Below are 56,141 nucleotides of genomic sequence, written 5' to 3'. Positions count from 1 at the left end.
TGCTGCCGCATTTTCTGGCGCGGCCCCGGGGCCTGATCTGCCTGAACGCGGATCTGGGGATCGATCAGAACATCTGGCTGATCATTCAATCCGACCTCGCGCAGTCGCGCCGCGTGCAGGCCGTCGCGGGTTTCTGTCGCATGCTGGTTCAGGAACGGCAGGCGGAACTGGCCGGCTAGGCGGGTCGACCGGGGCGTCCTGCCCGGATCCGGCAAGCCGTGACTGTCCGCGATCCCTTTGCGAAACGGCAGGCCGGGATCCGTGCCGCGAGAGAACAGGTCCCGCGCATGTTTGCGCCTGATCCATGGCCATCGCCTGACCGCCCCGTTAACCTGAAATGACCGGGGTCGCGCGCGGCCCCTTAAGGTGATGGTCATCAGGGACGAGGGAACAATGGCGCTGGAAACTCTGCAATTCGGGCTGGATACCTTTGGCGATGTCAATGCCCGGCCGGATGGTGCGCTGGCGCCTTATGACGAGGTCTTGCGCAACGTGGTCGCCCAGGGGGTGCTGGCCGATCAGGTGGGGATCGACGCATTCGGCATCGGCGAACATCATCGCGACGATTTCGCCGTATCGGCGCCCGAGGTGGTTCTGGCCGCCATCGCCGCGCGCACCGACCGGATCGGGCTGGGCAGCGCGGTCACGGTGCTAAGCTCGGACGATCCGGTGCGGGTCTATGAGCGCTTTGCCACGCTGGACGGGATTTCCAGCGGCCGCGCCGAGATCACGCTGGGGCGCGGATCCTTTACCGAATCCTTTCCGCTCTTCGGCTTCGACCTTTCGGATTACGAGCGCCTGTTCAGCGAAAAGCTCGATCTTTTCGCCGCCCTGCGCCCTGAGGGTCCGGTAAGCTGGCAGGGCACGCACCGCCCGCCCCTTGAGGTGGATGGCATCTATCCGAAATCCATGCGCGGCAGCATCCCGGTCTGGGTCGGGGTTGGCGGATCGCCGGAATCGGTGGTGCGGGCGGCGCGATACGATTTCCCGATGATGCTGGCGATCATTGGCGGCGATCCGGCGCGATTCCGGCCCTATATCGACCTTTACCGCAAGGCGCTGGCCGATCTGGGGCGGCCGCAGCTTCCGGTCGGGGTGCATTCGCCCGGCTTCGTCGCCGATACCGACGAAGCGGCGCGGGAACAGCTTTTCCCGCATTTCAAGCGCGCCCGTGACCGTATCGGGCGGGATCGTGGCTGGGGTCCGGTCAGCAAGGACCAGTTTCTGGACGATATCGCACATGGCGCGATGCATGTCGGATCGCCCGAAACGGTGGCGCGCAAAATCGCCCGGACGGTGCGCAGTCTGGGCGTGGACCGGTTCGATCTGAAATACAGCTATGGCACCATGCCGCATGACCAGCTCATGCATGGGATCGAGCTTTTCGGCACGCGTGTCGTGCCGCTGGTCCGCGAAATGCTGGCCGGCTAAGGGCCAGCGGTTCCGCGATCAGTCCTCGTCGAGCCTGGTGCTGGCGTTTGCCAGCACCTCGACCTCTGGCGGCTGGTGCTTTTCGAACCCCGCCAGCCGGTGCCGCGCCACCGGGATTTCAACCCCGTCGTCAAAGGTGATGATCCGGTTGCGCCCTTCCTTGCGCACCGAACTGATCCCGCGAAACGCCACCCAATGGCTTCGATGAACCTGATAACCCACGCCTTCGGGAATCATTGCGGCCAGTTCCTGAAGCGGAAAGCATTCCAGATAACGGTGGCGTTTGGTGATGATTTCGGTATAGCCGCCCTGCGACGACAGCCTGACAATATCATCGATGGCGATTTTAACCCCACCTATATCAAGGGCATCCGGGGAATTGCCTGTTTTTCTTTCGTTCTGATTATTGGCAGCGGGTTCGGTCCTGTCTTCGATCATGTGCATGATTTCCCAAAACAGCCGCCGTCCGGGCGCCGGGCGCGTCCCCGATGAAATAACCATATCCTCGGCGCGACCATAGCGGATATCGTCCAGGGTCGGCGGCGCGATGGTCAAATAGAATATCGTATTCAGAAACTCGGCCATGAACAAATTCAACATAATGACCGACATCATCCACCCCGCCAATTCCGGATTTGGCAGGCCCATATATGAGCCGATGGATTGGCCGATTGTGGTCGCCCCGATCACCGCAATCAGATTGGCCAGCGGCGCATAGGCGATCAGAGGCCGATGGAACACCCGGCACAACGCCGCCTGGAACAGCAAGGCGGCGACGAACAGGAGGTTCCATATCATGACAGCTGGGAAAAACACGGCCAGCCGGGCCCAGACCGGGGCCTCGGCGACTCGGGGGTGAAAGTTGAGAACAACCAGCAGAACCACTGTGATCGCACGAATGGCAATGCTGTTCCGATGAACTGCCAACCTGACCAATTCGTCTGGCAGAAGCCTGATTTTGTGGCCGGTGACCAGTCGGATTTCCATTTCGTCGGACATTTATTGCTTACCTTGAGGTTGGGGATCTACAGCAGTCGCGGGCACCCGCCCGGTAGCTATTCAACAACCGTGATCCAGATCAATAGGCTCGCCCTGTCGCGCAAAGTCAATGCCGCCCACGGCGTCATTCGCAATGCAATATTCAGGCGATCCATTTCTGTGTCATCAAGGAGTACAAAATGAACGTTAGCGGCGAACCCGGTACGGTAAATGCTCTGTACCTTGGAAATTTCGATTTGAAGCTCGACTCCACCACGAATGTGATGAGTGGGGACGGACGCGCGGAAAATGCGGCGCAATGGGTGGATTCGGTTCAGGGCGTCAATTTCGCTGATGGCGGATCATCGATCCGCGAACTGGATGCCTCCAGCTATGGCACCGACGATATCATCGCGACCAACGATTCCAGCTCAAGCACCTATTACAACAATGACTATTTTACCGACGATACCGGTACGGTGCTGCGCATCGATGCCGCGATCCGGATCGAGGTCACGATCACCTATGATGCCGGCAACGGGCCGATGACCAAGACCGTTCAGGTCGCCGCGCTTCAGATGGATAACGGGGACATGTATCTGTACCCGACCAAAGAGGGAGGCCTGTCGCAGACCTCGCTCGACAATCTGGGGACGATCTCATCGCTGACCGTTAACCGGCTGATCGACAACGATCTTGCCGGGGATGAGCTGATCTATCACAACTCGACCATCGTGGGCACGGTGATCTGTTTCACCACCGGCACCATGATCCAGACCCCTCTGGGCGAGGTTCCCGTCGAACAGCTGTCGGCGGGCGATCTTGTGGTGACGATGGACAGCAACGCCATGCCGATCAAATGGATCGGTTCGCGCCATCTGGACGCCGCGGCCCTGCGCGACAATCCGCATCTGCATCCGATCACCATCCGGGCGGGCGCTCTGGGCGACGGTCTGCCGGCGACCGATCTGACGGTTTCGCCCCAGCACCGGATCCTGGTCCAATCCTCGATCGCGGCGCGCATGTTCGGACAGCGCCAGGTTCTGGTCGCGGCCAAGCATCTGATGTGTCTCGACGGGATCGGACTGTCCGATGATGCCTCTGGGGTCACCTATTGGCATTTCCTGTTCGACAGCCATCAGATCGTCTTTGCGAACAATACCCCGGCGGAAAGCCTGTTCCCGGGCATGATGGCGCTGCAATCGTTGGGCGAGGCCGCGCGGGACGAGATTCTGGAACTTTTCCCCGAGCTCGATCCCGAAACCGGCCGCACCATCGAACCGGCCCGGCAACTCGTGCCCGGACGTCTGGCCCGCAAGCTGGCCGACCGCCATCAGCGCAACGTAAAGCCGATCTACAGCTGAACCGGACCGGGGCGGGCCATCGAACAGGCAGAAGGCCCGCCCGGGGATAGAAAGACGTCATAGCGGCCCCTGTCCCCTGCGGCAGGGGCCGTTCTGTTCCATGCGCTTTCCCGCGATGTACGGGAACCCGAAAGACGCGCATCGGCCCTGTCATCATATTTCGGGTAAGGCGTACCTGCCGGATGGGCGCGCGCGATATGCGGCGCGTCGGAATGGGCGCTGCGGGCATTCCGATCCCTGCCCCATCACCGGACAATCGGCATGCGTCACGACCCAAAGGCAGCACAGCACAGACAAGATCCCGGCATCAGCCCGGAACTTTTTCTGCTAACATCATCTCAGGTGATTTTGGCTGGGGCGGTAGGATTCGAACCTACGGTACACGGTACCAAAAACCGATGCCTTACCACTTGGCCACGCCCCAACTGTGGAGGCGTATCTATCCAAGCTGTCTGGCGGGTGCAAGGGCAAAACCGGCATTTTTTTCGCAGCTTTGCCATCTTGCGAGGTGCTGCGGCGCGCATGGCCCGCGCCCGCCGCAAACCCTGTGCGAAAGGCCCCGCCGGCCGCCCGGATCGCCCCGGAAAATCCGAATCGCGCGCCAGATTTCATCCTTTGGCAATGGCTTGGCGCGGTGCTCCGGCCGAACCTTCCCGTGTCGATTCGGCATCAGTTCGCCCCGGGCCGCAGCCCGGAACCTGTGTATTTGGTCAGGTCGGCCAATGTTGTTTTGACAACGGGCTGACAGAGCGGCACCAAATGGATACAGGCAATAATCCGCCGTTCCCGGCCCGTAATCGTCATTTCATTTGACTCGCAGTGGCCGACATGGGCGCAGAGTGCGCCGGGCCGGCGACCTGGTATCGTAGTGAAGGATATTGTTATGACATGCGCCTGCGGCTCGATTCACAAACATTCCGCACCGGTCGTACATGGTGGCGATGAAATCGCGCTCGGTAACCCGCTTTTGGCGTTGAACGGGCGGCTGATCTGCAAGGATGTGGCCCAGATGCTGCTGGCGGTGGATCTGTTGTCGGAACATGCGGCGCTGACACGGGCAGAGCCGGGCAATCTGCGTTTCGATGTGGTGCAAGGCGACGATCCGCTGATCTTTGAGTTGCGCGAGCTTTACACCGGCAAACAGGCCTTTCAGGCCCATCGCGCGCGCCTTTACGACAGCCGCTGGGGCCGCGAAAGCCATGGCATCGCCCGCGAATTCACCCGCGAACAGGTGCTGCCGCGCATCCGCGCCGAGATGCGCCACGATCACGAGGCGATCGCCGAACTGCTGACCATGGCATTTGACGGCCCAGACGAGGCGCGGCTGGTCGATATGCTGCGCCGGGACGGGCATCTGGCATTGTCTCTGGTGGCCGAGGCCGCCGGCACCATCCTTGGCCATGTCGCACTGTCGCCCATTGCTGCGGATTTCCCGGCGCTGGCGCTGGCGCCGGTCGCGGTCCATCCCGCGATGCAGGGGCGCGGCATCGGGTCGGCCCTGATCCGCGCCGCGCAACAGGCATTCGCCGATCACGCCATCGTCGTGCTGGGCGATCCCGAATATTACGGGCGCTTTGGCTTTGCGCCGGCCGATCTGGCCTCGCCCTATGCCGGTCCCTATCTGCTGGCCACCGGCTGCGCGGGGCTGCCCTCGGGCAGCCGCGTCGCCCATGCGCCGGCTTTTTCGATGCTTTAGCTGTCGGGTGCCGCTGCCTCGTCGGCGGCGGCGGCGCGCGCGGAAACCGCACGCGGAAGCCGCAGGCGCACGCGCTTGACCCGGCGCGGATCGGCCTCGACGATCTCGAACTCGGTGCCGCTTTCATGCGGGATCACCTCGCCGCGCACCGGCACCCGGCCGGTCAGCATGAAGATCAGCCCGCCCAGCGTGTCGATATCCTCTTCGTCCTCGTCCGTGGTCAGGCGCAGGCCGGTTTCGGCCTCGACATCCTCAAGCGGCGCGCGCGCCTGAATGAGCCATTGCCCCGGCTTTTCCTGTACCCAGAGACCGCCTTCGATCTCGTCATGCTCGTCCTCGATCTCGCCGATGACCTGTTCGATCAGGTCCTCGATGGTGACGAGCCCGTCAACGCCGCCATATTCGTCGATCACCAATGCCATATGGATGCGCTTTTGCTGCATCTGCTGCAAAAGCACCCCGATCGGCATCGAAGGCGGCACATAAAGCAGCGGCCGCAGCATCGGGCGCAGGTTGAACTTGACCGGGGTCTTGGCGCCAAAGCCGTATTTCAGCGCCAGATCCTTGAGATGGATCAGGCCAAGCGGGCTGTCCAGCGTGCCGCGAAAGACCGGGATGCGGGAAAAGCCATGCTCGCCGAACATCTCGACCAGTTCGGCCAATGTCGCGGTGATCGGGGCCGCGACGATTTCGGCCTTTGGGATGGCCACGTCATCGACGCGCATCCGACGCAGGTTGACCATGCCGGGCACGGCCGTGGCGGGCAGGCTTGCGCCCTTGTCATCCGCATCGGCAGGCGGCGGCTCGGTCTCGCCGCCGCTGAAAGCGCCCAGAATGCGCCCCAGAAAGCCGCGCGATTGCGGCAGGTCACGCCCATCCCCGCCAATGCCATCCGCCCATGAGGCAGGGTCTGCGGAAACGGACGTGTCGGGACTTCGATCGTTACTCATGTTTCATGTTCCAGATAGGGGTCCGGGATGCCCAGCCGCGACAGGATCGCACGCTCGCCATCCTCCATGGTCTTGGCATCCAGATCGTCGATATGATCGTAACCCGCCAGATGCAAAATCGCATGCACCAAAAGATGCGTGGTGTGATCGGCAAAGGGCTTTCCCTGGGCCGTCGCCTCGCGCTGGCAGGTGTCATAGGAAATGGCGACATCGCCCAGCTCTTCGATCTCGGGCAGATCGGGATGGCTGCCGGGTTCGCGGGGGCCGAATTCGATGGCCGGCCAGCTCAGCACATTGGTCGGCTTGCGCTTGCCGCGAAACTCGGCGTTCAGGGCGGCGATGCGGGCATCGTCGCAGCCCAGCACGACCACCTGAAACTCGCCCAGTTCAAGCCAGTCGCCAACGGCGCGCGCCGCCCGCTCGGCCATCGCCGGCAGGCCCGCATCCTCCCATCGGTCATCCTCAAGCACGATATCGACAAGATCGAGCGGCGGGCGCGGATTCTCTTCGACCAGATCATCCATCGCTTGGCCCCCCGCTGGCCAGGCGAGGTTCGCGCCGGGGAATGCGCTGGCCGCGTTCGTCAAGCGGCTCGCCCCGTGCCAGCGCCGCCTCGGCCTCGGCGTCATAGGCTTCGATGATGCGCGCGACCAGCGGGTGGCGCACGACATCCTTGGCGGTGAAATAGCTGAAACTGATGCCCTTGACGTCCTTGAGGATCTTTTCGGCATCGGTCAGGCCGGAATGCACCCCGCGCGGCAGGTCGATCTGGGTGCGGTCGCCGGTGATGACCATGCGCGACCCCTCGCCCAGACGGGTCAGGAACATCTTCATCTGCATGGTGGTGGCGTTCTGCGCCTCGTCCAGCACGACAAAGGCATTGGCCAGCGTGCGCCCGCGCATGAAGGCCAAAGGCGCGATCTCGATGCGCTTTTCCTCCATCAGCTTGGCGAGCTGCTTGCCGGGCAGAAAATCGTTCAGCGCGTCGTAAAGCGGCTGCATATAGGGGTCGACCTTTTCCTTCATGTCGCCGGGCAGAAAGCCCAGACGCTCGCCCGCCTCGACGGCGGGGCGCGACAGGATGATCTTGTCGACATGGCCGCCGATCAGCATGGTGACGCCGACCGCGACCGCCAGATAGGTCTTGCCGGTGCCCGCAGGCCCGATGCCAAAGGCCAGCTCATTGCCGAACAGCGCCCGGACATAGTCCTTTTGCGCATCGGTGCGCGGCTCGACGGTCTTTTTGCGGGTGCGCAGCTCGATCGGGCCGGTCTGGAACATTTCCAGCTGTTCATGCGGGCTTGGCCCCTCGGTCACCTGTTCGACGCCCATGCGCAGCGCGGCCTCGACCTCGGCCATCTCGACGGGGCGGCCCTGTTCAAGGCGGGCGTAAAGCGCGTTCAGAACCTGCGCCGCCTCGGCCTGGGCCTCAGCGGGACCCACCACCGAAAGCAGGTTGCCGCGTCGCAATACATGGACCTGAAGCGCCTCTTCGATGCGGGCCAGATGCCGGTCATGCGGACCGCAAAGGTCGATCAGCAGCCTGTTGTCGGGAAATTCCAGCAGGGTTTCGCCGGGTGTCGTCGTCGCGGGGGTGGTCGGGGTCAGACCCAAATTCGTCTCCGGGGATCGGGTTCGCAGTAACCCATGGTTGCAACTGCGCGGGATTCGCACAAGGGGGCCACGGCCGCTATCTGCATTCGCGGGGGAAATGGGCGAAAAAACGGCCCGTCACATGCCGGGTCATTCCGGGATCCGCGCCATCGGACGGGCGCGGCCGGCGATGAAATCATGCAGGTAATCGTCCGGGGCCGTCTCCATCGCGGCCAGATCGCCCTGCCAGCGCACCCGCCCCCGATCCAGCAGCGCGACCCGGTCGGCAATGGCGCGCACCGAGCTCATGTCATGGGTGATGGTGATGGCGGTGGCGCCGGTTTCATCGACGATGCCGCGGATCAATTCGTTGATGGTCGCGGCCCGGATCGGATCCAGGCCGGTGGTCGGCTCGTCGAAAAAGATCACCTGCGGATCGGCGGCAATGGCGCGCGCCAGTCCCGCGCGCTTGCGCATCCCGCCCGAAAGCTCGGCCGGGAAAAGATCCGCCACCTCGGGGCCAAGTCCGACGCGGGCCAGCTTTTCGACGGCGATCTCGCGGGCCTCGACCTTTGGCATCCGGCCCATCAGCCGGAAGGCCACATTGCGCCAGACCGGCAGGCTGTCAAAGAGCGCCGCGTTCTGGAACAGCATCCCGAACCCGTCCATGAATTCGGCCCGCGCCTCGGCCAGCGGCCGGCCGCGCCACAGGATGGTGCCCGCATCCGGGACCTCAAGCCCGAGGATACAGCGCAAAAGCACCGATTTCCCCGTGCCCGAGCCGCCGATCACCACAAGGCTTTCGCCCTGGGTCAGATCCAGATCGACCCCGTCCAGCACCCGCTTGGCGCCAAAGGACTTGCTCAGGCCGCGCACCCCCAGCATCAGAAGAAAAGCCCCGTCAGCGCGAAATTCGCCGCCAGAATCCCGACCGAGGCCGCGACGACCGCATTCGTCGTGGCCCGGCCCACACCCGCAGCCCCGCCCCCGGCATGGATGCCGAACCAGCATCCCGAAAGCGCCACGATCAGACCAAAGGCCGCGCCCTTGATCAGGCCCGAGACCACGTCCCAGCTTTCCAGAAACGCCCAGCTGTTGGCCAGATAGGTGGCCGAGTTGAACCCCAGCGCGTTCACCCCGATCAGCCAGCCGCCCATGATCCCGATCACGTCGCCCACGCCCACCAGCACGGGCACGCAAAGCAGCGCCGCCCATAGCCGGGGCGACACCAGCCAGCCGACCGGATCGGTCGACAGCGTCACCAGCGCGTCGATCTGTTCGGTGACGCGCATCGTGCCCAATTCGGCGGCGATGGCGCTGGCCACGCGCGCGGCCACCATCAGCCCGCCCAGCACCGGGCCAAGTTCGCGCGCCATGCCGATGGCGACGATGGCCGGGACCACGTCGGATGCCTGAAACCGTTCGCCGCCGGAATGGATCTGCAAGGCCAGCGCCGCGCCGGTAAAAAGCGCCGTCAACCCGACCACCGGCAGGGACAACCAGCCGATATGCAGCATCTGCCGCGCCAGCTCGGCCGGATGTGCGCCGACGCGCGCCAGCCCCCGGCCGGCAAAGATCGCAACCCGCCCCGTCACCCGCACAAGGGCGATCGCCGCCCTGCCCGTTGCCCGGATCGGGTTCACAGATAGGTCCGGGGATAGCGCCGTCCCAGCGAGGTCAGCACCTCATAGCCGATGGTGCCGCCACAGGCGGCCACCGCATCGACACCCTGCCGCGCGTTCAGAATTTCCAGCGCCGCGGGCGGGTCCGGCATGTCGGTCACGTCGACCGTGATCAGGTCCATCGAAATGCGCCCGATCACCGGACAGGACCGATCCCCGGCCCAAAGCCGCAGCTTGCCGTCGCGCATCAGCGCCCGCGTCAGCCCGTCGGCATAGCCCGCCGCCACCGTCGCCACCCGCGACGGCCGCGTGGCGGTCCAGCTATAGCCATAGCCTACGGATTCGCCGGGCCTGACATCGCGGATCTGCACCACCGGCAAGGACAGCGTGACCACGGGACGGGCCTCGATGAAGGGCTCGCCACCATAAAGCCCGACCCCCGGCCGCACCAGGTCGAAGTGATAGTCCCGACCCAGCAGGATCCCCCCCGTCGCCGCCAGCGAACGCGGCACGGCAATGCCATCGGTCATCTGCCGGAACGCCGCCAGCTGGGCGGCATTCGCGGCGTGATCGGGTTCGTCGGCACAGGCCAGATGCGACATCACCAGCTGCGGCCCGGCGGCCAGCGCCTCGGCCCGGATCGCGGCCCATTCGCCGGCCTCGAGCCCCAACCGGTTCATCCCGGTATCCAGCTGGATGCCAAAGGCCCCGCGCGGCCGCAGCGCCCGGTCGCGGAAAAACTGTTCGGGACTGTTCAACAGCGGCACCAGCCCCTGAAGGTCCTCGCCCTCCATATGGCCCGACAGCACGAAGATGCGCGCATCCTCGGCCAGAAGCGGCCGGATCGCCCGCCCCTCGGCGGCCAGCGCGACAAAGAAATCCCGCGCGCCCGCCTGATAGAGCGCCGGCGCCACCCGCGCGGCGCCCAGGCCATATGCATCCGCCTTGACCACCGCGCCCGCACGCGCCGAACCGGCCCGCGCCGCCAGCGTCTTCCAATTGGCCTGAATGGCCGGAATATCAATGACGAGTCCCATGCGCGCGGCATGGCCCCTGCCCCGATTGCCGTCAAGGGACTTTTACCATTTTGCTATTTGCAGCGCGATCCCGTTGCATATTTTGCAAATATTCGCCTTTCCGCTTCCCGCATGCCCGCCAAGCCGGTAACTTGCGCAAAGGCCAAAAGGAGACAGCTCATGAAGGATATCCTCGGCGAACTGGAAGCGCGCCGGCACGAGGCCCGTCTGGGCGGCGGCCAGCGGCGCATCGAGGCGCAGCATGCCCGCGGCAAGCTGACCGCGCGCGAACGGCTTGAGCTGCTTCTGGACGAAGGCAGCTTCGAGGAATTCGACATGTTCGTGCGCCATCGCTCGACCGATTTCGGCATGGAAAAAGACCGGCCCTATGGCGACGGCGTGGTGACCGGATGGGGCACCATCAACGGCCGCATGGTCTATGCCTATTCCCAGGATTTCACTGTCTTTGGCGGCTCGCTTTCGGAAACGCATGCGCAAAAGATCTGCAAGATCATGGATATGGCGGTTCAGAACGGCGCGCCGGTGATCGGGCTGAACGACTCGGGCGGCGCCCGGATCCAAGAGGGCGTGGCCAGCCTCGCCGGCTATGCCGAGGTGTTTCAGCGCAATATCATGGCCTCGGGCGTGGTGCCGCAGATCAGCGTGATCATGGGCCCCTGCGCGGGCGGCGCGGTCTATAGCCCGGCGATGACCGACTTTATCTTCATGGTCAAGGACACGTCCTATATGTTCGTGACCGGCCCCGATGTGGTGAAAACCGTCACCAACGAAATCGTGACCGCCGAACAGCTGGGCGGCGCATCGACCCATACCAAGAAAAGCTCGGTCGCGGATGGCGCCTTTGAAAACGATGTCGAAGCCATGTCCGAGATTCGCCGGCTGGTCGATTTCCTGCCGCTGAACAACCGCGAAAAGGCGCCGACACGACCCTTCTTCGACGATCCGAACCGGGTCGAGATGAGCCTCGACACCCTGATCCCCGACAACCCGAACCAGCCCTATGACATGAAAGAGCTGATCCACAAGATCGCGGATGAGGGCGATTTCTACGAGATCCAGAAGGATTTCGCCGCCAATATCATCACTGGTTTCGTCCGGCTTGAGGGGCAGACCGTCGGCATCGTCGCCAACCAGCCGATGGTGCTGGCGGGCTGTCTCGACATCGACAGCTCGCGCAAGGCGGCACGGTTCGTGCGTTTTTGCGACGCTTTCGAGATCCCGATCCTGACCCTGGTCGATGTGCCGGGCTTTCTGCCGGGCACCGGCCAGGAATATGGCGGCGTCATCAAGCATGGCGCGAAACTGCTCTTTGCCTATGGCGAGGCGACGGTGCCCAAGGTCACGGTCATCACCCGCAAGGCTTATGGCGGAGCCTATGACGTCATGTCCTCAAAGCATCTGCGCGGCGATTTCAACTATGCTTGGCCCACGGCGGAAATCGCGGTGATGGGCGCCAAGGGCGCGGTCGAGATCCTGATGCGGGCCGATCTGGGCGACAAGGACAAGATCGCCGAACATACCCGCCTTTACGAAGAGCGTTTCGCCAATCCCTTTGTCGCCGCCGAAAAGGGCTTTATCGACGAGGTGATCCAGCCGCATTCGACACGCCGCCGCGTCGCCCGCGCATTCGCCAGCCTGCGCGGCAAGCAGCAGTCGAATCCCTGGAAGAAACACGACAATATTCCCCTGTGAATCAAGGCGATGGGCAAGCTGGCTTTTCTTGGCAAGGTTCTGGCCGCGGGCGCGATAATGGGCGCACCGCAATCGCTGGCAACCGCCATGGCCCAGGACATGTCCGAGACGCGCAAGACGGGCGGCCAGCCCGAAACCGGTGTCGCGATCACCCTGCCCTCGGGCGCGGTGGTCTATTGGCAGGAAACCCTGCACGACACATCCGGCGGTTTCGGGCTGACCTATCGGTTCCGCTTTGTGATGCCCGATCTGGCGCAGCGCGTGCCGTCGACCAGCGGGCCGGCCTCGGATTTCGAGGATGATCGCGGGCCGATCGACATCGACACCGAAACCGGCGACGTGACCGGTGACGTGGCGGGCGACATGACCGGCGAGGGCGCCGAAGACGCATCCATGCCCGACGCGGCCGCCGATCCCGAATATGCCGCGCAGGCGCCCGAGACCGATACCGATGCCGGCGACGAAGAGAGCGCCGACGAGATGCTTGATGCGCCGGTTCTGCCGGCCGCGCCCGATGTCCTGGCCCAGGATCCGGTGCATCAGGACGTGGTCTGGCTTTGCGAAAACTGGGCATTGCCGCGCTTGGCCAAACCCGCCCCCCGCCCCAGTCAGATCATCATCAGCCTGTCCGACAAGAAAACCGCCTTTGGCGCCTATGATCCTGAAGTGGTGCAGCTTTTCGAGGCCTTCCGGCTGCCGCCGGATCGCGATTCCTGCGAGTGGGAACCATGGTGATCCGCATGCCTTTCCACCGTTCCGGGCCTGATGCAAGCCGGCCACATCGGCCGGACCCCGCTGCTTTTGGCGCCGACCCCGCCTGTCGCAAGGCGTTCCGTGACGTTATGATCGTCGCACGGACGCATGTCGCGCCCGAATCTCAACCGAGCAGTCGGGATACGACTGTCCCGCCTAACAGGAGCACGACTACATGTCGAAAAAGCTTGTCCTCGCCCTCGTTCTCGTTGGTCTCGCCGCCGCTTGCGCGAAAAAAGAGCCCGAAGTTGTTCCGGTCCCCGTTCAGCCCGAGCCGGTCTATCAGGGCAAATACGGCGCCAACTAAGCCGATTGCCGCGCGCGGGCTGCAAGGCGGCCCGCGCCAACCGCGCGCCCCTTTGGCCCTGCATCTTACTGCAAGCCAATATGAAAGGGGTGCACCATGCTGAAGCATCGCGGCTTTCCCGGCCGTCTTCCCAGCACCGATTTCCAATTCACCATCCGCCGCGCCAACAAGAAAAAGGGCGCAACGCCGCTTGTCCGGCGTGAAAGGTTTCGCGACCGCAAGGCCGCCGACCGGCGCGCCGATGCCGGTTTCCTGGCCGCGCTGATCGAACATTTCGGCGAAGAGCCCTTTGTGCGCGGCAATCTGGATGCCGGGCGGCTGTCCTGGCTTTTGGGCCGCGAGGTGATCGCGGTCGGCAAGCTGAACCCCACCGATTACGAACAGCTGCTGCGCGTCGACATGAAACGCGCCGAGGCTGGCTTCCCCGAACTTTTCGCCCCCGACGCCCCGCAATTCGACTGGGACGATGCCGATTGGGATGACGAGGATTGGGACGAGGACGAGGACCGCGACTGATGGGCGGATTGCCGCGTAGTTGCCAGTTTTCACATCCATGTCAGTTTCGTCACGGAACCCGACATGCGATATTGACGTTCCCATATGGATCGATGGTCCAATCCCGGACCCATAATACAGGCAAAGAACTATGCAAAAATCTGTCGCCCTGCGCCTTGCCGGCGCTGCTCTTCTCGTCGCCGGTCTCGCGGCTTGCAATGACGGCTATGGCGGCGGCATCTCGCCCGACGCGCAGCGCGCCGCGGGCGGTGCCCTTGCCGGCGCCGTTGTCGCCAAGGCGATCGACGGCGATGTCGCGACCGGCGCCCTTATCGGCGCGGCCGGCGGTGCGCTGTGCGACGACGCCGGCGTTTGTCAGAAGCGTTACTGATCGCAATCGGGGGACCGGCGCCGCAGGTGACCTGTGCGCCCCCCGTATCTCGGAGCTAAACAAATGTCGAAAAAACTTGTCCTGGCGCTTGGACTGGGCCTCGTCGGCCTTGCTGGCTGCACCCAGAACATCAACCCGACCGACGTGGATCGCGGCCTCATCGGCGCGGGTGTCGGCGCAACTGCGGCCTATGTCGGCGGCCATAGCGTCGCCAAAGGCGCGGCCATCGGCGCGGTCGGCGGCGCGCTTTGCGACGACGTGCGGCTTTGCCAATAACCAGCTGAGCATCGCGCGCCCTGCGTCGCGCGCATGCAGACCATTCATGACCGTCCGGGGCCTTGCGGCCACGGGCGGTTTTTTCATGTCCACGGACCGGAGACTGCGCCCATGTTCAAGAAAATCCTGATCGCCAACCGGGGCGAGATCGCCTGCCGGGTCATCAAGACCGCCCGCAAGATGGGCATTAAGACCGTTGCGGTTTATTCGGATGCCGACCGGGGCGCGCTGCATGTCAGGATGGCCGACGAGGCCGTTCATATCGGCCCCTCGCCCGCCAACCAGTCCTATATCGTGATCGACAAGATCATGGAGGCGATCCGCCAGACCGGCGCCGAGGCCGTCCACCCCGGCTATGGCTTTCTTTCCGAGAACATGAAATTCGCCGAGGCGCTCGAGGCTGCGGGCGTGGCCTTTATCGGCCCGCCCTCGCCCGCCATCGAGGCCATGGGCGACAAGATCACCTCGAAAAAGATCGCGCAGGAGGCCGGGGTTTCCACCGTTCCCGGCTATATGGGCCTGATCGCCGATGCGGACGAGGCGGTGCGCATCTCGAACGAGATCGGCTATCCGGTGATGATCAAGGCCTCGGCCGGCGGCGGCGGCAAGGGCATGCGCATCGCCTGGAACGATACCGAGGCGCGCGAAGGGTTCGAAAGCTCGAAAAACGAGGCGGCGAACAGCTTTGGCGACGACCGCATCTTTATCGAGAAATTCGTGACGCAGCCGCGCCATATCGAAATTCAGGTCCTGGCCGACAAGCATGGGAATGCGGTCTATCTGCATGAACGCGAATGCTCGATCCAGCGCCGCAACCAGAAGGTCATCGAAGAGGCGCCCTCGCCTTTCCTGGACGAGGCGACGCGCAAGGCCATGGGCGAACAGGCGGTCGCGCTGGCCAAGGCGGTGGGCTATTCCAGCGCCGGCACCGTCGAATTCATCGTCGATGGCCAGAAGAATTTCTATTTCCTCGAAATGAACACCCGGCTTCAGGTCGAACACCCGGTGACCGAGCTGATCACCGGCGTCGATCTGGTCGAACAGATGATCCGCGTGGCCGATGGCGAGCCCCTGCCCTTTGCCCAGTCCGATCTCAAGATCAATGGCTGGGCCGTTGAGAGCCGGCTTTACGCCGAGGACCCCTATCGCAATTTCCTGCCCTCGATCGGGCGGCTGACGCGCTATCGCCCGCCGGCCGAGGTCGCGGCCGGGCCGCTCAAGACCGCCGGCAACTGGGTCAATGACAGCGAGGCGGGCGACAGCCCGGTCGCGGTCAGGAACGATACCGGCGTCTATGAGGGCGGCGAAATCAGCATGTTCTACGACCCGATGATCGCAAAGCTGTGCACATGGGCGCCCGACCGCGCCCGCGCCATCGAGGCGATGCGCCTTGCACTGGACCAGTTCGAGGTCGAGGGCATCGGCCACAACCTGCCGTTCCTGTCGGCGGTGATGGACCACCCGCGCTTTGTGTCGGGCGAGATTTCCACCGCCTTCATCGCCGAGGAATATCCCGAGGGCTTTACCGGCGCGACGCTGCCCGAGGAAGAACTGGTCCGCATCTCGGCCTCGGCGGCGGCCATGCATCGCGTGGCGGAAATCCGGCGCACCCGCATCACCGGGCGACTGGACAATCACGAACGCCATGTCGGCGAACATTGGGTGGTCTCGGTCGATGGCCACGACTATCCGGTGCGCATCACCGCCGACCGCGACGGCTCGACCGTCGAGATCGACGGGCGCAGCTTGCGCGTCGAAAGCGATTGGCGCCCGGGGCAAAGCCTTGCCCGGCTGACGGTGGATGGCGCGCCTTTGGTGATGAAGGTGGATCGCCTGCCCTCGGGGTTCCGGCTGCGGGTCAGGGGGGCGGATCTGAAAACCTATGTGCGCCGGCCCCGCGCGGCCGAGCTGGCGCGGCTGATGCCGGAAAAGCTTCCGCCCGATACCTCGAAATTCCTGCTCTGCCCGATGCCGGGGCTGGTGGTCAAAGTGAACGTGGCCGTCGGCGACGAGGTACAGGAAGGTCAGGCGCTGGCCACGGTCGAGGCGATGAAGATGGAGAACATCCTGCGCGCCGAAAAGAAATCCGTGGTGAAATCGGTCAGCGCCGCGCCGGGCGACAGCCTGAAAGTCGATGACGTGATCCTGGAGTTTGAATGACGCAGGGGGGCGCCATATCTCGGATGCCCGGTATTCGCCGCTCTTTCCATGGGGCTGGCGGCAGTCTTGGGTATGCATTTCCCACATCCCGAGGTCTGGCTTCGCGGCGTTCCGTTCGCCGCTCTGCGGCCATGGTTCGTCTGGCCGGGCGTCGGCATTCCGACGTTCGGCGGCACGCCTGTCGGAATCCCTCCGATCAACTCCACGATCCGGGAAATGCCCGCAGCGCTTGCCTATGCCGGGATTGCGCCGTTGGGGCGGGACGGCCATGAAACGAGGGTGTCGATAGGTGGACTGGCAGACGCTTCTGGTGAACGACCGGGTGATCGCGGCCCTTGTCACCGCCCTTGTCGGCGGTGGCGTGGTCGCGGCCGGCTGGTTCTGGACCCATGCCCTGTCACGGCGACGCGACAAGCTGCTGCGCAGCGAACGCGTCAATGACATCCAGCGCGCACTTCTGGCCGAAATCCGCGCCCATGTCGTCGCGCTGGAACGGCAAAGCGATGCCGGAGGCTGGCAGATCACCGGACCGATCACCGACGAGGATTACCTGCCGATCCTGCCCCATGACGCCAATGACCGCATCTTTCGCGCCATTGTCGAAGAGGTGCATATGCTGCCCGAATGGGTCATCGATCCGGTCGTGCGCTATTATCGGCTGCTGGCGGTGCGCGCGGCGCTGGCCCAGGACATCCGCAGCAATGCCAAGGACTATCCCCGCCGCACGGCCGAGATGTTTGGCGACTATCTGCTTTTGAACGACGAAACCCTGGACACCGGGCTGGATGCGATGGAGATCCTGACCGCCAGCCTGCATGGCGGCCTGCGCGAGGTCACGTCGATGCTTGCGCGCAGACAGCGCGAAATCGAAGGCGATGCGGTGGCGGCGGCCCAGACGCCGGATGGCGTCAATACGCGATCTTCGGACCAGAAAGACCTGTGATGGGCGTCAGACCGATGACATTGGTGATTTCATTGGCGCGGCGACGGCGGCGGGCCGGCTTGGCCGATGGCGCCATGCGCTCGCCGGTATCGCGCGTTTCGCGAAAGTCGCGCGACACCCTTGGCCGGGCGTCCTGCGCAGGGATGCGGTTTTCGGTCGTCGAACTCGCCATGGCCAAAACCCTTTTCGCGGTCAGCGGCATCTCGCCTGTGACTCAGAATATAGGCGCTGCCCGGCAAATCCACAATATTTTGCAAAACATGCAACGGATGGGCGCAACGCGCGGTGCCTATGGCGCAAGATCGCCGCGCCCGATTTCCTGGCGGCGCAGCGGGAATTTGTCGATGGCGCGGGTGATCTCGCGCACGGACCAGGGCACGGGCTTGCGCTGTTTCACCTGTCCGTCCTTGTCCATCAGCACCAGCGAAAATCCCTCGGGGCGCAACTGCCGCCGCCAGGGGCTGTTCGCGGCCGGATCGGTATCGGTGATCACCACCACATCGCGCAGCAAAAGCGGCATGGGATCGCGCCGCACCGCCGCCAGCTGTTCGGTAAAGGCGGGATCGGCGGCGGTATCGGCGAATATCACCACCGGACGCGCCTGCCACATGAATTCCGCCGGATCCGCCTCGGATGCCGGCAGGACGCGCAATTCGCTTGCCGGGCGTTCGTTCGCGGGGGCCTCGCTGCGCGCGGCGGGCACCTCGCCGCGGACATATCTTTGGCCCGCCTCGCCATCCGGCTTGTCGCCCATTGCCGCAACCAGCGGCACCGCAATCAGAAAAATCAATCGTTTCAGTTTCATCATCCCCTCGTCTCTTAACCAATATAAGAGCCGGGTGGCCATGGGAAAGGATGCAAGATGACCAAAATCTCCAAACCCGAGCTTGAGGAATGGCGCAAGCTGGCCAGCAAAGAGCTGAAAGGCTCTGATCCCGACAGCCTGACCTGGCACACGCTGGAGGGTATCGAGGTCAAGCCGCTTTACACCGAGGCCGACACCGCCAACCTGCCCCATCTGGGCAGCCTGCCGGGGATCGAGCCCTTTACCCGTGGCCCGCGCGCGACCATGTATGCCGGCCGTCCCTGGACGATCCGGCAATATGCGGGCTTTTCGACCGCCGAAGAATCCAATGCATTTTATCGAAAAGCCCTGGCCGCCGGGCAGCAGGGCGTCTCGGTCGCCTTCGATCTGGCCACGCATCGCGGCTATGACAGCGACCATCCCCGCGTCGAGGGCGATGTGGGCAAGGCCGGCGTCGCCATCGATTCGGTCGAGGACATGAAGATCCTCTTTGACGGCATCCCGCTGGACAAGGTGTCGGTGTCGATGACGATGAATGGCGCGGTGATCCCGATTCTCGCGAATTTCATCGTGACCGGCGAGGAACAGGGGCATTCCCGCGCCGTCCTTTCAGGCACCATTCAGAACGACATTCTGAAAGAGTTCATGGTGCGCAACACCTATATCTATCCGCCCGAACCCAGCATGCGCATCATCGCGGATATCATCGAATACACCTCGAACGAGATGCCGAAATTCAACTCGATCTCGATTTCCGGCTATCACATGCAGGAGGCGGGCGCGAACCTTGTCCAGGAGCTGGCCTATACGCTGGCCGACGGGCGCGAATATGTGCGCGCCGCGCTCTCCGCCGGCATGGATGTGGACCAGTTCGCGGGCCGGCTGTCGTTCTTTTTCGCCATCGGCATGAATTTCTTCATGGAGGCGGCAAAGCTGCGTGCGGCGCGGCTTTTGTGGACGCGGATCATGAAGGAATTCGCCCCGAAAAAGGCCAGCAGTCTGATGCTGCGCACGCATTGCCAGACCTCGGGCGTCAGCCTGCAGGAACAGGATCCCTATAACAACGTCGTGCGCACCGCCTATGAGGCGATGGCGGCGGCGCTTGGCGGCACGCAATCACTGCATACCAACGCGCTGGACGAAGCGATCGCGCTGCCGACCGAATTCAGCGCCCGCATCGCCCGCAACACCCAGCTGATCCTGCAAGAGGAAACCGGCATCACCCATGTCGTCGACCCCCTCGCCGGCAGCTATTACGTCGAAAGCCTGACCGCCGAGCTGGCCGACAAGGCTTGGGCGCTGATCGAAGAGGTCGAGGCGATGGGCGGCATGACCAAGGCGGTCGCCTCGGGCATGCCCAAGCTGCGGATCGAGGAAACCGCCGCGCGGCGTCAGGCGCTGATCGACCGGGGCGAAGAGGTCATCGTCGGCGTGAACAAGTACCGGCTGGCGCAGCAGGATCCGATCGACATTCTGGATATCGACAACGTCAAGGTCCGCGACGCCCAGATCGCGCGGTTGAACCGGATCCGCGCGACCCGCGACGAGGCCGCCTGTCAGGCGGCGCTGGACGAGCTTGCGCATCGGGCACGGACGGGCGGCAATCTGCTGGCGGCGGCGGTCGAGGCCGCGCGCGCCCGCGCATCGGTTGGGGAAATCAGCATGGCGATGGAAAAGGAATTCGGCCGCCACCGCGCCGAGGTCAAAACGCTGGCCGGCGTTTACGGCGCCGCCTATGAGGGTGACGACGAATTCGCCCGGATCCAGCAGGACGTCGAAACCTTTGCCGAGGAGGAAGGCCGCCGCCCGCGCATGCTGGTGGTGAAAATGGGACAGGACGGCCATGACCGGGGCGCGAAAGTCATCGCCACCGCATTCGCCGATATCGGTTTCGACGTCGATGTCGGCCCGCTGTTCCAGACCCCGGAAGAGGCCGCGCAAGACGCCATCGACAACGACGTGCATGTGGTCGGCATTTCCTCGCAGGCGGCGGGGCACAAGACGCTTGCGCCAAAGCTGATCGCGGCCTTGAAGGAACAGGGCGCGGGCGAGATCATCGTCATCTGCGGCGGCGTCATCCCGCAACAGGATTACGAGTTCCTCAACAAGGCCGGGGTGAAGGCGATTTTCGGGCCGGGCACGAATATCCCTTCGGCCGCGCGCGACATCTTGGGGCTGATCCGCGACGCGCGGCGCGCCTGAGGCGGCGATTGCGGCTTTTGCCGGCGCGGTCGCATGGATATTTGGACATGAAAGACATCCCCGTCGCCGCATCAGCCGGCGGCGGGTTTTCGGGTTGCGGGGGTTGCAATGACGATCAGGCCGGTTCGGGACGCAGATCTTGGCGCGATCCTGGGGTTCTGGAACCCGTTGATCCGCGAGACCACGATCACGTTTTCATCCGAGGAAAAGACGCTTTCGGGGCTTTCCGCCATGATCGCGGCGCGCCATGCGGCGGGGCGCGCGTTTCTGATCGGCGCGGCGGATGATGGCCGGGTGCTGGGCTTTGCCAGCTATGACCAGTTCCGGGCCGGTAACGGCTATGTTCATGCCATGGAGCACACCGTCATCCTTGCGCCCGAGGCCCATGGCCGCGGCCTGGGGCGGGCGCTGATGACGGCAATCGAAGAGCATGCGCGCATGCGCGGCGGCCATAGCATGGTGGCCGGGGTTTCGGGCGAGAATGCGGCCGGGATCGCGTTCCATCGCGCGCTTGGTTATGCCCATGTCGGGCTTTTGCCGCAATCGGGGCGCAAGTTCGGGCGCTGGCTGGATCTGGTGCTGATGCAGAAGATGCTGTGAGCACGCCTTGCCACTGTGCCGGGCCTGTGAAAAACTTGCCGCAAAACACGAGGCTGGCATGAACGACGGGCGCAACGGCACGGTCAAGCAGATCATCTGCATCAAATGGGGTACGAAATTCGGCCCCGAATTCGTGAACCGCCTGCATGCGATGGTGGCGCGCAATATCACCCCGCCGTTCCGGCTTTATTGTTTCACCGATGACGGTGGCGGGCTGCATCCCGATATCGCCGTGCGTCCGCTGCCCGAATTCGACTATCAGGCCCCGGTCAATACGCGCGGCAAATGGCCGAAATCGCGGCTTTGGGGCGATCTGGGCGATGTGACCGGGGTGGTGCTGTTTCTGGATCTGGATGTCATCGTCACCGGCAGCCTTGACGATTTCTTCAGCTTTGGCGAGCCGGACGACACCGTGGTCGGGCTGAACCCGAACACGCCGCTGGAAAAGATGGGCCAGACCTCGGTCTATCGGATGCGGGTGGGCCGGCTGAAACCCTTGCAGGACATTTTTCGCGCCGATCCGCAGGCCGCCGCCGACAAGTTCAAATACGAGCAGCGCTTTGTCACCCGCAACGCGCCCGGCGGCGTCAAGTTCTGGCCCAAGGGGTGGCTCGCGCATTTCCGCATGCATTGCATCCCGAACTTTCCCTTGAACTATTTCCGGCCGGCGCGGATTCCGGCCGGCACGCGGATCGTGATCTTTCCCGGCAACCTCAATCCCCCCGACGCCATCGCCGGCCGCTGGAGCGAGAACGACCCCCATCGCGCGCCGCTGGATCATCTGCGCGCCACTTTTGACGGGCGCCGGCGGGAAAGCGTCTCGAAGCACCTGCGCCATTATCTGCAACCGGTCGCATGGGTGGAAAAGCTGTGGCGCGAATAGGCGCCCCGCCCGAGACGCATTACACCCTGCCGCCGGAATTCGCGGCGGCGCTGGGCCAATGCGTGGCGAATTTCGGCTGGCTCGAAGAGATCATCAAGCGCAGCATCTATGCGCTGGACCGGGCGCGTCTGGCCGATGACCTGACCCAGGAGGAATTGCAGACCTGGCTGGAACATATCGGCCATCTGGCCGACGATTCCATGGGCACCCTGATCGAACAGCTGGATGCCGCCATGCGCCGTCATCCCGGCCTGCGCGACCGCAACCGCATCACCGACCGGCTGGGCGAGATCCGGCTTTACCGCAACCTGCTGTGTCATGCCTCGTGGCGCCCGACCGAGGACAAGACCACCTGGCATCCGGCATTCGTCAGCAGCAAGGGCGAGGTACAGGACCGGCCGCTGAGCCTTGGCGATCTGGACCGGATCCGCGCGGAAACGGTCGAAATCGGCACCCGCGTCCTGCGCGTCATGCGCGCCACCGGCGAGCAGGGCTATTGGGCCGGCGATGACGAGGCGTAAGCCCCGCGTTGCAAGAACCCGCGCCATCCGCTAACACCGGCCTCGTCCACAGATAAGAGTTTTCCATGACCGCCCAAAAACCGGGGCAAAACGCCTCTCCGCTTCGTCTCGGCATCGCAGGTCTGGGGACGGTCGGCACCGGCACCGTCAAGATCATCCAGAAACATGCGGACATGCTGGCCGCGCGCGCCGGGCGCCCGGTCGCCATCACCGCCGTCAGCGCCCGCGACCGGATGAAGAACCGCGATATCGACCTTTCGGCCTATGCCTGGGAAGAGGATGCCCGCGCCCTTGCGGTTCGCGACGATATCGACGTTTTCGTCGAGCTGATCGGCGGCGATGAGGGCATCGCCCGCGAGGCCGTGACCGCCGCCCTGCGCGCCGGCAAGGATGTGGTCACCGCCAACAAGGCGCTTTTGGCCATTCACGGTCAGGAACTGGCCGAACTGGCCGAGGATAATGGCCGCGTGATCCGCTTTGAGGCGGCCGTCGCCGGCGGCATCCCGATCATCAAGACAATGACCGAGTCCCTGGCCGGCAACGAGATCCGCCGCGTCATGGGCGTGATGAACGGCACCTGCAACTATATCCTGACGCGGATGGAGAATGGCGGCCTGCCTTATGAGGCGGTGTTCGAAGAGGCGCGTCAGCTGGGCTATCTTGAGGCCGACCCGACGCTGGACGTGGGCGGCATCGATGCCAGCCACAAGCTGGCGATCCTGTCGGCCATCGCCTTTGGCACCCGCCCCAGCTTTGACGCCGTCGAGATCGAGGGGATCGAGCGGGTCAGCATCGACGACATCCGCCGCGCCGCCGATATGGGCTATCGCATCAAGCTTCTGGGTGTGGCGCAGATGACCGCGCGCGGGCTGGAACAGCGTATGTCGCCCTGTCTCGTTCCCGCCGACAGCCCGCTGGGCCAGTTGCAGGGCGGCACCAATATGGTCGTGGTCGAAGGCGACGCGGTCGGACAGGTGGTTTTGCGCGGCGCGGGCGCGGGCGAAGGCCCGACCGCCAGCGCGGTCATGTCAGACGTGCTGGAAATCGCGCGCGGCGTGCGCATGCCCAGCTTTGGCCAGCCGGCCCGGGATCTGGTTGCGCCGCAAGCGGCCCGCACCGCCGTGCCCGCCGCCTATTACATCCGCCTGCAACTGACCGACAAGCCGGGCGCGCTGGCCAAGGTCGCGGCCATTCTGGGCGATGCCGGCATCTCGATCGACCGCATGCGCCAATACGGCCATTCGGAAACGGCCGGGATCGCGCCGGTGCTGATCGTCACCCACAAGACCACGCCCGAAGCCATCGACCACGCCATGGAGACCCTGCCCCGCACCGGCGTCATCGATGGCGAGCCGGTCGAACTGCGCATCGAAGAGGTCTGACCGGGGCCTGTCCGGCGGCGGGCGTTGGGGGCAATGACGGGGGCCCGACAGGCTTTGCTCCCGTCGCTCAGCCGGCCCCGATATGGCGCAGCCCATGCGTCACATCGGCGCGCACGGCAAGCCGCAGCCCCGGCTCGTCGCCCGCGCGCAACGAGGCCAGGATCATCCGGTGATGGCGCGGCGGCTCGTTGCGTTTGACGCGCCCATAAAGCGCCCGCATGGTCGGGCCCAGTTGCAGCCAGACGGTTTCAATGATCGCCAGCATCGCCGGCGCCTGCGCGCGCAGGTAAAGGATGCGGTGAAATTCCAGATTGGCGCGAATATAGCCGATGGCGTCATGGCCCTCGGCGGCCTCGCCGATGGCGGAATTGATCACGACCATCCGCTCGATCAGGGCCTGATGGGCACGCGGCAATGCCCGGGCCGCCAGCTCGGGTTCGACCAGCGCGCGCAGGGCGGCCAGCTCTTCGATCCGATCGACCGACAGTTCGGGCGTGGTGATCCGCCCCGAAGATGACAGCGTCAGCGCCCCTTCGGCGACCAGCCGGCGCACCGCCTCACGCGCGGGCGTCATCGAGACGCGATGCTCGGCCGCGAGGCCGCGCAAGGTCAGCGGCAGGCCGGGATCGACCTCGCCCAGTATGATCGCCTGTCGCAGCTTGCGATAAAGCCGTTCATGGGCCGGGGGTTCGTGGGGGCGGGACGGATTCATGGGCGCATGTGATCACAAAATCCGCCGTCGTCAATCGGCTTCGCGAAATTGCCAGGCCAGCAGGCTGTGGCCATGCTGGCGCAGCCAGCCGCGATGGCTGGCATAATCGGGCATCAGCCGCGCCGTTGCCGCCCAGAAGGCCTCTGAATGATCCATATGGGCCAGATGCGCGACCTCATGGGCCGCGACGTAATCCAGCACCTCGGGCGGGGCCATGGCCAACCGCCACGAAAACATCAGCCGCCCGTCATGGGTGCAACTGCCCCAGCGCGAGCGGGTGTCGCGCAGCGAGATCGCCTGAAACCGCCGCCCCAGCGCCTGGGCATGCCGGTCGCAGGCCGCCATCAGCCGCGCCTGCGCCAGATGCCTGAGCCAGGTGGCGGTCACCACCCCCGCGGGCCGCGTCCGCGGCACCAGCAGCGTGTTACCGCAGAGTTCGACCCGTCGCTGATCGGTGGGCGTGATCAGGCATCCCTGCCCCTCGACCGGGATCGTGGCGCCATGGGCGACGATCTGGGGCGCCGGCATCCGCGCCCGCATCCGGCGCAGCCATTCGGCCCGCGATTCGGCGAAAGCGCGGCCATCGCGCAGGCTGGCGCGGTCCGGCAGCGTCAGCACCACCTCGCCCCCCGCCCGCGCCACGCGCAGCGTCATCCGCCGCGCCCGGGCCGAGCGGCGCAGCGTCACCGGTATGTCACCCCCGACCAGAAAACTGTCCATGACCCTTTGCATTCCACGCCTGTTCTGCCACCATCCCGATCTTCACCTGCCGCGCCGGAACCCCGCAAGGGGAAAAGGCTTTGACAGCCTGCCTTGGCTGTGGCAGGGGACAGCGGATTTACCTAGACGCGGCAGAAAGAGAATACCATGCCCAAAGAGGAATGGGGCACCAAGCGCCTTTGCCCCCATTGCGCCACGCGCTTTTATGACCTGAACAACGACCCGATGACCTGCCCCGCCTGCGGCGCCGAATTCACCGTGGAAAGCCTGAGCAGCGGCCGCTCGCGGTCCCTGATTTCGGAAAAGACCGCCGCTGCGGACAATCGCAACGAATTGGTCGATGACGAAGATCTGGATGATGATGCCGACAGCGGCGATCTGGATGACGATCTGCTGGATGATGACGATGACGATGGCGACGTGTCGCTGGACGATATCGCCGATGTCGCGGATAGCGACGAGGACTGATCTCCGTCCCCGCCAAGCACCGAAACGCCCCGCACGCTTTCGCGATGCGGGGTTTTTCATGCCCGGATGCGCAACATGCAGCGCCGTGCCTATCGATATCGGCCGCCATGACGCCCACGGCCCCGACATGATGAGACGGCGATGTCACCGTGCCACGCCTGCGCGGAACGCAAAACGCCCCGGCTGACATGGCCGGGGCGTTTTGCGATGACATAAGTCTGCGGAATAATGGTGGGCGATAACGGATTTGAACCGCTGACATCTTCGATGTGAACGAAGCGCTCTACCGCTGAGCTAATCGCCCGGTCCGGGCTAGATAGCCGCAGTCGGTGCCTGCCGCAAGAGGGTTGCGGCGAATTTTTCAGCCGTCGCCAAGGGGCTCGGCATCGGGCCTGCGTCGCAGGCGCAGGGTGACGATCTCGGCCCCGGAACGGTCGATGCTGTGGCGGACGCGCGCGCGCCCAAGCGGCGGCAGCGCCAGCGTCATCCCGGCGGCAATGGCATTGCCCAATTCGGCCAGCGTTGCCTCGACGACGGGTTTGATATCGGCGCTGCGCAGGCCGGTACGGCGCACGACCTGCGCCAGAAGCTGCCGCTTTTGCAGAACCTTCGCGTTATGCGGATCTTGCGGGGGATCGGTCCCGCCACCTTTGGTCTTAGCCATGGACGAACTCCCTATTGTCATGGAGCACGGGACCAAGACAGGGCCGCGCGGGTGGTTCCGCGCGGCCCTTTGTTCAGTGGGCGACGGCCGCCCCGCTGTTGCCTTGGTCGCGTGCCGCAGCCAGCCGGGTGGCCTCGGCCGCCTCTTCGGCGGCCTCGTCCCACTCGACAGGCTCGGGCTTGCGCACCAGCGCCAGGGCCAGGACCTCACGGACATGGCTGACCGGGATGATCTTGAGCCCTTCCTTCACATTGGCCGGAATCTCGGCCAGGTCCTTCTCGTTATCGACCGGGATCAGCACCGTCTTGATGCCCCCCCGAAGCGCCGCCAGCAGCTTTTCCTTAAGGCCACCGATGGCCATGGCATTGCCGCGCAGCGAAACCTCGCCGGTCATGGCGATGTCCTTGCGCACCGGAATCTGCGTCAGCACCGAGACGATCGAGGTCACCATGGCAAGCCCCGCCGAAGGGCCATCCTTGGGGGTGGCCCCGTCGGGCACATGGACATGGATGTCGATAGCGTCGAATTTCGGCGGCTTTACCCCGATCTGGGGCGCGATCGAGCGCACATAGCTCGCCGCCGCGTCAATCGATTCCTTCATCACCTCGCCCAGTTTCCCGGTCGTCTTCATGCGGCCCTTGCCGGGCAGCTTCAGCGCCTCGATCTGCAACAGATCGCCGCCGACCTGGGTCCAGGCCAGCCCCGTCACCACGCCGACCTGATCGTCCTTTTCGGCCAGACCATAGCGGTGGCGGCGCACGCCCAGATATTCCTCGGCCTTGGCCGGGTCCACCTCGACCGACTTGACCTTGCCTTTCAGGATCTCGGTCACGGCCTTGCGGGCCAGTTTCGCGATTTCCCGTTCCAGCGACCGCACCCCCGCCTCGCGGGTATAGTAGCGGATCACATGGGTCAGCGCCTCGTCGGTCACCGAAAACTCACCCTTGCGCAGGCCGTTCGCCGTGATCTGCTTGGGCAGCAGATGCTGGCGCGCGATCTCGCGCTTTTCGTCCTCGGTATAGCCGGCAAGCGGGATGATCTCCATCCGGTCGAGCAGCGGCCCGGGCATGTTATAGCTGTTGGCCGTGGTCACGAACATCACGTCAGACAGGTCGTATTCCACCTCAAGATAGTGGTCGACGAAGGTCGCGTTCTGTTCCGGGTCCAGCACCTCGAGCATCGCACTGGCCGGGTCGCCGCGGAAATCCTGGCCCATCTTGTCGATTTCATCGAGCAGGATCAGCGGATTCGTGGTCTTGGCCTTTTTCAGCGCCTGGATGATCTTGCCCGGCATCGAGCCGATATAGGTCCGGCGGTGGCCGCGGATCTCGGATTCGTCGCGCACGCCGCCAAGGCTGATGCGGATGAATTCGCGTCCCGTGGCTTTCGCGACCGAGCGGCCAAGGCTGGTCTTGCCGACGCCCGGAGGCCCGACAAGGCACAGGATCGGCCCTTTCAGCTTGGCCGAACGGTTCTGCACCGCCAGATATTCGACGATGCGTTCCTTGACCTTTTCCAGCCCGTAGTGATCGGCATCAAGCACGCCCTCGGCCTTGCCCAGATCCTTGCGGATGCGGGATTTGACACCCCAGGGCAGCGACAGGAGCCAGTCCAGATAGTTGCGGCTGACCGTGGCCTCGGCCGACATCGGCGACATCGATTTCAGCTTTTTCAGCTCGGCCTCGGCCTTTTCACGGGCCTCCTTGCTGAACTTGGTCTTGGCGATCTTTTCTTCCAGCTCGGTCAGCTCGTTGCCGCCATCCTCGCCGTCGCCCAGCTCCTTCTGAATGGCCTTCATCTGCTCATTCAGATAGTATTCGCGCTGGGTCTTCTCCATCTGGGTCTTGACGCGGGACTTGATCTTCTTCTCGACCTGAAGCACCGACATCTCGCCCTGCATCAGGCCATAGACCTTTTCCAGGCGCTCGGCGGTGACCAGCGTCTCAAGCAGTTCCTGCTTTTGATCCAGCGCGATGCCCAGATGGCCGCTGACCAGATCGGCCAGACGTGACGGATCGCGCGCCTCGGCCACGGCCGAGACGACCTCTTCGGGGATGTTCTTGCGCACCTTGACGTAACGCTCGAACTCTTCGGCGACGGCACGGCTGAGCGCGGTCAGCGTATCGGCATCGCCGGCCTCTTCGGTCAGCGCGTCGCAGGTCGCTTCGAAATAGTTTTCATTCGGCACGAAACCGGTGATCTGCACCCGCTCGCGCCCCTCGACCAGCACCTTGACGGTGCCATCGGGCAATTTCAGCAATTGCAGCACATTCGCCAGCACGCCGGTGCGGAAAATCCCGTCGGTGGCCGGCTCGTCGACCGCAGCATCCTTTTGCGCCGCCAGAAGGATCGGGCGGTCCTGTTCCATCACGGCCTCAAGCGCCCGCACGGATTTGTCGCGGCCCACAAACAGCGGCACTACCATATGCGGAAACACCACGATATCCCGCAAGGGCAGGACCGGATGAGTGGTATGGGCGAATTCGTTCATTGAATTGGTCCTTTCTCGCCAAAAAGCGCAGCCCCAAGGACAGGCAGCCCGCGCTTCCTGCTGACGGACAAGATAGGGAGCCGAAACGACGGGTTCAATGGCAGATTGGTTCGCCTTTTGTTCAGATGCCCGTCATCTGACCCCCTCATTATATCAAAAGAGCCTTGGTATGGATATGCTGCGGGTGGCGCGAAGTGTAAAAAAACACGAATTCGTTTTGATTTGTCGTTGAAAAACGCCCCGATCCGGCGGCCGGCCTCTTCTCCGGTACGGCGGCATCTGTGGGGCGGTTGGCCAGCCAGCCCTTCCCGGCACGTCAGCTCGTCATCGGTCGGGCCGGCGCATCTTCCCCGGCGCCGCCCGGCCGGGTCCGAGATCCTTTGAAAGGCATCCCGGTTCCCGTTCCGTCCCGTTCAGCGTCGGGATTGCCTCACCGGGAAACGCCCCGCGTGCTTTGGTCGGATAGCGGCTTTCCAGCGCGCTCTAAGCCCCGCGGGCCTCCGCGCCAGAGAGATCCAACAGATCGGATTGCTTCAGGAACGGGAAATCCCGGGCCAGAACCTCGTCCATCTCGGCACTGGAAATCGGCGTGACACCGTTATCGGTGCCGGGTGAGACCCGCCGCGAATCGTGGCCTTCGAATTTAAGTTGCAGCGAGCCATGCGGGCCGGGATCCGCCAATGAGGGGAAGCGCCGCGCCAGCGCGAAATGGCCAAATGCAAAGATGCTGCGCCCCGCCATCGGCGCCCGCAAGGCGACACCGGCGGCGTGAAAGGGGCGCATATATTCATAGCGGGCCGGCGCGTCGTCGGCATAGCGCGTCATCATCAGCGCGCGCGGCAATGAAAAGGCGAATGCGCGATAGTCGCGCATGGCATGGGCCGCCTGCGCAAGCCGGTCGATATAATCCGCCGCGATGCAATCATCATCGTCCAGCCGGAACTGCACCAGCCGGACACGCCCCCCCTCGGTCAGTTCATCCAGGATCGGGGCCAGCGCCAAACCGACATCGCGTTCTTCGGAAAAGACCAGCCGGATCTGCGGCTGGCCGGCGCAAAGAGCACGCAAACGCTGCCGCCAGACAGCCGGCATCGCCTTTGAACTCAGCACGACGAACAGGAAATCCCGGTTCTTTTGCGCCGCCAGCGATGCCAGGGTCAGCCGTTCGAAGCTGCGAAAGCGAAAGGCAAGCCGCGCCTCGTCATAGAGGGTGGCAAGACTGCGTTGCAGCGCCTTTTCCTCGGCGGCCGTGCCGGGTTTGGTGCCGGCATAGACACCCCAATCGCTGCGCCCCCAAAAGGAAAACCGGCAAAACCCGACGATACGTTCCGACATCATGACCCCGATCACGCGCAACCAATTGCCTGCCCGGGCAGTCATCCCCCATTCGGGATGTGTTTTCAATTGCTGGTCTTGGCTGTTCGCAGCCCGAATCCGGTCAGGTCGCGATGCTTTTGTTGCTCCGGGCTGCGGTTTCCAGCGCAAATCTTTTGCGGCCTCAGATGGTTTCGGTGACCCGACCCGCACTGTGTGTTCAGTGGGCATGGGCGTGGGCAAACGTCGCGCATCTATTCACGCTTGCGCGCCTCAATCCCCTTCACCCGGCCCCGTCAGGCATTGCTCCGAGCAAAATCGTGATCACATCATACCCGGATATGGAACCGCTCGGGTGATTGGCAAGGATATTGCATTACCTCGGTCCAATGCCGTGTCACTGGCGCAAGACACTCAGGGGTTCGCGTCCCTTAGAATCTCGCATTCCTAAGAATCGCGAACGGGCGATCACGCACTTTCCGGCCTGTTCCTGAAAAGCACCACCAGCCAGGAAACATGGAACGATATTCGCGACCCGCCGCATGATCAGCCAGCTCGTTCTTACCACCCGGATCTTAGCAGTCGAAATGCACTCGTCGCGCAAAGCTTCGGATCCGGTTCCAGGCTCCGTCAATCCTCATCCGACATGCGCACGCCGCCACCGCCAGCGGCCTTTGCCTTATAGAGCGCGGCATCGGCCAGACGGATGACATCGGCAAGATCACACCCCAACGACATCGAAAAGGTCGTCACCCCGACACTGGCCGAAAGCCGCGCCGTCGCGCCGTCGAGCGGAATCGGCACCTCGATCCGTTCGATGATGCGTTCAAGGATCGCCCGCAAGCTGCGCCGCGAATCGAACGCACTGATCAGGATCAGGAATTCGTCCCCGCCGACCCGTGCGACGATATCGCCGCGCCGTACGCCGGACCTGATCGCTTCGGATACAAAGACCAGCACCTCGTCCCCCGCCGCATGGCCAAGGCTGTCGTTCACCTCCTTGAAAAGATCCAGATCCAGGACCGCCATGGCCAGTTCCTGCGTGCCGCCAGCCGCCGCAAGCTTGCCGCATTCGATATAGAAGCCGCGCCGGTTCAAAAGCCCGGTCAGCACATCGGTGACCGACATGCGCTCGGCTTCGCGCCGCTCTTGTTCAAGGGCCTCATTCGTGCGCGAAATCTCACCCATGATGGCCCTGCTGGCTTCATACATGAAAAGCAGTTCGATCGCGTTATCCGAGGGCGAAAAATCCGCCTCGGACAAAGAGAACGTCTTGATCGCATGCGGCAAAGCCATGCCGAAACCAAAATTCAGCAAGGTGATCTGATCGCAGATCGGCACGCCATGACCGCGCAGGATCAGATCGTCATGGCCGCGAACCCGCATCAGGACGCGGCGCCCGCTTCGAAACTCGGCGAGAACATCGTTGCCGGGATTCTGCCGAAAGCGCGGCATATCGGCGACAAGAACCTCTTGAAGATATTGCGCATCCCCCAGCAGACGCCGGATAAGAGGACCCGCGCCCATGATCCGGCCCTGCTGACTGACGGCGATGTGCATGGGCATGATCATTGCCGCCGCATTGGCGTCAATGGTGTAGGGAATGTTCATGGCTGGACTTGGTCGCTTTGTTCCGGGATCAGGGGAAAGGGTCGCATGACCCCATATTCGCTAAGCGCGATGTCGATCCTCAGGACATGCCCTTCGATCGCAATGACAACGAGCGCGCCATAGTCATCGGCCATGCCCCGCAGAACGCCGGCCAAGAGCACGACCCAGATATCGGAATCGCTTTCAACTTCGACCTCATAAAGGCTCATTGAATAGGCGGTAACACGCAATTTCGGGGCCTCAAGGCTGTCGATGACCATCACCGCACGGCCCGGAAACTCACTGAACGATTCGATGAATTCTGGGTAATCCCGTCCACCGAAGCGCAAGAGCCGGCGGATCGGTTCGCGCCGGGTCAGCCATCCGCCAAGATCCTCAAGCAACTCATCGGCCGATTTTCTGAGGATCCGGGAAGCTTCGGAGATCATGACCTTGGTGACCGCCTCGGATGAGTGCTGCAACAGGAAAAACCCGCGGGGATCGACCTTGGCCTGGCGCGCCAGTCGTTCCCACAGCGCCTTGCCATAGCAGTCTCGAACAAAAAGCTCGAAGGATCGGTTGATCAAGGCCAGCATCTTAGTGCCCCCATGTGTCGATGCGGACGGCCGATTGCGGATCGGCAAGCCCGGGCGCGGTCCATGCCCGTCCCTGTCGGGCATGATCGGTCGCGACAAGGCGGATACCCTGACCTTGCCGGTATAGGGCAATCGCGCCGCTCTGCTGCAAAACCGCAAGGTCGATCATGCCGCAATCCGGTGATCTTTGCGCCGCCGCGCCGATATCGGTGTTCATTCTGGAATCCATCACCAAAAGCGCCCCGTCCCGGCAAACCTCTTTGACCCGGTCTTGTGCGCGTGCGCCGGTCAGATGATGCACCCGCAAAGGCCGCTGGCCGATCAAAAGCGCTGCATTGCGGGCGTTGGGCGCACCTGCCCATAGCGGCCGAAGACTGGCCTCGGCCTGGGTTGCAGCGTCGCCATCCGCTTCGAGCCAATTGGAAACGGCGAAAGCACCGCCTTTGGGTTTCGACGGGACCCGCCCGGCATCGGTCAGGATCGCGACCGCATCCCCTTGTGCCGAAATCAGCATCAAGGGACGCTCGGAAATCCGCCATATGATCATCGCAAGGATCAGCATCGCGAGGCCGCCCCCCCGCCGCAACATGATCAGGCCGCGCAGCCGACTTTCCGATGCAAGCGGTGCAAGCAGCATCAAGACCGCACCGAGGCCCATCAATGGAAGAACCGCCGCCGGCGCTGCGGGCACAAGTTCGGTGGCGCCGTTCAGACCGGATATCCATTCGGCGACAAACAGCATCCATTTGACGCCCAGTCCCATCACCCAAAGCGCCGGCGCCGCGAGACCGAAGGGCGCGAGAAGCGCCGCGATCACGCCGCCGGGCATGACCAGCAAGCCGACAACCGGCACCACCAGAAGATTTGCCAGCAACCCATATTGGGTAATGCGCCCGAAATGCGCCGCAGCTATCGGCGAGGTTGCCATGCTTGCGACCAGCGAGGACAAGAACAGCATCGCAAGCGGTCGCAGCCACCAGGGCAGATGCGGCGAAATCCGCAGCCAAGGCCCCTGTACGAGGATCAAGGCCACCGTTGCCGCAAAACTCATTTGAAAGCCGGGCGAGGTCAGCGCCTCGGGCGTGACGGCAAGGATCATCACGGCAGCCACCGCGACCGTGCGCAGGGAAATCGCGCGCCGATCCGCGATGATGGCGAGCAACATCACGGCCACCATGATAAAGGCCCGCTCGGTCGCGACGCCGCCCCCCGAAAGCCACAGATAGATCGCGGCCGCCACAAACGCCCCGAACGCCGCCAGTTTGTGCAGCGGCCAGTGGCGCCCCATGCCAGCCCCCTGAACCCCGGCGCCGATCAGCCGCAGGGCCGCATAGGCAAATCCGGCCAGCATGCTCATGTGCAGGCCCGAGATCGAAATGATGTGATAGAGGTTCGAAGCGCGCATGATGTCGTTCGTCGCCTCATGGATCCCCGAGCGGTCGCCCGTCATCAGGGCTGCGGCCACCGCGCCAGCCTGACCACCGATCTGAACCCGGATCGCCTCGGCCAAAGACATGCGCAGCCGGTGCAACGCATAACCCCCGCCCGGGACCGGCGGATCGACGGTCATGATCGGCGTGCGTGTATACCCCACCGCCCCCAGGCTTTCGAACCAGGCCATGCGGCGAAAATCAAAACCGCCCGGTTCGGCGGGACCGGCGGGCGGTCCCAGATGCGCGGTCAGCATCACCCGTTCGCCCGGTTCCGCCGTCACGTCGCCCGCAAGCAGGGATATCCGCACCCGCTCGGGCTGTTTCCAGGGCGCCACGTCATGCAGCCGGACCTGATCCAGCGTCACGCGCATCCGGTCGCGCGATGACCGGTCGATGCCGATCACCCGCCCCTCGACCGGACCGTAATAGCGAAAATCGAGGACCGGACCCGCAACCATGTGGCTGCGCAGGCCAGAAAGACCCGCGCCCGCGACGACCAGAAATGCCGCTAGAAAGACAAGCCGCAGCCGGTCGCCCCAATCCCAGCCGAGCCTGCCCGCCATCGCGGCGCGCAGCGCGAGTTGCCATGCCAGCAGGCAAGCCCCCCCCGCCAAAACCAGCGCCAGATAAACCCCCTGCCCCGGTTCGTCAGGAAGCGCGAACCAGGCGCCGATCCCCAGCCCCATCCAGACCGGAACCCATGGCAACAATCCGGCGCGCTGAAGAATGCCCGCCCGGCGCGGCGTCACATGCGCGGCAGATGATTGTCCCGCCCCTGGCCGGACAGACACCGCCCGTGGCGAAGCGCTTGCCGATTGCATATCCGAAACTTGTCCTTATTCCGCAGCTTGCTTATTGCTTGGCGCAAGATTGGCATGCCGCCCTTACGAAAGGATTAACGGCGCCGCGCAAAACCCTGATTTTCTGGAATGTGCTGACATACGATGACTGATTCCCGCCCTGTCGTGACCCGCTTTGCCCCTTCGCCGACCGGTTACCTGCATATCGGCGGCGCCCGGACCGCGCTTTTCAACTGGCTTTACGCCCGCGGACGGGGCGGAAAGTTCCTGTTGCGAATCGAGGATACCGACCGCGCCCGTTCAACCCCCGAGGCGACCGAGGCGATTCTCGCGGGGCTGCGCTGGCTCGGGCTGGACTGGGACGGCGAGCCGACCAGCCAGTTCGCCCGCCGCGACCGCCATGCCGAGGTCGCCCGCCAGATGCTGGCCGCCGGCACGGCCTATCGATGCTTTTCAACCCCCGAGGAAATCGAGGAATTTCGTGAAAAAGCCCGTGCCGAGGGCCGCAGCACGCTGTTTCTGTCGCCCTGGCGCGATGCCGATCCCTCGACCTGGCCCGACCGCGCCTATGTCATCCGGCTGCGCGCCCCGCGCGAAGGCCAGACCGTGGTCCATGACGCGGTGCAGGGCGATGTGACCTTTGGCAACGAACAGCTGGACGATATGGTGCTGCTGCGTTCGGACGGAACGCCGACCTATATGCATGCGGTGGTGGTGGACGATCACGACATGGGCGTCACCCATATCATCCGGGGCGACGATCACCTGACCAATGCCGCCCGCCAGATCCAGATCTATGACGCCATGGGCTGGGATATCCCGGTCTTTGCGCATATCCCGCTGATCCACGGGCCGGATGGCAAGAAGCTGTCCAAACGGCACGGCGCCGTCGGGCTGCATGAATATGCCGCGACCGGCTATCCGGCGGCGGCGATGCGCAATTATCTGGCCCGTCTGGGCTGGAGCCATGGCGACGATGAACTCTTTGACGACGCGCAGGCGATGGCGTGGTTCGACCTTGGCGGGATCGGCAAGGCGCCCGCCCGGCTGGACTTCAAGAAGCTGGAACATGTCAGCGGATATCACATCGCGCAGATGAACGATGCGGCGCTTCTGGATGAGTTGGCCAGCTATCTGGCGGCCACGGATGCCGCCCCCCTGACCCAGCGTCAGCTGGACTGGCTGCGCCCCGCGCTGCCGGCGTTGAAGGCCAAGGCCAAGACCCTGCCCGCGCTGTTGGAACAGGCCCATTTCGCGCTGATCGAGCGGCCTGTTCAGGTCGATGAAAAGGCCGCCGCCGCGCTTGATCCTGTATCCCGTGGTATACTGAAAGAATTGACTGCCGCGGTGCAGCATGCTAGCTGGGAGCGCAACGAACTTGAGGCCGCCGTGAAGCAGATCGGCGAATCTCATGGGCTGGGCTTAGGAAAAATTGCAGCGCCGCTTCGGGCGGCGCTGGCGGGTCGCAGTTCGACACCCAGCGTGTTCGACATGATGACGGCGCTTGGCCGCGACGAGACGCTGGCCCGGTTGCAGGATCAGGCGGGCTGATCGCCCGCAAGCATCCCGGCCCCGGCCGGCGACAGGTGAAAGGAACTGAGAATGGCAGAAAGCAAAGCCGCAAAACTGCTGGTGGAGGGCAAGGAGCTTGAGCTTCCGATCCTGAGCCCGACCGCGGGCCCGGATGTCCTGGATATCCGCAAGCTCTATGGTCAGGCGGATGTCTTCACTTACGACCCGGGCTTCACGTCGACCGCCTCCTGCGATTCGACGATCACCTATATCGACGGCGACAAGGGCGAGCTCTGGTATCGCGGCTATCCGATCGAACAGCTGGCGGCGAAATCGCATTATCTCGAAGTCTGCTATCTGCTGCTTTACGGTGAACTGCCCTCGCAGGCGCAGCTGGTCGATTTCGAGACCCGCATCACGCGCCACACCATGGTGCATGAACAGATGCACAACTTCTTCCGCGGCTTCCGCCGGGACGCCCATCCGATGGCGACCATGGTGGCCGTGGTCGGCGCGATGTCGGCCTTTTATCACGACTCGACCGACATCAACGACCCCTGGCAGCGCGAAGTGGCCTCGATCCGGCTGATCGCCAAGGTCCCGACCATCGCCGCCATGGCCTATAAATATTCGATCGGCCAGCCCTTCGTCTATCCGCAGAACGAGCTGGATTATGCCAGCAATTTCCTGCACATGTGCTTCTCGGTCCCGGCCGAGAAATATGTCGTGAACCCGGCTCTGGCCCGCGCCATGGACCGCATCTTCACGCTGCATGCCGATCACGAACAGAACGCCTCGACCTCGACCGTGCGTCTGGCAGGGTCCTCGGGCGCGAACCCGTTCGCCTGCATCGCGGCCGGCATCGCCTGTCTCTGGGGTCCGGCCCATGGCGGCGCCAACCAGGCCGCGCTGGAAATGCTGCGCGAAATCGGCAGCGTCGAGAACATCCCCGAATATATCCGCCGCGCCAAGGACAAGGACGATCCCTTCCGGCTGATGGGTTTCGGCCACCGGGTCTATAAGAATTTCGACCCGCGCGCCCGCGTGATGAAGGAATCGGCGGACGAGGTTCTGGACCTGCTGGGTGTGCACAACAACCCGACGCTTCAGGTCGCCAAGGAACTGGAACGGATCGCGCTTGAGGACGAATATTTCGTCTCGAAAAAGCTCTATCCGAACGTCGATTTCTATTCCGGCATCATCCTTGAGGCGATGGGCTTCCCGACCTCGATGTTCACGCCGATCTTTGCGCTGTCGCGCACGGTGGGCTGGATTTCGCAGTGGAAGGAAATGATCGCCGATCCGCAGAACAAGATCGGTCGCCCGCGCCAGCTCTATATCGGTTCGCCGCGCCGCGACTACCTGTCGCTGGACAAGCGCTGAGCGGCGGCGCCGATCACGAAAACGACGCACGGCCCCGGCATCACGCCGGGGCCGTTCTGCTGCGCCCGCATCATGTGCTTTGCGCCATCGGTTGGCAGGGGCGCGGCTATTCCCCCGATTTCACCGACAATATGAACGCCATCGTGCTGGGCCGGCTGCGCGCCGATCCGACGACCGAGGTGATCTTTACCGGCACGGCGGATTCGATCTGTGGCCCCTGCCCGTCGCGGCGCGGCATGGGCTGTGCCTCGAACGAACGCATTGCGGGGCTGGATGCACGACACGCCAAGGCGCTGGGGATCACACCGGGCCAACGCATGAGCTGGGCCGAGGCGCAGGCCCGCGCCACCAGCCGCGTCACCCCCGAGGACATGAACGGCACCTGCACCGGTTGCCAATGGCTGGGGCTGGGCATGTGCCAGACGGCGCTGGCGCGGTTGCGGGCGGAAACGGAATAGCCCCGACCCCGATTATCCCGGCCCGCGCCATCGGCCCCGGAAATGCCCGCGAAATCCCCCACCAAATGGAAAACGCCGCCCCGAAGGGCGGCGTTTCCGTTTCTGTCCCGAAGGGTCGCGATCAGCGGCGGCCCAGCAGGCTCCAACCGCCGGCGACGATCATCGCGGCAAGGGCAGCCTTGACCAGCCCGCCCAGCAGGAAGGGCGTGACGGCCAGCGCCATGGTTTCGGCCGCCGTCTTGCCCAGCACCATCGACAGCACCAGCCCGCCCGGCACGAACAGCAAAAGCGCCGGGATCAGGGCCGCGATGAACAGCTTGACAAAGCCGCGATCCAGACCGCGCTCGACCATCCAGCCGGTCAGCCAGGCCATGCCGACAAAGCCCCACAGAAAGCCCGAGGTCGGCCCCGCCAGCGCGGCGATGCCAAAGCCGCCATTGGCAAAAACCGGCAGGCCCATAGCGCCCTCGGCCAGATAGGCAAGCACGGTGGCGGCCGCCAGACGCGAGCCATAGGCCAGCCCGATCACCGACACGGCCAGCGTCTGCAAGGTCATCGGCACCGGCAGCATCGGCACGGTGGCCTGTGCCGACAGCCCCAACAGGGCCGATCCGGCCAGCACCATAAGAACAGTCGTCAGCGCAGAGCGGCTTGGCAGCGCGGCTTGGGTCAAGGTCATCGGGAGGGCCCTCATTCATTCGCGAGAAATTTCCGCGCCATCATGCGCGTTCCGGCATGAAAGTCAATGTGACGCACCCCATATGCACGCCCCAGCTTGGGGCTTGCGCAAGCGCGCAGGCGATGCGACATCACCGCCATGACCCAGCATGAAGAACATCACAAGATCGCATTGATCACCGGCGCCTCGCGCGGTCTGGGCGCGGCCCTGGCCGAAAACCTTGCCGCGCGCGGCTGGCATGTCATCGCCGTCGGCCGCACCACCGGCGCGCTCGAGGAACTGGACGACCGCATCCGCAAGGCCGGCGGCTCGGCCACGCTGGCGCCCATGGATGTCGGCACGCCCGAGGCCATGGCCCAGCTTGCGCAGGCGGTGATGGGCCGTTGGGGCGGGCTCGACCTTTGGGCGCATACCGCCATTCATGCCGCGCCGATGTCGCCCGCCGGCCATATCGACGCCAGGGATTTCCAGAAATCGGTCGATCTGAACATCGTCACCACGCGCGGGCTGATCAATCTCTTCGAGCCGCTTTTGCGCGCCCGTCAGGGCACGGCGCTGTTTTTCGACGATGCGCGCGGCGGCCAGAAATTCTTTGGCAGCTACGGCGCCACCAAGGCCGGGCAGATCGCGCTGGCGCAAAGCTGGCAGGCCGAGAATGCCCAGATCGGCCCGCGCGTGGTCATCGCCAGCCCCGCGCCGATGCCGACCGCCACCCGCGCAAGGTTCTTTCCCGGCGAGGATCGCGATGCCCTGACGCCCTGTCGGGCCGAGGCCGGTCGCATTCTGGACGAGGTTCTGGGCTGAACCAAGGCCGGCCCGCCCATGGCCCTCACCCCGCCAGCATCAGCATCTGTTCGATATCCAGATGCGTTTCCAGATGCGCGGCCAGCCGGTCCAGCACCTGATCGACACCGGCCCCGTAATCCAGCGCCGACGCGACGCCCGCCTGCGCCAGCCATGCGGCGCGAAAGGCGTTATCGGAAAACAATCCGTGCAGATAGGTGCCCGCCACCCGTCCATCGGCGCTGATCGCGCCATCGGGCGCGGGAATATGGGCAAAGGGCCGGGCGCTGTCCGGGCCGGCGGTGCGGCCCAGATGGATCTCATAGCCCTCGATCGGCTGGCCAAGCGCGCAGCCGGTGATCCGCGTCAGACGCTTTTCGGCGGCCATATGGGTTTCGACATCCAAAAGCCCAAGCCCGGCATCGCTGCCGGGCGCACCGTCATGGCCATCGGGGTCATGGATCATGCGGCCAAGCATCTGATATCCGCCGCAAATCCCCAGAACGCGCCCGCCCCGCCGCAGATGCGCCACAAGATCGATATCCCAGCCCTGCGCGCGCAGGAATGCCAGATCGCCCCGCGTCGACTTGGTCCCCGGCAGGATGACCAGATCGGCATCCCCGGGCAGCGCGCGGCCCGGCGGCACCATGCTCAGCCGCACGCCCGGCTCCGCCGCCAGCGGATCCAGATCGTCGAAATTCGCGATCCGCGACAGCATCGGACAGGCGATATGAAACCCGCCCTGCCCGCGCGCGGCCCGCAGATCCACGGCATCCTCGGCCGGCAGGCGCGCGGCCTCGGCAAACCATGGCACCAGCCCCAGATCGGGCCAGCCGGTGCGGGCGACGATGGACGCGCGGCCGTCATCAAAAAGCGACGGATCGCCGCGAAAACGGTTGACGAGAAAGCCCCGGATCATCGCCGCATCCGCCGGATCAAGCACCGCCTGCGTGCCGACGATCTGGGCGATGACGCCGCCCCGGTCGATATCGCCGGCAAGCACGACCGGCACATCCGCCGCCCGCGCAAAGCCCATATTGGCGATATCGCGGGGGCGCAGATTGATCTCGGCCGGGCTGCCGGCCCCTTCGACCAGAACCAGCTGATGGCGGGCGCGCAGCCGGGCATAGCTGTCCAGAACCGCGTCCAGAAGCCCCGCCTTCAGCACGCCGTAATCCGCCGCCTGTGCCCGCGTCATGGCGCGCCCCTGCACCACCACCTGCGCCGCCCGGTCGGTTTCGGGCTTGAGCAGCACCGGGTTCATGTGAACCGAGGGCGCAAGCCCCGCCGCCAAGGCCTGCAAGGCCTGAGCGCGGCCGATCTCGCCCCCGTCGGGGGTCACGGCGGCATTGTTCGACATATTCTGCGGCTTGAAGGGCACGACATCGATGCCGCGCCGCCGCGCCGCGCGACAGAGTCCCGCCACAAGCAGCGATTTCCCGACATTCGAGCCGGTTCCCTGAATCATCAGCGCGCCCATGCCCGCCCCCGCTTGCCAATCCGCTGCATGGTGACTAGATAGGCGCGTCGCTGAATGAAAGGCCCCATGGTGGAAAACGTCGTCCTTACCGTGCATCTGATCCTGGCCCTGCTGTTGATCGGGGTGGTGCTGTTGCAACGGTCCGAAGGGGGCGGCCTTGGCATGGGCGGCGGCGGCGGTGGCGTCATGACCGGCCGGCAGGCCGCGAACGCGCTGTCGCGCCTGACCTGGATTTTCGCGACCGGTTTCATCATCACCTCGCTGACGCTGACGGTGATCGCGGCGCGCAGTGCCTCGAGCGGCTCGATCATGGATCAGCTGGATATCGGTGCAAGCGCACCCGCCAGCCCGTCGCCCTCGCCGGCGCTCGACAATTACGCGCCGCCTCCGGGCACCGCCGGCCAGCCGGTCACGCCGCCCGCACCGGCCGGTGCCACCAGCACCCCGGCCGCCTCGACCCCGGCCGCGCCCGCGCAGGACGCCGCCGCGGTGACGCCACCCGCGGCCCAGGCGCCGGCCAGCCCGGAACCGGCCGCGCCCGCGACCGAGGCGCCGGCAACCGGGACACCCGCGCCGGCCAATAACTGACACGACAACCGGGGGCGCGACATGCGCCCCTTAGCACAACCAGCGGTCCGTTGCGGCCACGGGACATATCGGATATAGCTCGAGTCCCGTGATGCCGCCCAGATTCGGGCCGCGATCGACTATTTGATTACTCACGGGGTCCCTATGGCGCGTTACATCTTCATCACCGGCGGCGTGGTTTCCTCGCTTGGCAAGGGGCTGGCCTCGGCGGCGCTGGGAGCGCTTTTGCAGGCGCGCGGCTATACGGTGCGGCTGCGCAAGCTGGACCCCTATCTGAACGTCGATCCAGGCACCATGAGCCCGTTCGAACATGGCGAGGTCTTTGTCACCGATGACGGTGCCGAGACCGATCTGGATCTGGGCCATTACGAGCGCTTTACCGGCGTGCATGCGCGCAAGACCGACTCGATTTCCTCGGGGCGGATCTATTCCAACGTGCTGGAAAAGGAACGGCGCGGCGCCTATCTGGGCAAGACCATTCAGGTCATTCCCCATGTCACAAATGAAATCAAGGACTTCCTGTCGGTCGGCGACAAAGAGGTCGATTTCATGCTCTGCGAAATCGGCGGCACGGTCGGCGATATCGAGGGCCTGCCCTTTTTCGAGGCGATCCGCCAGTTCATCCACGAACGCCCAAGCAACGAATGCATCCTGATGCATCTGACGCTGCTGCCCTATCTGGCGGCCTCGGGCGAATTGAAAACCAAGCCCACCCAGCACAGCGTCAAAGAGCTGCAATCCATCGGCCTTGCGCCCGACGTGCTGGTTTGCCGCAGCGAGCATCCGATCCCGGAAAAGGAACGCGCCAAGATCGCGCTGTTCTGCAATGTCCGTCCCGATCACGTCATCCCGGCCTATGACCTGAAATCCATCTATGAGGCGCCCTTGGCCTATCACCGCGCGGGTCTGGATCAGGCGGCGCTGGACGCGTTTGGGATCAGCCCCGCGCCGCGCCCCGATCTGTCGCGTTGGGAGGACGTGATGGACCGTCTGGAACATGCCGAGGGTCAGGTCCGAATCGCCGTGGTCGGCAAGTACACCCAGCTGGAAGACGCCTATAAATCCATCGCCGAGGCGCTGACCCATGGCGGCATGGCCAACCGGGTCCGCGTCAAGGCCGATTGGGTCGACAGCGAAAAACTGGAAGGCGAAGGCGCGCATCTGCTGGACGGCTATCACGGCATCATCGTGCCCGGTGGCTTTGGCGAGCGCGGCACCGAGGGCATGGTGACCGCCGCCAGATACGCGCGCGAGAAAAAGGTCCCCTATCTGGGCATCTGTCTGGGCATGCAGATGGCGGTGATCGAGGCGGCGCGCAATCTGGCCGGCATGCCCGATGCCGGTTCCGAAGAATTCGACCACGAGGCGGGCGAAACCCGCTTTACCCCCGTGGTCTATCACCTCAAGGAATGGGTTCAGGGCAATTACACCGTCAGCCGCAAGGTCACCGACGACAAGGGCGGCACGATGCGGCTGGGCGCCTATACGGCGGTGCTGGAACCCGGCTCGAAGATCTCGGAAATCTATGACGGCGCCTTGCAGATCGAGGATCGTCACCGCCACCGCTATGAAGTCGACGCGAAATATCGCGATCAGCTGGAATCGGCGGGGCTGAAGTTTTCGGGCATGTCGCCGGATGGCAAGCTGCCCGAGGTGGTGGAATATCCCGACCATCCCTGGTTCATCGGCGTGCAATCCCACCCCGAGCTGAAGTCCAAACCCTTTGAGCCGGCCCCGCTTTTCGCGGGCTTCGTGCATGCCGCGATGCAGGGCGCGCGGCTGGTCTGAACGGCGGGCCCATCAGCGCATAAAAAAGCCCGCAAGACGCGGGCTTTTTTATCGGAGCGATGGATATGCGGCGATCCGGTTCGGGGTCACCGCGCCGGCCTCCGGCCGATCAATGCGTCCAGGGCGCGCGGCGGTCGGTGGCGAAGTTTTCGCCGTAACCACGCGGGCGGATATTGGCGGCGCGGGCATGCGGCTCGGTCACGACATAATCCAGCCCCATTTCGCGGGCGTAATCCTCGGCCTGTTTGCGGGTCTCAAAGCGCAGGCGGACCTGGCTCTGGGTGTCGTCGCTGCTGGTCCAGCCCATCAGCGGGTCGATTTCACGCGCATCGGCGGCCGGATAGACCAGCACCCATTCCTTGGTGCGCGCGATGCCCGATTGCATGGCGTTGCGGGCAGGCTTGTAGATGCGGACTCGCATGGCGGGAACCCTCTGTTCTTGCTTGGCGCCGTTATCCCCGATGGCGCGCCCCGGATCAAGACGGGCCGGTGTCGCAGGCCCGATTTTCGCGGCCGGCATGACCGGTTTGCATCGCCGGGACTTGCATCGCCGCCCGAAAACGCCAGATTGTAGGCCGAGAACAAAGGTGAAACCATGGGCCATAACAACACCGACGCCCCCGTCACCCGCTATCCCGAGGTGACCCGCCCCAAGCTTGAGGGCGGCCGGCGGTTCGTCATGCATTCGGAATTTCAGCCCGCCGGCGACCAGCCCACCGCCATCGCCGAACTGGCACAGGGCGTGCGAAATGGCGAACGCGATCAGGTGCTTTTGGGCGCGACCGGCACCGGCAAGACCTATACCATGGCCAAGGTGATCGAAGAGACCCAGCGTCCGGCCATCATTCTGGCCCCGAACAAGACCCTCGCGGCGCAATTATACGGCGAATTCAAGGGATTTTTCCCCGAAAACGCCGTCGAATATTTCGTCAGCTATTACGACTATTACCAGCCCGAGGCCTATGTGCCGCGCTCGGACACCTATATCGAGAAGGAATCCCAGATCAACGAGGCCATCGACCGGATGCGCCATTCGGCGACGCGCGCGCTTTTGGAACGCGACGACGTGATCATCGTGGCCTCGGTCAGTTGCATCTATGGCATCGGCTCGGTCGAGACCTATTCGGCAATGACCCAGGACATGATCGTGGGTCAGCTTTATGACCAGCGCGAATTTCTGGCCGAGCTGGTCGCGCAGCAATATCGCCGCCTTGACGCCGCCTTTCAGCGCGGCGGTTTCCGGGTGCGCGGCGATGTGGTCGAGGTCTGGCCCGCCCACCTCGAAGACCGCGCCTGGCGCTTTGACTTTTTCGGAAACGAGCTTGAATCGATTACCGAATTCGATCCGCTGACCGGCGCAAAGACGGACAGTTTCAAACAGATCCGCATCTATGCCAACAGCCATTACGTCACCCCGCGTCCGACCTTGCAACAGGCGACCAAGGGCATAAGGGCCGAACTTCAGACGCGGCTGAAACAGCTGACCGACGAGGGCAAGCTGCTTGAGGCTCAGCGGCTGGAACAGCGCACGAATTTTGACCTGGAAATGCTGGAAGCAACCGGGGTTTGCAACGGGATCGAAAACTATTCCCGCTATCTGACCGGGCGCGCGCCGGGCGAACCGCCACCCACGCTTTTCGAGTTTATCCCGGATAACGCCATTGTTTTCGCGGACGAATCCCATGTCAGCGTGCCGCAGATCGGCGGCATGTATCGCGGCGACTTCCGGCGCAAGTTCACCCTGGCCGAACACGGTTTCCGCCTGCCCAGCTGCATGGACAACCGCCCGCTGAAATTCGAGGAATGGGACGCCATGCGTCCGCAATCGGTCTTTGTCAGCGCCACCCCGGCCGATTGGGAGATGGACCAGAGTGGCGGCGTCTTTACCGAACAGGTGATCCGCCCCACCGGCCTGATCGATCCGCAGATCGAAATCCGCCCGGTCGAGATGCAGGTCGACGACCTTCTGGACGAGGTGCGCAAGGTCTCGGCCGCGGGTTACCGCACGCTGGTCACCACATTGACCAAGCGCATGGCCGAGGATCTGACCGAATATCTGCACGAACAGGGCATTCGCGTGCGCTATATGCACAGCGATATCGACACGATCGAGCGGATCGAGATCCTGCGCGACCTGCGGCTGGGCGCGTTCGATGTTCTGATTGGTATCAACCTGTTGCGCGAAGGTCTTGATATCCCGGAATGCGGGTTGGTCGCAATTCTCGATGCCGATAAGGAAGGTTTCCTGCGTTCGGAAACCTCGCTGATCCAGACCATCGGCCGCGCCGCGCGCAATGCCGATGGCCGTGTCATCATGTATGCCGACCGCATCACCGGCAGCATGGAACGCGCCATGGCCGAGACCGAGCGCCGGCGCGTCAAGCAGATGGCCTATAACGAGACGCATGGCATCACCCCCCAGACCGTGCGCAAGAATGTCGAGGACGTTCTGGCCGGCCTCTGGCAGGGCGATACCGATCAGTCGCGGATCACCACCAAGGTCGACCGCCCCATGGTCGGCGCCAATCTTGCCGCCCATCTGGATGCCCTGCGCGCCCAGATGCGCAAGGCTGCCGAGAACCTCGAATTCGAAGAGGCCGCCCGCCTGCGCGACGAGGTCAAGCGGCTTGAGGCGGTCGAGCTGGCCGTGGCCGACGACCCGCTGGCCCGGCAATCCGCCATCGACGAGGCCGCCGAGGCGGCGGTCAATGCCTCGGGCCGGTCCAGCGCCGGACGCGCCGGGCAACGCGGTGGCAACAAGCGTTCCAAGCGACGGCGCTGATCGCCGACCTGCCCAAAGCGACAGGCGAAGAGATTATGATTTTGTGACAAACTTCTGCCCAGGCACGCATTTTATCAGCCTTGGGAGATCGTCATGTCCGTTCTGTCTCTGAATGCCGATACGCTTCAACTGGATGCTGAATCCGCCAAGATCGCCGGCAAGAACGCGGCTGAATCTTATCGCAGCAAACAGCCCTATCCCTATGGCGGATTTGATGACTTTCTGCCCGCCGAGGTTCTGGACCGGGTGCTTGCAGAGCTGCAAACGCTGCCCGAGGCCGAGACCAGCTTCAACCGGCCACAGTAAAAGCTGAAGACCAGCTATGTACCGGAACGCCTGCCGCCCTATACCCGCAACCTGTTCTATGTTTTGAATTCAAGGCCTTTCGTTCAGTTTCTCGAAGGCATGACCGGGATCAAGGGGCTGATCCCCGATCCCTATTTCGCCGGTGGCGGGGTCCATGTCGTCGGAAATGGCGGCCATCTGGATATCCATGCCGATTTCAACCACAATGCCATTCTGAATCTGGAAAGACGGCTGAATGTCCTGATTTACCTCAATAAAGACTGGGAGGAGGCATTTGGCGGCTCGTTCGAGATCTGGAACAATGACATGACCCAAATGGTCGAAAGTTTCGTCCCGCGCTTCAATCGCATGGTCTGCTTCAATACCGGCTCGTCGACATGGCACGGCAATCCGACGCCCGTGAACCATCCCGAGGGAAGGCCGCGCATGTCGCTTGCGCTGTATTATTATACCGCAACCTGGGATGGCACAAAAAGGTCGCATACGACACTCTTCAAACCGCGCCCGGGCAGTATCGACCAGGCCGATCACGAAACCCGGCGCAACGAGATCTTGCAGGATATCGTCCCGCCGATCATGTACCGACGGCTGATCGGCCCGCTGCGCCGGCTGGGCTTTTGATGCGAAAGCCTAGCCGCAGGTGACGCGGATCAGCTTGCCGCTGCGGTCATATTCAAAGTTCAACCGTTTTGGCGCGAAATCCATCGTGACCGGATCGCCGGTGCGATAGGTCCGATAGGGCGTATCGGCCGGAATGGTCAGGATCGGATTGGTCTGGCCGACCAGATCGGTGAAACGCGTCGCACCACAGCTGTCATCGGCTGCGCCATCGCTGGGGGCGCTGTCGGCATCCGTCATATCATTGGCTTCGGACGCCGCGTTGTCACAGGCCATCAACAGCAACGGCACGGACAGGATCAGCGGCAAAATTTGCTTCATGGCAATATCCTCGGCGGTTCGGGTGACGCCGCGACAACTCTTGAGCCGCTAAATAGTTCCATCAAAAGAAAAATCGGCGACGATCAGCCGATGCGCGCGACCACCTCGTCCAGAAGCGCGTCGATTTCGGCGCGGGCGGCGGCATTGCGCGACGATTCACCCGCACCCAGCCCCTGTCCCAGCGTTTCGGCATAGGCGACACGGTTCGCAAGCTGCGCATCCGCCACCTCGGCGCCCAGTTCGGCCGCCCCCTGCGCCACATCGCCGGTCAGACGGGTATTGGCGCGGGTCCGGTTCAGCACGATCAGCGTGTCGCATTTCTCGCGCCGCGCCAGATCCAGCACCCCCTCGGTCGCCCAAAGATCGACCTGGCTGGTCGCCACCGGCACCACCACCAGATCGGCGACGCGCAGCGCCGGGCGCAGGTCGCTGTCGATCTTGGGCGGCGTGTCGATGATGACATAATCGAAGCGTTTCTTGAGCTTGTCGGATTCGTAGCTGGCCCCCCAGGCCGAAGAGGTGCCGAATTCCAGCGCCTCATCCTCGCCCCGGCGTTCCAGCCGTTCCAGAAACCAGCGGCCCATGCTGCCCTGCGGGTCGGTATCCAGAAGCGCCACCGAATGGCCGCGCCCGCGCAGCGCCACCGCAAGGTTCACCGCCACCGTCGTCTTGCCCGAGCCACCCTTCTGCTGTGCAACCGTAATGACTCGTCCCGCCATGGCCTTCCCTCCGTTCCGGTTTCCGCCGGCCTGTTTTCGACAGATTAGGGGCTGTGCACGGGCAATGCACGGCCTTTTCGCATGTGCAGAATGATCCGCCGCGCTCAGCGGTTCCAGGTATCGACCACCTCGTACATGACCGGTTCGAAATGGCGGCACATGGCATGGATGGCGCGGTTTCTTTCGCGCATCTCGGCGGTGCGCAGCATGGCCTGATAGTCGCGGCGGTCATGCCATTGCGAATAGGTGGCGATCCGGGTCTGGGCGTCGTTCAGATGGATCGCACCCGAGACATAGCCGGGCTGGCGGCTGATGACCTGGGCATAGGCCTCGCTCAGCGCGTCCAGCACGTCCTGCGCCGATCCGGGCGTCACCTCAAAGGTGCAGATCACGGTCTGTCCGTCGAAATTCTTGTCGATGCGGGTCATGGCTGGCCTCCGTTTTCCCTCGCCTCGTCTTCACCTTACGCGAGCGCGCGCATGGTTGCAGCGGTTTTCGTCAGGGGGCATGCTGGCCCGCAACCTTGGAAAGGACTGACCATGATTCCGGTGTTTGACGGCCATAACGACTTTTTGCAGCGCATGATCCCGGCCGGCCCCGACCGTGACCAATTGTGGCTGCAAGGCGATGGCACCGGCGCGCTGGATCTGCCGCGGATGCGGGCGGGCGGCATGGCGGGCGGATTTTTTGCGATCTGGGCGCCCTCAGGGCCCGATCCCGATGCCGAGTTGCATGCGATCCAGAAACAGAACCCGCCCTTTGCCCTGCCCCTGCCCCCCGAGGTGCCGCTGGCCGAGGCCCTGACCCATGGCTTTGCGCTGGCCGGCCAGCTGATGGCGATGGAGCGGACCGGCACGCTGTCCATCTGCAAGAGCGCGGCCGAGATCCGCGCCGCCATGGCCGCCGGCCGCGTTGCCGCCATCATGCATATCGAGGGCGCCGAGCCGATCGCCGATCTGGACGCGCTGCATGTCTGGCATGCGATGGGGCTGCGCTCGCTGGGCCCGGTCTGGTCGCGGCCGACGCGCTATGGCCATGGCGTGCCCTTTGCCTTTCCGTCCTCGCCCGATACCGGGCCGGGGCTGACCGGGGCCGGCAAGGATCTGGTGCGCGAATGCAACCGGCTGCGGATCATGCTGGACCTGTCGCATCTGAACGAAAAGGGCTTTGACGATATCGCCGCGCTGACCGACGCGCCGCTGGTCGCCAGCCACAGCTGCGCGCATGCGGTTTCGCCCAGCTCGCGCAACCTGACCGACCGGCAATTGCGGGTAATCGCGGAAACCGGCGGGCTGGTCGGGCTGAACTATGCGATCGGCTTTCTGCATCCCGAGGGGCTGCGCACACCGATGCATGGCTTTGACATCATCCTGCGGCATCTGGACCATCTTCTGGGCATTCTGGGCGAGGATGGGGTGGCGCTTGGCTCGGATTACGACGGCGCCGAAATGCCCGAGGATCTGAGCGATGCGTCAAAGCTGCAAGGGTTGGTTCAGGCGATGCTGGATCACGGCTATGGCCGCGAATTGACCGAAAAGATCGCCGCGGGGAACTGGATCGGCGTGCTGGAACGGACCTGGGGCGGCTGACCCAGGCCCGGACCTGGGCATATCCGGTTGGCCCTGTCGGTTGGATGGGGCCAATTGGGCGGGGTGATCTGGGAAAACTCGATGGGGCGGCAATCCGGACTGGGAAACACGGAACGGTAAAGCTTGGATCGCCGACCCCATAAGCAAGTTTTTGCCACAACCTGGGCGGGAAATGAACTTGTCGTTTCGGTCAGCTGACCTTTCGGACAGGTCCAGCGCCCGAAAGCCCAGCCTGCATTGACCGAAATCGCGTCAATGGCCCCGGCCGGATGCGAATCGTCCGGCGCCGCCTAGTCCTGGGTGACCACCGGTTCCAGCCCCAATGCACTGGCCAGCGCCCGAAAGCGCGCTTCGGCGACCTCGCCCATCAAGGCGGATCCGATCTTGGTCAGGCGCAGCTCAAGCTGTCCCTTCTTGGGCAGAACCTTCAGCGTCCCCGCCTCGGCCGGATCCTTGACCGAGAACATGGCGCCGAACCGCATGGCCTTGCCCAGCACCTCGGCGTCACGCATTTCCTCTTCGCTGAGCAGGGCGAAAAGGGGCGCCATCGGCGAATTGGAACGGCTGTTCTTATAGCGATGCAGCAGCGACAGGCCTAGAAAGACCCGCTCGGGATGGCTGAGCGCCGCCATATTGGCCCGCGTCACATTGTCGAAACAGGCATCGGCGCGGTAATCGGGATGTGTGCGCCAGGTCGTGTCATGCAAAAGACAGGCGGCCCGGATCAGCCGGTCGCGTTCGGGCGGCACCTTGGCGAACAAGGGTTGCAGGAACTGATACAGCTTCTTGCCGAAACCGGGCATCCGCGCCATCTGACGTTCGGCAAACCGCGCCGCCTCGATCAGCGGATCGCGCGACCGCAGGCCGGCGGGCATCTGTTCGTAAAGCAGCCCCTCGCGGATGCCATAGGACGACACCGCCAGCGATTTCGGCTTCAGGCTTTCGACCAGCTGTTTCAGCACCTGACTGGCCAGCGGCACCAACTCCATCCGGCTTTGTGAAATGCCCGTGGCGGCGCGCATCTCGGGGATGGTTTTGCCGGCGATCCATTTCACCGTATCGATCGCGGCTTCGGGGGTCATGCGGTATTCGTGCAGCACCGTCATCGGATAATCGGTGCGCAGCATGTCCAGCCGTGCGATGGCCCGCCATGAGCCGCCGACCAGATAGATCTGATCATGCCCGCGCCCCATCTTGTCGGCGGCATTCTCCATGACCTTGCGGATATGGTCGCGCAAGCCCGCTTCGCCCCCCTTGACCTGTTGCAGGCGGAATGGCCCCAGGGGTGTCGAGATACGCTTGCCGACCTTGCCGTCAGCGACCTCGGCCAGCTCCATCGAGTTGCCGCCGATATCGCAGACCAACCCCCGCGCCTCGGGCCAGCCCAGCAGCACGCCCTGCGCGGAAAGCCGGGCCTCTTCCTCGCCGTCGATAACCCAAAGCTTGAGCCCGGTTTCCTTTTCGACAGCCTTGCGAAAGGCGGGGCCGTCCTTGGCCTCGCGCACGGCGGCGGTCGCCACGCAGGTCAGGGGCTTAATGCCCATCCCCTCGGCCAGCGCCGCAAAACGCTTCAGCGCCGTCATGCCACGCTGCGCACCATCGGGGTTCAGCATGCCGGTCGTGGCCAGCCCCTGCCCCAAACCCGCCATCACCTTTTCATTGTAGAAATAGGCTGGCGAACGCGCGGCCCCGTCGAACACGACCATCCGGATCGAGTTCGATCCGACATCGACCACGCCCACGCGGCTCAGCGCCCGCTCCGAGGCACGTTCGAACAATGATCGGCCAAAGGGCTCGATGGTTTCTCCGCTTGCGGTCACGACACCGTTCATCGGGTTCCTCTCGATTCCGTTACCCTGCCGGGTGGTAGCGTTTGGATGGTTCAATTCAACCGAGGCGTCAATCCATGGAATGCGTCAGCGCCGGAACGTCGCGCGCGCCGGCGCTGCCGCGCCCCGACAAAGACGGGTTTTCCATGAAGAATTTATGGCATGAGAACAAATCGTCGCGCCCCGCCGGCAGATAGCGCAGATAGCGCCCGTCGGGCTGCAACAGCCAGCTTTGCGCCTCGTCCGCCATATTGGCGGCCATGATCTGGCTGGTGATCTGGGCCTTGACCGTCTCATTCTGGCATTCGATCAGGGTCTCCACCCGGCGCGACAGGTTGCGCCCCATCCAGTCGGCCGAGCTGATGAACACCCGTGCCTTTTTCGAAGGCAGGCCGAAGCCATTGCCGAAACAGATAATGCGGGAATGTTCCAGAAACCGGCCGACGATGGATTTCACCCGGATATTGTCGGACAGGCCCGCAATGCCGGGACGCAGCCCGCAGATGCCGCGAATGACCAGATTGATCCGCACGCCGGCCTGACTGGCGGCGTAAAGCGCCTCAATCACGTCCTTTTCGATCAGGCTGTTCATCTTGGCCCAGATCGCGGCTGGCCGGCCGCGGCGGGCGAACTCGGCCTCACGGGCGATCATCTCGATCAGCCTTTCTTTCATGTCGATGGGCGAGATCGCCATGTTTTCCAGCCCGTCGGGCTGGACATAGCCGGACAGGAAATTGAACACCTTGGATGCATCGCGCCCCAGCGCCGCATCACAGGTGAACAGCGACAGGTCGGTGTAAATCCGCGCGGTGATCGGGTGATAATTGCCAGTGCCGAAATGGGTATAGGTGACCAGCCGGTCGCCCTCGCGCCGGACCACGGCGCTGATCTTGGCGTGGGTCTTGTACTGCACGAAACCATAGACGACATGGGCGCCGGAACGCTCCAGCCGGCGCGACTGGCGGATATTGGCAGCTTCGTCGAAACGCGCCTTCAGCTCGACCAGCGCGGTGACGGATTTGCCGGATTCGGCGGCCTCGCACAGGGCGTCGACAATCGGACTGTCGCGCGATGTGCGGTAAAGCGTCTGCTTGATCGCCAGCACGTCGGGATCGCGCGCAGCCTGTTGCAGAAACCGGATCACCATGTCGAAGGTTTCATAAGGGTGGTGCAGCAGCATGTCCTTTTGCCGGATGGCCGCGAACATGTCGCCGTCATGGTCCTGGACGCGTTCGGGCACGCGCGGCGTAAAGGCCGGCCATTGCAGGTCGCGGCGCGAATCCAGCACCAGTTCGCGCAGATCGGCCATGCCGACCAGCCCCTCGACCTCGATCACCTCATCGGAATGGACGTTCAGTTCGTCCTTGATCAGTTTGCGCAGCCGGTCGGGCGCGCCGGCCGTGATCTTCATCCGGATGACGCTGCCGCGCCGGCGCCGTTTCAGCGCGGTCTCGAATTCGCGGACCAGATCCTCGGCCTCTTCCTCGACCTCAAGGTCGCTGTCGCGCAGCACCCGGAACGCGCAATGGCCAATGTCGCGATAGCCGGGAAACAGGCTGGGCAGGTGCATCAGCAACAAGTCTTCCAACCGCAGGAACCGCTTGCCGCCGGGCAGCGCGATAAAGCGCGCGACTTGCTGCGGGATCGGCAGCAGGGCCTGCATCTGGCGCCCGTCGCCCTCGCGCGCCAGTTCCAGCGCCAGCGAAAAGCCGGCATTGGGGATGAAGGGAAAGGGATGCGCCGGGTCGATGGCCAGCGGCGACAGCACCGGAAACACCTGCTCGGTGAAATAGCGGTGCAGGAATTCCTCTTCGGCGCGGGTGATGCGCGACCGCGACAGGATGGCGATATCGACCAGTTCAAGCTCGCGGCGCAGTCCGTTCCAGACCGCCTGTTGCGCGCCCATCAGCCGGCGCGCATCCGCGTTGATCAACGCCAGCTGGTCCGAGGGCGTGCGCCCGTCATCGGATAGCGTGGCGTTCCCCTCGCGCACCAGTTCGCGCAAGCCGGCGACGCGGACGGTGTAGAATTCGTCCAGATTGGTGGCGCTGATCGACAGAAAGCGCAGCCGTTCCAACAGCGGCACCCGCGGGTTTCGCGCCTCGTCCAGAACGCGCCAGTTAAAGGCGAGCCAGCTGATTTCGCGGTTAAAGACGCGATCGGGACCTTGCGGCACGCCATCGCGCAGCGCGCGCGGTTCGGGAAACGGGGTTTTCAGGTAATCGGCTTGGGTCATGGTGATCGGATCGACGGAAAAAAGGGGCGAAAGGGTCGGCTGGGCCACAGTGACGCGGCGGCCGGATCATGGATCGGGCGGGGTCAGTTTGTCCAGCAGTTCGGCCGCGAGACGGCGGCTGATGGCGCGGCGATGGGCCAGCGATTCCCGATCCATCGCCGAGACCAGACGGCGCGCCAGATCCAGATCGCGATCCATGCGCAGCGCCAGCCAGTCGATCACCTCGGGCGGGGCCTGAATCTGGCGATCCGCGAAAAGCTTGACCAGCACCGCCGGCAACAATGCCTCATCGGGCGCGGCCAGCACCGCCTGCGCGGCGCTGTCGAGCCGCGAGCGCAGATCCGGCAACCCGATCCCCCAGTCGCGCGGCGCGGCGCGGGCGGTGATCAATAGCCGGCAATCGCGCGCGCCCGCGAGGTTCCACAGGTGAAACAAGCCCTGTTCGGCCTCGGGATTGCCGCCGGCCTCATGGCCATCCTCGACCACCACGGCGCCGCCCTGGGGCACATGTTCATCGGCATTGGCCGGGTTCAGCGTCCAGCCCTGAACGATATGGGCGCCGCGCTCATCGGCCCAGAACCCGGCCAGATGCGACTTGCCCGCCCCCGGCGCCCCGATCAGCAGCATCCGCCCGCCCGGCCAGTCCTCGGGCTGGTCCAGCATGCCAAGCGCATGGCGATTGGCGCCCGAGATCAGGAAATCGTCCCGCGACGATGCCGGCGGCATCGTCAGGTCAAGGGTCAGCTGCCGGGCCACGGATCAGGCGGTCCCGCGACCCGGATCATGGGCCCGTTCATCGGCCAGAAGATCGCGCGGCGCGGGCGGACCCTCGGCATCGGGTTCGGCGCCGGCACGCTGGCGGGCCTGCTGGGCCTCGAGCAGCTCGGCCAGATGTTCATCATTGTGCAGACGCGCAAGCGCCACCTCATGCGACATCTGGGCCAGTTTGCGTTCATGGGCGGCGGTGCCGCGCGCGACCAGCTCGACCCGGGTGGGCGGGGCCGGCGGGGCCGGTATCTCGCGCCCGGTATAGATCGGGCTGTCCTTGTAGCGGCCGACCGCATAGCGCACCAGAACCCCCAACGCCGCCGAAACCGGCACCGCCACCAACAGGCCGACAAAGCCGAAGATGGTGCCAAAGACCGACAAGGCCAGCATCAGCCAGATCGGATGCAGGCCAATGCTGCCGCCGACGATCTTGGGCTGCAGATAATTGCCCTCGACCACCTGACCGATGGCAAAGATGGCCACCACGGCGGCGATCCAGACCGGATCGCCCCAGAAGCTGAACAGCGCAACACCGATGGCCGTCGCGCCGCCGATCACCACGCCTACATAGGGGATGAACGAAAGCGAGGCCGCCAGAACCCCGATGGCCACGCCGAAAGGCAGCCCCACCAGTCCCAGCCCGATCGAATAGAAGGTGCCGAGAATCAGCATTACCAGCCCCTGCCCGCGCACGAAGCCCGACAGCGCAACGTCGATCTCGGTGGCCAGGAAGCGGATGGTGGGCGCATGTTCGCGCGGCAGCAGCTCATCCAGACGCGCGACCATCTTGTCCCAGTCGAGCAGCAGATAGAACGCAACCACCGGCACGATGACGACCAGCGCCAGCACGCTGAACACGCTCATCACCGAACCAAGCACGGTGCTGAGCAGCTCGCCCCCCCGCGCGCTGATGTTCTTGGCGGCATCGGTCAGCGCGTTGTTGACGGTGCTGCCCTCGGTAAATATCTCGGGAAAGCGCGTGCGCAGGAACGACATCAGCTGTTCGGCCATCTGCGGCGCCGTCTCGATCAGCGCGGTGGTCTGGCGCACCAGCACCGGCACCAGCAGCAGAAAGGCCAGCACCACCACCGTGATCGCGACCACGGTGATGACCACGACCGACAGCGTGCGCGACAGGCCCAGCCGTTCCAGCCGGTCGGCCACCGGATCCATCAGATAGGCCACGGCGGCGCCAAGGATAAAGGGCATCACCGCATTGCCCACCAGCCACAGCGCCAAAAGCAGCACGGCCAGCGCCGCGCCCCAGTACCAGACCTGCTTCTGTGACGTCAGCCGCATGGCCGGTTCTCCCTGTCCGTGTGTCGGCACCTATTTGAACCGACATTCTCCAAGTGGCCTGCCGCTTGACTTCAAGATCGCCTGATTTTGCTCGCTGGGCAAGCGTTTTTCGCCCCGAGCGGTGTCTGTCGTCG

Annotated in this window: 56 protein-coding genes and 2 tRNA genes (1 of these 58 running past the window's edge); 29 read left to right on the top strand and 29 right to left on the bottom strand. The window is 64.2% G+C overall.

The window, feature by feature from the left end; translation table 11 throughout:
* Positions 1-179, top strand: partial view of a LysR family transcriptional regulator gene (locus tag ACFOMH_RS16445; protein WP_374422215.1) — the end only. The gene continues 724 nt to the left of window position 1, outside the view; the window shows 179 of its 903 coding nt (coding positions 725-903); its start codon lies beyond the left edge, outside the window; it ends in the stop codon at positions 177-179.
* A 214-nt stretch (positions 180-393) separates the two neighbouring features.
* Positions 394-1,431 (top strand): LLM class flavin-dependent oxidoreductase, encoded by a 1,038-nt coding sequence (locus tag ACFOMH_RS16440; protein WP_377745839.1) that lies wholly within the window; start codon positions 394-396, stop codon positions 1,429-1,431.
* Positions 1,432-1,449: 18 nt separating this feature from the next.
* Here ACFOMH_RS16440 and ACFOMH_RS16435 read toward each other — a convergent pair whose 3' ends face one another.
* Positions 1,450-2,430, bottom strand: a complete 981-nt coding sequence (locus ACFOMH_RS16435) for a LytTR family DNA-binding domain-containing protein (RefSeq protein ID WP_377745837.1) — start codon at positions 2,428-2,430, stop codon at positions 1,450-1,452.
* Between the two features lie 263 nt (positions 2,431-2,693).
* On the opposite strand from ACFOMH_RS16435, the gene ACFOMH_RS16430 reads away from it, so the two are divergent.
* Entirely contained in the window at positions 2,694-3,773 is a 1,080-nt protein-coding gene (locus tag ACFOMH_RS16430) for a Hint domain-containing protein (protein WP_377745835.1), read from the top strand.
* A 349-nt stretch (positions 3,774-4,122) separates the two neighbouring features.
* Here ACFOMH_RS16430 and ACFOMH_RS16425 read toward each other — a convergent pair.
* A tRNA-Gln gene (locus tag ACFOMH_RS16425) sits at positions 4,123-4,197 on the bottom strand.
* A 459-nt stretch (positions 4,198-4,656) separates the two neighbouring features.
* Between ACFOMH_RS16425 and ACFOMH_RS16420 the strand changes: the two genes are divergently transcribed.
* Complete coding sequence (locus ACFOMH_RS16420) at positions 4,657-5,469, top strand: GNAT family N-acetyltransferase (protein WP_377745833.1); 813 nt, start codon at positions 4,657-4,659, stop codon at positions 5,467-5,469.
* Here the strand turns inward: ACFOMH_RS16420 and ACFOMH_RS16415 are convergent.
* From ACFOMH_RS16415 to alr, 6 genes are all read right to left on the bottom strand, one after another.
* Entirely contained in the window at positions 5,466-6,419 is a 954-nt protein-coding gene (locus ACFOMH_RS16415) for a transporter associated domain-containing protein (protein WP_374422207.1), read from the bottom strand. The two genes, ACFOMH_RS16420 and ACFOMH_RS16415, sit on opposite strands and share 4 nt — an antisense overlap.
* Complete coding sequence (ybeY, locus tag ACFOMH_RS16410; protein ID WP_374422205.1) at positions 6,416-6,943, bottom strand: rRNA maturation RNase YbeY; 528 nt, start codon at positions 6,941-6,943, stop codon at positions 6,416-6,418. Before ybeY ends, ACFOMH_RS16415 begins: the two co-directional genes overlap by 4 nt.
* Positions 6,936-8,033: a PhoH family protein gene (locus ACFOMH_RS16405; protein ID WP_374422203.1), complete on the bottom strand. Its 1,098-nt coding sequence runs from the start codon at positions 8,031-8,033 to the stop codon at positions 6,936-6,938. Before ACFOMH_RS16405 ends, ybeY begins: the two co-directional genes overlap by 8 nt.
* A gap of 129 nt (positions 8,034-8,162) precedes the next feature.
* The gene (locus ACFOMH_RS16400) at positions 8,163-8,897 is read right to left on the bottom strand and encodes an ABC transporter ATP-binding protein (RefSeq protein WP_377745830.1); all 735 of its coding nucleotides are present in this window, start codon (positions 8,895-8,897) and stop codon (positions 8,163-8,165) included.
* Positions 8,897-9,655, bottom strand: a complete 759-nt coding sequence (locus ACFOMH_RS16395) for an MlaE family ABC transporter permease (RefSeq protein WP_377745828.1) — start codon at positions 9,653-9,655, stop codon at positions 8,897-8,899. The genes ACFOMH_RS16400 and ACFOMH_RS16395 overlap by 1 nt, the downstream gene beginning before the upstream one ends.
* Complete coding sequence (gene alr, locus ACFOMH_RS16390; RefSeq protein ID WP_377745826.1) at positions 9,652-10,671, bottom strand: alanine racemase; 1,020 nt, start codon at positions 10,669-10,671, stop codon at positions 9,652-9,654. The genes ACFOMH_RS16395 and alr overlap by 4 nt, the downstream gene beginning before the upstream one ends.
* Positions 10,672-10,830: 159 nt before the next feature.
* Here alr and ACFOMH_RS16385 point away from each other — a divergent pair, with 159 nt between their 5' ends.
* From ACFOMH_RS16385 to ACFOMH_RS16350, 8 genes are all read left to right on the top strand, one after another.
* A complete protein-coding gene (locus ACFOMH_RS16385; protein WP_374422196.1) occupies positions 10,831-12,363 on the top strand; it encodes an acyl-CoA carboxylase subunit beta in 1,533 nt (510 codons plus the stop codon).
* 9 nt (positions 12,364-12,372) lie between these two features.
* Positions 12,373-13,098 (top strand): DUF6497 family protein, encoded by a 726-nt coding sequence (locus ACFOMH_RS16380; RefSeq protein ID WP_377745824.1) that lies wholly within the window; start codon positions 12,373-12,375, stop codon positions 13,096-13,098.
* Positions 13,099-13,291: 193 nt separating this feature from the next.
* Positions 13,292-13,423 carry a hypothetical protein gene (locus tag ACFOMH_RS16375; protein WP_374422192.1) on the top strand — a complete coding sequence of 44 codons (132 nt, stop codon included), beginning with the start codon at positions 13,292-13,294 and terminating at the stop codon, positions 13,421-13,423.
* Between the two features lie 96 nt (positions 13,424-13,519).
* On the top strand, positions 13,520-13,939 hold the full coding sequence (locus tag ACFOMH_RS16370; protein ID WP_374422191.1) for a hypothetical protein: 420 nt from the start codon (positions 13,520-13,522) through the stop codon (positions 13,937-13,939).
* 130 nt (positions 13,940-14,069) lie between these two features.
* Positions 14,070-14,309 carry a hypothetical protein gene (locus tag ACFOMH_RS16365; RefSeq protein ID WP_374422189.1) on the top strand — a complete coding sequence of 80 codons (240 nt, stop codon included), beginning with the start codon at positions 14,070-14,072 and terminating at the stop codon, positions 14,307-14,309.
* 63 nt (positions 14,310-14,372) lie between these two features.
* A complete protein-coding gene (locus ACFOMH_RS16360) occupies positions 14,373-14,585 on the top strand; it encodes a hypothetical protein (RefSeq protein WP_374422187.1) in 213 nt (70 codons plus the stop codon).
* Between the two features lie 111 nt (positions 14,586-14,696).
* On the top strand, positions 14,697-16,745 hold the full coding sequence (locus ACFOMH_RS16355; RefSeq protein WP_374422185.1) for an ATP-binding protein: 2,049 nt from the start codon (positions 14,697-14,699) through the stop codon (positions 16,743-16,745).
* A 289-nt stretch (positions 16,746-17,034) separates the two neighbouring features.
* On the top strand, positions 17,035-17,688 hold the full coding sequence (locus ACFOMH_RS16350) for a hypothetical protein (protein ID WP_377745821.1): 654 nt from the start codon (positions 17,035-17,037) through the stop codon (positions 17,686-17,688).
* Here the strand turns inward: ACFOMH_RS16350 and ACFOMH_RS16345 are convergent.
* Together ACFOMH_RS16345 and ACFOMH_RS16340 are read right to left on the bottom strand one after the other, a co-directional pair.
* Positions 17,654-17,860 carry a hypothetical protein gene (locus tag ACFOMH_RS16345; RefSeq protein WP_374422181.1) on the bottom strand — a complete coding sequence of 69 codons (207 nt, stop codon included), beginning with the start codon at positions 17,858-17,860 and terminating at the stop codon, positions 17,654-17,656. The genes ACFOMH_RS16350 and ACFOMH_RS16345 overlap by 35 nt on opposite strands.
* 117 nt (positions 17,861-17,977) lie before the next feature.
* Positions 17,978-18,493 carry a DUF4174 domain-containing protein gene (locus ACFOMH_RS16340; protein WP_374422179.1) on the bottom strand — a complete coding sequence of 172 codons (516 nt, stop codon included), beginning with the start codon at positions 18,491-18,493 and terminating at the stop codon, positions 17,978-17,980.
* 57 nt (positions 18,494-18,550) lie between these two features.
* On the opposite strand from ACFOMH_RS16340, the gene scpA reads away from it, so the two are divergent.
* The 5 genes from scpA (at position 18,551) to ACFOMH_RS16315 (ending at position 24,081) form a co-directional block, all read left to right on the top strand.
* Positions 18,551-20,695, top strand: a complete 2,145-nt coding sequence (gene scpA / locus ACFOMH_RS16335; RefSeq protein WP_377745819.1) for a methylmalonyl-CoA mutase — start codon at positions 18,551-18,553, stop codon at positions 20,693-20,695.
* Between the two features lie 108 nt (positions 20,696-20,803).
* Positions 20,804-21,295, top strand: coding sequence for a GNAT family N-acetyltransferase (locus ACFOMH_RS16330; protein ID WP_377745817.1), 492 nt, complete (start codon positions 20,804-20,806; stop codon positions 21,293-21,295).
* A 58-nt stretch (positions 21,296-21,353) separates the two neighbouring features.
* A complete protein-coding gene (locus ACFOMH_RS16325) occupies positions 21,354-22,178 on the top strand; it encodes a glycosyl transferase (RefSeq protein ID WP_374422176.1) in 825 nt (274 codons plus the stop codon).
* Positions 22,166-22,699 carry a hypothetical protein gene (locus tag ACFOMH_RS16320; protein ID WP_377745815.1) on the top strand — a complete coding sequence of 178 codons (534 nt, stop codon included), beginning with the start codon at positions 22,166-22,168 and terminating at the stop codon, positions 22,697-22,699. Before ACFOMH_RS16325 ends, ACFOMH_RS16320 begins: the two co-directional genes overlap by 13 nt.
* Positions 22,700-22,764: 65 nt before the next feature.
* Positions 22,765-24,081, top strand: a complete 1,317-nt coding sequence (locus ACFOMH_RS16315) for a homoserine dehydrogenase (protein WP_374422172.1) — start codon at positions 22,765-22,767, stop codon at positions 24,079-24,081.
* Positions 24,082-24,148: 67 nt separating this feature from the next.
* Here ACFOMH_RS16315 and ACFOMH_RS16310 read toward each other — a convergent pair whose 3' ends face one another.
* Positions 24,149-24,793, bottom strand: coding sequence for a GntR family transcriptional regulator (locus tag ACFOMH_RS16310; protein WP_377745813.1), 645 nt, complete (start codon positions 24,791-24,793; stop codon positions 24,149-24,151).
* Positions 24,794-24,823: 30 nt separating this feature from the next.
* The gene (locus ACFOMH_RS16305) at positions 24,824-25,525 is read right to left on the bottom strand and encodes a M48 family metallopeptidase (protein ID WP_377745811.1); all 702 of its coding nucleotides are present in this window, start codon (positions 25,523-25,525) and stop codon (positions 24,824-24,826) included.
* 135 nt (positions 25,526-25,660) lie between these two features.
* On the opposite strand from ACFOMH_RS16305, the gene ACFOMH_RS16300 reads away from it, so the two are divergent.
* Positions 25,661-25,981, top strand: a complete 321-nt coding sequence (locus ACFOMH_RS16300; RefSeq protein ID WP_374422168.1) for a TIGR02300 family protein — start codon at positions 25,661-25,663, stop codon at positions 25,979-25,981.
* A 229-nt stretch (positions 25,982-26,210) separates the two neighbouring features.
* On the opposite strand, the gene ACFOMH_RS16295 is transcribed toward ACFOMH_RS16300, so the two are convergent.
* The 7 genes from ACFOMH_RS16295 to ACFOMH_RS16265 form a co-directional block, all read right to left on the bottom strand.
* Positions 26,211-26,285, bottom strand: a tRNA-Val gene (locus ACFOMH_RS16295).
* Positions 26,286-26,342: 57 nt separating this feature from the next.
* Positions 26,343-26,645 (bottom strand): HU family DNA-binding protein, encoded by a 303-nt coding sequence (locus tag ACFOMH_RS16290; RefSeq protein ID WP_377745809.1) that lies wholly within the window; start codon positions 26,643-26,645, stop codon positions 26,343-26,345.
* Positions 26,646-26,718: 73 nt separating this feature from the next.
* Positions 26,719-29,136: an endopeptidase La gene (gene lon, locus ACFOMH_RS16285; protein ID WP_377745807.1), complete on the bottom strand. Its 2,418-nt coding sequence runs from the start codon at positions 29,134-29,136 to the stop codon at positions 26,719-26,721.
* A gap of 483 nt (positions 29,137-29,619) precedes the next feature.
* Positions 29,620-30,474: a glycosyltransferase gene (locus tag ACFOMH_RS16280; protein ID WP_377745805.1), complete on the bottom strand. Its 855-nt coding sequence runs from the start codon at positions 30,472-30,474 to the stop codon at positions 29,620-29,622.
* Between the two features lie 606 nt (positions 30,475-31,080).
* Positions 31,081-32,061 carry a GGDEF domain-containing protein gene (locus ACFOMH_RS16275; RefSeq protein ID WP_377745804.1) on the bottom strand — a complete coding sequence of 327 codons (981 nt, stop codon included), beginning with the start codon at positions 32,059-32,061 and terminating at the stop codon, positions 31,081-31,083.
* Positions 32,058-32,636 carry a heme NO-binding domain-containing protein gene (locus ACFOMH_RS16270; RefSeq protein ID WP_374422161.1) on the bottom strand — a complete coding sequence of 193 codons (579 nt, stop codon included), beginning with the start codon at positions 32,634-32,636 and terminating at the stop codon, positions 32,058-32,060. The genes ACFOMH_RS16275 and ACFOMH_RS16270 overlap by 4 nt, the downstream gene beginning before the upstream one ends.
* A 1-nt stretch (position 32,637) precedes the next feature.
* Complete coding sequence (locus tag ACFOMH_RS16265; protein ID WP_377745801.1) at positions 32,638-34,776, bottom strand: ComEC/Rec2 family competence protein; 2,139 nt, start codon at positions 34,774-34,776, stop codon at positions 32,638-32,640.
* Between the two features lie 53 nt (positions 34,777-34,829).
* On the opposite strand from ACFOMH_RS16265, the gene ACFOMH_RS16260 reads away from it, so the two are divergent.
* From ACFOMH_RS16260 to ACFOMH_RS16245, 4 genes are all read left to right on the top strand, one after another.
* Positions 34,830-35,021 carry a hypothetical protein gene (locus ACFOMH_RS16260; protein WP_377745799.1) on the top strand — a complete coding sequence of 64 codons (192 nt, stop codon included), beginning with the start codon at positions 34,830-34,832 and terminating at the stop codon, positions 35,019-35,021.
* Positions 35,014-36,420 carry a glutamate--tRNA ligase gene (gltX, locus tag ACFOMH_RS16255; protein WP_377745797.1) on the top strand — a complete coding sequence of 469 codons (1,407 nt, stop codon included), beginning with the start codon at positions 35,014-35,016 and terminating at the stop codon, positions 36,418-36,420. Before ACFOMH_RS16260 ends, gltX begins: the two co-directional genes overlap by 8 nt.
* Before the next feature lie 51 nt (positions 36,421-36,471).
* Positions 36,472-37,764, top strand: coding sequence for a citrate synthase (gene gltA / locus ACFOMH_RS16250; RefSeq protein WP_374422155.1), 1,293 nt, complete (start codon positions 36,472-36,474; stop codon positions 37,762-37,764).
* Positions 37,765-37,838: 74 nt separating this feature from the next.
* Entirely contained in the window at positions 37,839-38,222 is a 384-nt protein-coding gene (locus ACFOMH_RS16245) for a DUF1284 domain-containing protein (RefSeq protein ID WP_377745795.1), read from the top strand.
* Positions 38,223-38,343: 121 nt separating this feature from the next.
* Here the strand turns inward: ACFOMH_RS16245 and ACFOMH_RS16240 are convergent, their stop codons facing one another.
* Positions 38,344-38,901, bottom strand: a complete 558-nt coding sequence (locus tag ACFOMH_RS16240; protein ID WP_374422151.1) for a biotin transporter BioY — start codon at positions 38,899-38,901, stop codon at positions 38,344-38,346.
* A gap of 138 nt (positions 38,902-39,039) precedes the next feature.
* On the opposite strand from ACFOMH_RS16240, the gene ACFOMH_RS16235 reads away from it, so the two are divergent.
* Positions 39,040-39,705: an SDR family NAD(P)-dependent oxidoreductase gene (locus ACFOMH_RS16235; RefSeq protein WP_377745793.1), complete on the top strand. Its 666-nt coding sequence runs from the start codon at positions 39,040-39,042 to the stop codon at positions 39,703-39,705.
* Positions 39,706-39,730: 25 nt separating this feature from the next.
* Here ACFOMH_RS16235 and ACFOMH_RS16230 read toward each other — a convergent pair whose 3' ends face one another.
* A complete protein-coding gene (locus ACFOMH_RS16230; protein ID WP_377745791.1) occupies positions 39,731-41,164 on the bottom strand; it encodes a cobyric acid synthase in 1,434 nt (477 codons plus the stop codon).
* 54 nt (positions 41,165-41,218) lie between these two features.
* Between ACFOMH_RS16230 and secG the strand changes: the two genes are divergently transcribed.
* Entirely contained in the window at positions 41,219-41,752 is a 534-nt protein-coding gene (gene secG / locus ACFOMH_RS16225) for a preprotein translocase subunit SecG (protein ID WP_377745789.1), read from the top strand.
* 144 nt (positions 41,753-41,896) lie between these two features.
* The gene (locus ACFOMH_RS16220; protein WP_377745788.1) at positions 41,897-43,540 is read left to right on the top strand and encodes a CTP synthase; all 1,644 of its coding nucleotides are present in this window, start codon (positions 41,897-41,899) and stop codon (positions 43,538-43,540) included.
* A gap of 109 nt (positions 43,541-43,649) precedes the next feature.
* Here the strand turns inward: ACFOMH_RS16220 and ACFOMH_RS16215 are convergent, their stop codons facing one another.
* Positions 43,650-43,961, bottom strand: coding sequence for an ETC complex I subunit (locus tag ACFOMH_RS16215; RefSeq protein ID WP_374422142.1), 312 nt, complete (start codon positions 43,959-43,961; stop codon positions 43,650-43,652).
* 174 nt (positions 43,962-44,135) lie between these two features.
* Here ACFOMH_RS16215 and uvrB point away from each other — a divergent pair, with 174 nt between their 5' ends.
* The 3 genes from uvrB (at position 44,136) to ACFOMH_RS16200 (ending at position 47,249) form a co-directional block, all read left to right on the top strand.
* Complete coding sequence (gene uvrB / locus ACFOMH_RS16210) at positions 44,136-46,322, top strand: excinuclease ABC subunit UvrB (RefSeq protein ID WP_377745786.1); 2,187 nt, start codon at positions 44,136-44,138, stop codon at positions 46,320-46,322.
* A gap of 93 nt (positions 46,323-46,415) precedes the next feature.
* Positions 46,416-46,628 (top strand): hypothetical protein, encoded by a 213-nt coding sequence (locus ACFOMH_RS16205; RefSeq protein ID WP_377745784.1) that lies wholly within the window; start codon positions 46,416-46,418, stop codon positions 46,626-46,628.
* 99 nt (positions 46,629-46,727) lie between these two features.
* Positions 46,728-47,249: a 2OG-Fe(II) oxygenase gene (locus ACFOMH_RS16200; protein ID WP_377745782.1), complete on the top strand. Its 522-nt coding sequence runs from the start codon at positions 46,728-46,730 to the stop codon at positions 47,247-47,249.
* A gap of 9 nt (positions 47,250-47,258) precedes the next feature.
* On the opposite strand, the gene ACFOMH_RS16195 is transcribed toward ACFOMH_RS16200, so the two are convergent.
* From ACFOMH_RS16195 to ACFOMH_RS16185, 3 genes are all read right to left on the bottom strand, one after another.
* On the bottom strand, positions 47,259-47,567 hold the full coding sequence (locus ACFOMH_RS16195; RefSeq protein ID WP_374422136.1) for an I78 family peptidase inhibitor: 309 nt from the start codon (positions 47,565-47,567) through the stop codon (positions 47,259-47,261).
* Positions 47,568-47,650: 83 nt separating this feature from the next.
* On the bottom strand, positions 47,651-48,286 hold the full coding sequence (gene parA / locus ACFOMH_RS16190) for a ParA family partition ATPase (protein WP_374422134.1): 636 nt from the start codon (positions 48,284-48,286) through the stop codon (positions 47,651-47,653).
* Between the two features lie 104 nt (positions 48,287-48,390).
* A complete protein-coding gene (locus tag ACFOMH_RS16185; protein ID WP_374422133.1) occupies positions 48,391-48,714 on the bottom strand; it encodes an antibiotic biosynthesis monooxygenase family protein in 324 nt (107 codons plus the stop codon).
* Between the two features lie 111 nt (positions 48,715-48,825).
* Here ACFOMH_RS16185 and ACFOMH_RS16180 point away from each other — a divergent pair, with 111 nt between their 5' ends.
* Positions 48,826-49,875 (top strand): dipeptidase, encoded by a 1,050-nt coding sequence (locus ACFOMH_RS16180; protein WP_377745779.1) that lies wholly within the window; start codon positions 48,826-48,828, stop codon positions 49,873-49,875.
* A gap of 290 nt (positions 49,876-50,165) precedes the next feature.
* On the opposite strand, the gene ACFOMH_RS16175 is transcribed toward ACFOMH_RS16180, so the two are convergent.
* The 4 genes from ACFOMH_RS16175 to ACFOMH_RS16160 all read right to left on the bottom strand — a co-directional run bounded on the left by ACFOMH_RS16175 (position 50,166) and on the right by ACFOMH_RS16160 (position 56,007).
* On the bottom strand, positions 50,166-51,707 hold the full coding sequence (locus ACFOMH_RS16175) for a Ppx/GppA family phosphatase (protein ID WP_377745777.1): 1,542 nt from the start codon (positions 51,705-51,707) through the stop codon (positions 50,166-50,168).
* 67 nt (positions 51,708-51,774) lie between these two features.
* Entirely contained in the window at positions 51,775-53,940 is a 2,166-nt protein-coding gene (locus tag ACFOMH_RS16170; RefSeq protein ID WP_377745775.1) for an RNA degradosome polyphosphate kinase, read from the bottom strand.
* 66 nt (positions 53,941-54,006) lie between these two features.
* Positions 54,007-54,696, bottom strand: coding sequence for a chromosomal replication initiator DnaA (locus ACFOMH_RS16165; protein WP_377745773.1), 690 nt, complete (start codon positions 54,694-54,696; stop codon positions 54,007-54,009).
* A 3-nt stretch (positions 54,697-54,699) separates the two neighbouring features.
* Entirely contained in the window at positions 54,700-56,007 is a 1,308-nt protein-coding gene (locus ACFOMH_RS16160) for an AI-2E family transporter (protein WP_377745771.1), read from the bottom strand.
* Between the last annotated feature and the right edge of the window lie 134 nt (positions 56,008-56,141).

It is taken from the genome of Paracoccus mangrovi, assembly GCF_042648425.1.
Taxonomy (GTDB): domain Bacteria; phylum Pseudomonadota; class Alphaproteobacteria; order Rhodobacterales; family Rhodobacteraceae; genus Paracoccus; species Paracoccus mangrovi.
This window is presented reverse-complemented; position numbering and strand designations above follow the sequence as displayed.

Coding starts and splice junctions, on each gene's coding strand:
- ACFOMH_RS16440 (WP_377745839.1), top strand. CDS start 394: ATGGCGCTGGAAACTCTGCAATTCGGGCTGGATACCTTTGGCGATGTC.
- ACFOMH_RS16435 (WP_377745837.1), bottom strand. CDS start 2,430: ATGTCCGACGAAATGGAAATCCGACTGGTCACCGGCCACAAAATCAGG.
- ACFOMH_RS16430 (WP_377745835.1), top strand. CDS start 2,694: ATGAGTGGGGACGGACGCGCGGAAAATGCGGCGCAATGGGTGGATTCG.
- ACFOMH_RS16420 (WP_377745833.1), top strand. CDS start 4,657: ATGACATGCGCCTGCGGCTCGATTCACAAACATTCCGCACCGGTCGTA.
- ACFOMH_RS16415 (WP_374422207.1), bottom strand. CDS start 6,419: ATGAGTAACGATCGAAGTCCCGACACGTCCGTTTCCGCAGACCCTGCC.
- ybeY (WP_374422205.1), bottom strand. CDS start 6,943: ATGGATGATCTGGTCGAAGAGAATCCGCGCCCGCCGCTCGATCTTGTC.
- ACFOMH_RS16400 (WP_377745830.1), bottom strand. CDS start 8,897: ATGCTGGGGGTGCGCGGCCTGAGCAAGTCCTTTGGCGCCAAGCGGGTG.
- alr (WP_377745826.1), bottom strand. CDS start 10,671: ATGGGACTCGTCATTGATATTCCGGCCATTCAGGCCAATTGGAAGACG.
- ACFOMH_RS16385 (WP_374422196.1), top strand. CDS start 10,831: ATGAAGGATATCCTCGGCGAACTGGAAGCGCGCCGGCACGAGGCCCGT.
- ACFOMH_RS16380 (WP_377745824.1), top strand. CDS start 12,373: ATGGGCAAGCTGGCTTTTCTTGGCAAGGTTCTGGCCGCGGGCGCGATA.
- ACFOMH_RS16375 (WP_374422192.1), top strand. CDS start 13,292: ATGTCGAAAAAGCTTGTCCTCGCCCTCGTTCTCGTTGGTCTCGCCGCC.
- ACFOMH_RS16370 (WP_374422191.1), top strand. CDS start 13,520: ATGCTGAAGCATCGCGGCTTTCCCGGCCGTCTTCCCAGCACCGATTTC.
- ACFOMH_RS16365 (WP_374422189.1), top strand. CDS start 14,070: ATGCAAAAATCTGTCGCCCTGCGCCTTGCCGGCGCTGCTCTTCTCGTC.
- ACFOMH_RS16360 (WP_374422187.1), top strand. CDS start 14,373: ATGTCGAAAAAACTTGTCCTGGCGCTTGGACTGGGCCTCGTCGGCCTT.
- ACFOMH_RS16355 (WP_374422185.1), top strand. CDS start 14,697: ATGTTCAAGAAAATCCTGATCGCCAACCGGGGCGAGATCGCCTGCCGG.
- ACFOMH_RS16345 (WP_374422181.1), bottom strand. CDS start 17,860: ATGGCGAGTTCGACGACCGAAAACCGCATCCCTGCGCAGGACGCCCGG.
- ACFOMH_RS16340 (WP_374422179.1), bottom strand. CDS start 18,493: ATGAAACTGAAACGATTGATTTTTCTGATTGCGGTGCCGCTGGTTGCG.
- scpA (WP_377745819.1), top strand. CDS start 18,551: ATGACCAAAATCTCCAAACCCGAGCTTGAGGAATGGCGCAAGCTGGCC.
- ACFOMH_RS16330 (WP_377745817.1), top strand. CDS start 20,804: ATGACGATCAGGCCGGTTCGGGACGCAGATCTTGGCGCGATCCTGGGG.
- ACFOMH_RS16325 (WP_374422176.1), top strand. CDS start 21,354: ATGAACGACGGGCGCAACGGCACGGTCAAGCAGATCATCTGCATCAAA.
- ACFOMH_RS16315 (WP_374422172.1), top strand. CDS start 22,765: ATGACCGCCCAAAAACCGGGGCAAAACGCCTCTCCGCTTCGTCTCGGC.
- ACFOMH_RS16310 (WP_377745813.1), bottom strand. CDS start 24,793: ATGAATCCGTCCCGCCCCCACGAACCCCCGGCCCATGAACGGCTTTAT.
- ACFOMH_RS16305 (WP_377745811.1), bottom strand. CDS start 25,525: ATGCAAAGGGTCATGGACAGTTTTCTGGTCGGGGGTGACATACCGGTG.
- ACFOMH_RS16300 (WP_374422168.1), top strand. CDS start 25,661: ATGCCCAAAGAGGAATGGGGCACCAAGCGCCTTTGCCCCCATTGCGCC.
- ACFOMH_RS16290 (WP_377745809.1), bottom strand. CDS start 26,645: ATGGCTAAGACCAAAGGTGGCGGGACCGATCCCCCGCAAGATCCGCAT.
- lon (WP_377745807.1), bottom strand. CDS start 29,136: ATGAACGAATTCGCCCATACCACTCATCCGGTCCTGCCCTTGCGGGAT.
- ACFOMH_RS16280 (WP_377745805.1), bottom strand. CDS start 30,474: ATGATGTCGGAACGTATCGTCGGGTTTTGCCGGTTTTCCTTTTGGGGG.
- ACFOMH_RS16275 (WP_377745804.1), bottom strand. CDS start 32,061: ATGAACATTCCCTACACCATTGACGCCAATGCGGCGGCAATGATCATG.
- ACFOMH_RS16270 (WP_374422161.1), bottom strand. CDS start 32,636: ATGCTGGCCTTGATCAACCGATCCTTCGAGCTTTTTGTTCGAGACTGC.
- ACFOMH_RS16260 (WP_377745799.1), top strand. CDS start 34,830: ATGATTGTCCCGCCCCTGGCCGGACAGACACCGCCCGTGGCGAAGCGC.
- gltX (WP_377745797.1), top strand. CDS start 35,014: ATGACTGATTCCCGCCCTGTCGTGACCCGCTTTGCCCCTTCGCCGACC.
- gltA (WP_374422155.1), top strand. CDS start 36,472: ATGGCAGAAAGCAAAGCCGCAAAACTGCTGGTGGAGGGCAAGGAGCTT.
- ACFOMH_RS16240 (WP_374422151.1), bottom strand. CDS start 38,901: ATGACCTTGACCCAAGCCGCGCTGCCAAGCCGCTCTGCGCTGACGACT.
- ACFOMH_RS16235 (WP_377745793.1), top strand. CDS start 39,040: ATGACCCAGCATGAAGAACATCACAAGATCGCATTGATCACCGGCGCC.
- ACFOMH_RS16230 (WP_377745791.1), bottom strand. CDS start 41,164: ATGGGCGCGCTGATGATTCAGGGAACCGGCTCGAATGTCGGGAAATCG.
- secG (WP_377745789.1), top strand. CDS start 41,219: ATGAAAGGCCCCATGGTGGAAAACGTCGTCCTTACCGTGCATCTGATC.
- ACFOMH_RS16220 (WP_377745788.1), top strand. CDS start 41,897: ATGGCGCGTTACATCTTCATCACCGGCGGCGTGGTTTCCTCGCTTGGC.
- ACFOMH_RS16215 (WP_374422142.1), bottom strand. CDS start 43,961: ATGCGAGTCCGCATCTACAAGCCTGCCCGCAACGCCATGCAATCGGGC.
- uvrB (WP_377745786.1), top strand. CDS start 44,136: ATGGGCCATAACAACACCGACGCCCCCGTCACCCGCTATCCCGAGGTG.
- ACFOMH_RS16205 (WP_377745784.1), top strand. CDS start 46,416: ATGTCCGTTCTGTCTCTGAATGCCGATACGCTTCAACTGGATGCTGAA.
- ACFOMH_RS16200 (WP_377745782.1), top strand. CDS start 46,728: ATGACCGGGATCAAGGGGCTGATCCCCGATCCCTATTTCGCCGGTGGC.
- ACFOMH_RS16195 (WP_374422136.1), bottom strand. CDS start 47,567: ATGAAGCAAATTTTGCCGCTGATCCTGTCCGTGCCGTTGCTGTTGATG.
- parA (WP_374422134.1), bottom strand. CDS start 48,286: ATGGCGGGACGAGTCATTACGGTTGCACAGCAGAAGGGTGGCTCGGGC.
- ACFOMH_RS16185 (WP_374422133.1), bottom strand. CDS start 48,714: ATGACCCGCATCGACAAGAATTTCGACGGACAGACCGTGATCTGCACC.
- ACFOMH_RS16180 (WP_377745779.1), top strand. CDS start 48,826: ATGATTCCGGTGTTTGACGGCCATAACGACTTTTTGCAGCGCATGATC.
- ACFOMH_RS16175 (WP_377745777.1), bottom strand. CDS start 51,707: ATGAACGGTGTCGTGACCGCAAGCGGAGAAACCATCGAGCCCTTTGGC.
- ACFOMH_RS16170 (WP_377745775.1), bottom strand. CDS start 53,940: ATGACCCAAGCCGATTACCTGAAAACCCCGTTTCCCGAACCGCGCGCG.
- ACFOMH_RS16160 (WP_377745771.1), bottom strand. CDS start 56,007: ATGCGGCTGACGTCACAGAAGCAGGTCTGGTACTGGGGCGCGGCGCTG.